52 protein-coding genes and 2 pseudogenes (1 of these 54 running past the window's edge) are annotated in these 57,671 nt (G+C 50.1%); 15 read left to right on the top strand and 39 right to left on the bottom strand.

Annotated features, from left to right (window positions below):
* From ACT3TF_RS15750 to ACT3TF_RS15735, 4 genes are all read left to right on the top strand, one after another.
* Positions 1 to 444, top strand: partial view of a DUF3549 family protein gene (locus ACT3TF_RS15750; RefSeq protein WP_444672503.1) — the end only. It extends 594 nt beyond the left edge of the window; only the last 444 of its 1,038 coding nucleotides appear in the window; its start codon lies off the left edge, out of view; the stop codon is at positions 442 to 444.
* A 36-nt stretch (positions 445 to 480) separates the two neighbouring features.
* On the top strand, positions 481 to 921 hold the full coding sequence (locus tag ACT3TF_RS15745; RefSeq protein ID WP_096279313.1) for an ATP-dependent zinc protease family protein: 441 nt from the start codon (positions 481 to 483) through the stop codon (positions 919 to 921).
* A 34-nt stretch (positions 922 to 955) separates the two neighbouring features.
* Positions 956 to 1,864: a 30S ribosomal protein S6--L-glutamate ligase gene (gene rimK / locus ACT3TF_RS15740; protein ID WP_096279311.1), complete on the top strand. Its 909-nt coding sequence runs from the start codon at positions 956 to 958 to the stop codon at positions 1,862 to 1,864.
* A gap of 87 nt (positions 1,865 to 1,951) precedes the next feature.
* Positions 1,952 to 2,398 (top strand): hypothetical protein, encoded by a 447-nt coding sequence (locus ACT3TF_RS15735; RefSeq protein ID WP_096279309.1) that lies wholly within the window; start codon positions 1,952 to 1,954, stop codon positions 2,396 to 2,398.
* Here ACT3TF_RS15735 and ACT3TF_RS15730 read toward each other — a convergent pair.
* From ACT3TF_RS15730 to fadB, 15 genes are all read right to left on the bottom strand, one after another.
* Complete coding sequence (locus ACT3TF_RS15730) at positions 2,395 to 3,129, bottom strand: SanA/YdcF family protein (RefSeq protein WP_096279307.1); 735 nt, start codon at positions 3,127 to 3,129, stop codon at positions 2,395 to 2,397. The genes ACT3TF_RS15735 and ACT3TF_RS15730 overlap by 4 nt on opposite strands.
* 18 nt (positions 3,130 to 3,147) lie before the next feature.
* Complete coding sequence (gene sufT / locus ACT3TF_RS15725) at positions 3,148 to 3,717, bottom strand: putative Fe-S cluster assembly protein SufT (RefSeq protein ID WP_096279305.1); 570 nt, start codon at positions 3,715 to 3,717, stop codon at positions 3,148 to 3,150.
* 22 nt (positions 3,718 to 3,739) lie between these two features.
* Positions 3,740 to 4,999: a SufS family cysteine desulfurase gene (locus ACT3TF_RS15720; RefSeq protein WP_444672502.1), complete on the bottom strand. Its 1,260-nt coding sequence runs from the start codon at positions 4,997 to 4,999 to the stop codon at positions 3,740 to 3,742.
* Between the two features lie 52 nt (positions 5,000 to 5,051).
* A complete protein-coding gene (sufD, locus tag ACT3TF_RS15715) occupies positions 5,052 to 6,392 on the bottom strand; it encodes a Fe-S cluster assembly protein SufD (RefSeq protein WP_444625703.1) in 1,341 nt (446 codons plus the stop codon).
* The gene (gene sufC, locus ACT3TF_RS15710; protein WP_096279299.1) at positions 6,389 to 7,138 is read right to left on the bottom strand and encodes a Fe-S cluster assembly ATPase SufC; all 750 of its coding nucleotides are present in this window, start codon (positions 7,136 to 7,138) and stop codon (positions 6,389 to 6,391) included. The genes sufD and sufC overlap by 4 nt, the downstream gene beginning before the upstream one ends.
* A 73-nt stretch (positions 7,139 to 7,211) precedes the next feature.
* Entirely contained in the window at positions 7,212 to 8,654 is a 1,443-nt protein-coding gene (sufB, locus tag ACT3TF_RS15705; protein WP_096279297.1) for a Fe-S cluster assembly protein SufB, read from the bottom strand.
* Positions 8,655 to 8,726: 72 nt separating this feature from the next.
* Entirely contained in the window at positions 8,727 to 9,194 is a 468-nt protein-coding gene (locus ACT3TF_RS15700; protein WP_096279295.1) for an SUF system Fe-S cluster assembly regulator, read from the bottom strand.
* 333 nt (positions 9,195 to 9,527) lie between these two features.
* On the bottom strand, positions 9,528 to 9,869 hold the full coding sequence (locus ACT3TF_RS15695; protein WP_096279293.1) for a zinc ribbon domain-containing protein YjdM: 342 nt from the start codon (positions 9,867 to 9,869) through the stop codon (positions 9,528 to 9,530).
* Positions 9,870 to 9,982: 113 nt separating this feature from the next.
* Entirely contained in the window at positions 9,983 to 10,459 is a 477-nt protein-coding gene (locus ACT3TF_RS15690) for a YbhB/YbcL family Raf kinase inhibitor-like protein (RefSeq protein ID WP_096279291.1), read from the bottom strand.
* A gap of 36 nt (positions 10,460 to 10,495) precedes the next feature.
* A complete protein-coding gene (locus ACT3TF_RS15685; protein ID WP_096279289.1) occupies positions 10,496 to 11,059 on the bottom strand; it encodes a hypothetical protein in 564 nt (187 codons plus the stop codon).
* A 23-nt stretch (positions 11,060 to 11,082) separates the two neighbouring features.
* Positions 11,083 to 11,457: a thiol-disulfide oxidoreductase DCC family protein gene (locus tag ACT3TF_RS15680; protein ID WP_441683860.1), complete on the bottom strand. Its 375-nt coding sequence runs from the start codon at positions 11,455 to 11,457 to the stop codon at positions 11,083 to 11,085.
* Positions 11,458 to 11,548: 91 nt separating this feature from the next.
* The gene (locus tag ACT3TF_RS15675; protein ID WP_441683862.1) at positions 11,549 to 12,859 is read right to left on the bottom strand and encodes an arsenic transporter; all 1,311 of its coding nucleotides are present in this window, start codon (positions 12,857 to 12,859) and stop codon (positions 11,549 to 11,551) included.
* A gap of 111 nt (positions 12,860 to 12,970) precedes the next feature.
* Entirely contained in the window at positions 12,971 to 13,372 is a 402-nt protein-coding gene (gene arsC / locus ACT3TF_RS15670; RefSeq protein ID WP_096279285.1) for an arsenate reductase (glutaredoxin), read from the bottom strand.
* Positions 13,373 to 13,493: 121 nt separating this feature from the next.
* A complete protein-coding gene (fadA, locus tag ACT3TF_RS15665; RefSeq protein ID WP_444672501.1) occupies positions 13,494 to 14,672 on the bottom strand; it encodes an acetyl-CoA C-acyltransferase FadA in 1,179 nt (392 codons plus the stop codon).
* Between the two features lie 23 nt (positions 14,673 to 14,695).
* Positions 14,696 to 16,882, bottom strand: coding sequence for a fatty acid oxidation complex subunit alpha FadB (gene fadB / locus ACT3TF_RS15660; protein WP_444672500.1), 2,187 nt, complete (start codon positions 16,880 to 16,882; stop codon positions 14,696 to 14,698).
* Between the two features lie 230 nt (positions 16,883 to 17,112).
* Here fadB and ACT3TF_RS15655 point away from each other — a divergent pair, with 230 nt between their 5' ends.
* Both ACT3TF_RS15655 and slyA read left to right on the top strand, forming a co-directional pair.
* Positions 17,113 to 18,258 (top strand): DUF5924 family protein, encoded by a 1,146-nt coding sequence (locus ACT3TF_RS15655; protein ID WP_444672499.1) that lies wholly within the window; start codon positions 17,113 to 17,115, stop codon positions 18,256 to 18,258.
* An 85-nt stretch (positions 18,259 to 18,343) separates the two neighbouring features.
* Positions 18,344 to 18,838: a transcriptional regulator SlyA gene (gene slyA, locus ACT3TF_RS15650; protein WP_096279277.1), complete on the top strand. Its 495-nt coding sequence runs from the start codon at positions 18,344 to 18,346 to the stop codon at positions 18,836 to 18,838.
* A gap of 26 nt (positions 18,839 to 18,864) precedes the next feature.
* On the opposite strand, the gene ACT3TF_RS15645 is transcribed toward slyA, so the two are convergent.
* Positions 18,865 to 19,416: a preprotein translocase subunit YajC gene (locus ACT3TF_RS15645; protein ID WP_444672497.1), complete on the bottom strand. Its 552-nt coding sequence runs from the start codon at positions 19,414 to 19,416 to the stop codon at positions 18,865 to 18,867.
* Between the two features lie 153 nt (positions 19,417 to 19,569).
* On the opposite strand from ACT3TF_RS15645, the gene ACT3TF_RS15640 reads away from it, so the two are divergent.
* Positions 19,570 to 20,022 carry a universal stress protein gene (locus tag ACT3TF_RS15640; RefSeq protein WP_096279273.1) on the top strand — a complete coding sequence of 151 codons (453 nt, stop codon included), beginning with the start codon at positions 19,570 to 19,572 and terminating at the stop codon, positions 20,020 to 20,022.
* 61 nt (positions 20,023 to 20,083) lie between these two features.
* On the opposite strand, the gene ACT3TF_RS15635 is transcribed toward ACT3TF_RS15640, so the two are convergent.
* Positions 20,084 to 22,000 (bottom strand): ATP-binding cassette domain-containing protein, encoded by a 1,917-nt coding sequence (locus ACT3TF_RS15635; RefSeq protein WP_096279271.1) that lies wholly within the window; start codon positions 21,998 to 22,000, stop codon positions 20,084 to 20,086.
* Positions 22,001 to 22,170: 170 nt separating this feature from the next.
* On the opposite strand from ACT3TF_RS15635, the gene ACT3TF_RS15630 reads away from it, so the two are divergent.
* On the top strand, positions 22,171 to 23,166 hold the full coding sequence (locus ACT3TF_RS15630; protein ID WP_225734492.1) for an AraC family transcriptional regulator: 996 nt from the start codon (positions 22,171 to 22,173) through the stop codon (positions 23,164 to 23,166).
* A 25-nt stretch (positions 23,167 to 23,191) separates the two neighbouring features.
* Here ACT3TF_RS15630 and ACT3TF_RS15625 read toward each other — a convergent pair whose 3' ends face one another.
* The 5 genes from ACT3TF_RS15625 to ACT3TF_RS15605 are packed head-to-tail and all read right to left on the bottom strand — an operon-like array spanning position 23,192 to position 30,098.
* Positions 23,192 to 24,844: a fatty acid--CoA ligase gene (locus tag ACT3TF_RS15625; RefSeq protein ID WP_096279267.1), complete on the bottom strand. Its 1,653-nt coding sequence runs from the start codon at positions 24,842 to 24,844 to the stop codon at positions 23,192 to 23,194.
* 40 nt (positions 24,845 to 24,884) lie between these two features.
* The gene (gene bktB / locus ACT3TF_RS15620; RefSeq protein ID WP_444672496.1) at positions 24,885 to 26,072 is read right to left on the bottom strand and encodes a beta-ketothiolase BktB; all 1,188 of its coding nucleotides are present in this window, start codon (positions 26,070 to 26,072) and stop codon (positions 24,885 to 24,887) included.
* 46 nt (positions 26,073 to 26,118) lie between these two features.
* Entirely contained in the window at positions 26,119 to 27,279 is a 1,161-nt protein-coding gene (locus ACT3TF_RS15615) for an acyl-CoA dehydrogenase family protein (RefSeq protein WP_444672495.1), read from the bottom strand.
* Complete coding sequence (locus ACT3TF_RS15610) at positions 27,276 to 28,829, bottom strand: fatty acyl-CoA synthetase (RefSeq protein WP_441683879.1); 1,554 nt, start codon at positions 28,827 to 28,829, stop codon at positions 27,276 to 27,278. Before ACT3TF_RS15610 ends, ACT3TF_RS15615 begins: the two co-directional genes overlap by 4 nt.
* A 39-nt stretch (positions 28,830 to 28,868) precedes the next feature.
* Complete coding sequence (locus ACT3TF_RS15605) at positions 28,869 to 30,098, bottom strand: ABC transporter substrate-binding protein (protein WP_441683881.1); 1,230 nt, start codon at positions 30,096 to 30,098, stop codon at positions 28,869 to 28,871.
* A 224-nt stretch (positions 30,099 to 30,322) separates the two neighbouring features.
* Between ACT3TF_RS15605 and ACT3TF_RS15600 the strand changes: the two genes are divergently transcribed.
* Together ACT3TF_RS15600 and ACT3TF_RS15595 are read left to right on the top strand one after the other, a co-directional pair.
* Positions 30,323 to 31,183, top strand: coding sequence for a TatD family hydrolase (locus ACT3TF_RS15600; protein ID WP_444672494.1), 861 nt, complete (start codon positions 30,323 to 30,325; stop codon positions 31,181 to 31,183).
* A 4-nt stretch (positions 31,184 to 31,187) separates the two neighbouring features.
* Positions 31,188 to 31,667, top strand: a complete 480-nt coding sequence (locus ACT3TF_RS15595; protein ID WP_444672493.1) for a hypothetical protein — start codon at positions 31,188 to 31,190, stop codon at positions 31,665 to 31,667.
* On the opposite strand, the gene ACT3TF_RS15590 is transcribed toward ACT3TF_RS15595, so the two are convergent.
* From ACT3TF_RS15590 to mads1, 9 genes are all read right to left on the bottom strand, one after another.
* The gene (locus tag ACT3TF_RS15590; RefSeq protein WP_444672492.1) at positions 31,664 to 32,059 is read right to left on the bottom strand and encodes an elongation factor P hydroxylase; all 396 of its coding nucleotides are present in this window, start codon (positions 32,057 to 32,059) and stop codon (positions 31,664 to 31,666) included. The genes ACT3TF_RS15595 and ACT3TF_RS15590 overlap by 4 nt on opposite strands.
* Before the next feature lie 302 nt (positions 32,060 to 32,361).
* Positions 32,362 to 34,119: an AAA family ATPase gene (locus tag ACT3TF_RS15585; RefSeq protein ID WP_444672491.1), complete on the bottom strand. Its 1,758-nt coding sequence runs from the start codon at positions 34,117 to 34,119 to the stop codon at positions 32,362 to 32,364.
* A complete protein-coding gene (locus ACT3TF_RS15580; RefSeq protein WP_444672490.1) occupies positions 34,119 to 34,595 on the bottom strand; it encodes a hypothetical protein in 477 nt (158 codons plus the stop codon). The genes ACT3TF_RS15585 and ACT3TF_RS15580 overlap by 1 nt, the downstream gene beginning before the upstream one ends.
* The gene (locus ACT3TF_RS15575) at positions 34,595 to 35,773 is read right to left on the bottom strand and encodes a dsDNA nuclease domain-containing protein (protein WP_444672489.1); all 1,179 of its coding nucleotides are present in this window, start codon (positions 35,771 to 35,773) and stop codon (positions 34,595 to 34,597) included. Before ACT3TF_RS15575 ends, ACT3TF_RS15580 begins: the two co-directional genes overlap by 1 nt.
* A 31-nt stretch (positions 35,774 to 35,804) precedes the next feature.
* Complete coding sequence (locus ACT3TF_RS15570; RefSeq protein WP_444672488.1) at positions 35,805 to 38,837, bottom strand: type III restriction-modification system endonuclease; 3,033 nt, start codon at positions 38,835 to 38,837, stop codon at positions 35,805 to 35,807.
* A gap of 12 nt (positions 38,838 to 38,849) precedes the next feature.
* Positions 38,850 to 40,826: a site-specific DNA-methyltransferase gene (locus tag ACT3TF_RS15565; RefSeq protein ID WP_444672487.1), complete on the bottom strand. Its 1,977-nt coding sequence runs from the start codon at positions 40,824 to 40,826 to the stop codon at positions 38,850 to 38,852.
* Between the two features lie 35 nt (positions 40,827 to 40,861).
* Entirely contained in the window at positions 40,862 to 41,644 is a 783-nt protein-coding gene (locus tag ACT3TF_RS15560; RefSeq protein ID WP_444672486.1) for a DUF4391 domain-containing protein, read from the bottom strand.
* A gap of 12 nt (positions 41,645 to 41,656) precedes the next feature.
* On the bottom strand, positions 41,657 to 44,872 hold the full coding sequence (locus tag ACT3TF_RS15555; protein WP_444672485.1) for a helicase-related protein: 3,216 nt from the start codon (positions 44,870 to 44,872) through the stop codon (positions 41,657 to 41,659).
* An 11-nt stretch (positions 44,873 to 44,883) separates the two neighbouring features.
* Positions 44,884 to 45,066 carry a methylation-associated defense system helix-turn-helix domain-containing protein MAD1 gene (gene mads1 / locus ACT3TF_RS15550; RefSeq protein ID WP_088742659.1) on the bottom strand — a complete coding sequence of 61 codons (183 nt, stop codon included), beginning with the start codon at positions 45,064 to 45,066 and terminating at the stop codon, positions 44,884 to 44,886.
* Between the two features lie 218 nt (positions 45,067 to 45,284).
* Between mads1 and ACT3TF_RS15545 the strand changes: the two are divergent.
* A pseudogene (locus tag ACT3TF_RS15545) lies at positions 45,285 to 45,476 on the top strand (IS3 family transposase); the annotation flags it as partial.
* 167 nt (positions 45,477 to 45,643) lie between these two features.
* On the opposite strand, the gene ACT3TF_RS15540 reads toward ACT3TF_RS15545, so the two are convergent.
* From ACT3TF_RS15540 to ACT3TF_RS15515, 6 genes and pseudogenes are all read right to left on the bottom strand, one after another.
* Entirely contained in the window at positions 45,644 to 46,153 is a 510-nt protein-coding gene (locus ACT3TF_RS15540) for an elongation factor P hydroxylase (protein WP_444672484.1), read from the bottom strand.
* 104 nt (positions 46,154 to 46,257) lie between these two features.
* Positions 46,258 to 46,683, bottom strand: a complete 426-nt coding sequence (locus tag ACT3TF_RS15535; RefSeq protein ID WP_444672483.1) for a hypothetical protein — start codon at positions 46,681 to 46,683, stop codon at positions 46,258 to 46,260.
* Positions 46,680 to 48,731: a hypothetical protein gene (locus tag ACT3TF_RS15530; protein WP_444672482.1), complete on the bottom strand. Its 2,052-nt coding sequence runs from the start codon at positions 48,729 to 48,731 to the stop codon at positions 46,680 to 46,682. The genes ACT3TF_RS15535 and ACT3TF_RS15530 overlap by 4 nt, the downstream gene beginning before the upstream one ends.
* A gap of 2 nt (positions 48,732 to 48,733) precedes the next feature.
* Positions 48,734 to 50,710 carry a hypothetical protein gene (locus ACT3TF_RS15525; protein WP_444672481.1) on the bottom strand — a complete coding sequence of 659 codons (1,977 nt, stop codon included), beginning with the start codon at positions 50,708 to 50,710 and terminating at the stop codon, positions 48,734 to 48,736.
* Positions 50,703 to 52,139, bottom strand: a complete 1,437-nt coding sequence (locus ACT3TF_RS15520) for a tyrosine-type recombinase/integrase (RefSeq protein WP_444672480.1) — start codon at positions 52,137 to 52,139, stop codon at positions 50,703 to 50,705. The genes ACT3TF_RS15525 and ACT3TF_RS15520 overlap by 8 nt, the downstream gene beginning before the upstream one ends.
* Before the next feature lie 70 nt (positions 52,140 to 52,209).
* Positions 52,210 to 52,401 (bottom strand): annotated as a pseudogene (locus ACT3TF_RS15515) (elongation factor P hydroxylase); the annotation flags it as partial.
* A 138-nt stretch (positions 52,402 to 52,539) separates the two neighbouring features.
* Between ACT3TF_RS15515 and ACT3TF_RS15510 the strand changes: the two are divergent.
* The 3 genes from ACT3TF_RS15510 (at position 52,540) to ACT3TF_RS15500 (ending at position 55,784) form a co-directional block, all read left to right on the top strand.
* Positions 52,540 to 53,958, top strand: coding sequence for an MATE family efflux transporter (locus ACT3TF_RS15510; RefSeq protein ID WP_444625713.1), 1,419 nt, complete (start codon positions 52,540 to 52,542; stop codon positions 53,956 to 53,958).
* Between the two features lie 2 nt (positions 53,959 to 53,960).
* The gene (locus ACT3TF_RS15505; protein WP_441683888.1) at positions 53,961 to 54,968 is read left to right on the top strand and encodes a DUF3080 family protein; all 1,008 of its coding nucleotides are present in this window, start codon (positions 53,961 to 53,963) and stop codon (positions 54,966 to 54,968) included.
* Positions 54,969 to 55,088: 120 nt separating this feature from the next.
* Positions 55,089 to 55,784, top strand: a complete 696-nt coding sequence (locus tag ACT3TF_RS15500; protein ID WP_441683890.1) for a hypothetical protein — start codon at positions 55,089 to 55,091, stop codon at positions 55,782 to 55,784.
* Positions 55,785 to 55,861: 77 nt separating this feature from the next.
* Here the strand turns inward: ACT3TF_RS15500 and tusA are convergent, their stop codons facing one another.
* Positions 55,862 to 56,116 (bottom strand): sulfurtransferase TusA, encoded by a 255-nt coding sequence (gene tusA, locus ACT3TF_RS15495; RefSeq protein ID WP_441683892.1) that lies wholly within the window; start codon positions 56,114 to 56,116, stop codon positions 55,862 to 55,864.
* Positions 56,117 to 56,145: 29 nt separating this feature from the next.
* On the opposite strand from tusA, the gene ACT3TF_RS15490 reads away from it, so the two are divergent.
* The gene (locus tag ACT3TF_RS15490; protein ID WP_096279229.1) at positions 56,146 to 56,433 is read left to right on the top strand and encodes an antibiotic biosynthesis monooxygenase family protein; all 288 of its coding nucleotides are present in this window, start codon (positions 56,146 to 56,148) and stop codon (positions 56,431 to 56,433) included.
* 19 nt (positions 56,434 to 56,452) lie between these two features.
* On the opposite strand, the gene rlmM is transcribed toward ACT3TF_RS15490, so the two are convergent.
* Positions 56,453 to 57,520 (bottom strand): 23S rRNA (cytidine(2498)-2'-O)-methyltransferase RlmM, encoded by a 1,068-nt coding sequence (rlmM, locus tag ACT3TF_RS15485; RefSeq protein WP_444672479.1) that lies wholly within the window; start codon positions 57,518 to 57,520, stop codon positions 56,453 to 56,455.
* Between the last annotated feature and the right edge of the window lie 151 nt (positions 57,521 to 57,671).

Below are 57,671 nucleotides of genomic sequence, written 5' to 3'. Positions count from 1 at the left end.
GTTATTCACACCCTGTGCTACTGTTTAGAGCATAGGGCATTTCCAGACACGTTAGTTTCTGCGTTACACAGACGCGGTGAAACAGCCGCCCAAATGGGTGATATAGAAACACTGTGTGCCTGTTTGCGTGCCGTGGGCACGGCTAGTGCGCCTGAAGCTGGTAATTGGTACTCGAGCATATTGAGCGATATCGCCGCCTGTGGACCGGATGTGCTGGCAGCAATCGCTGGCCGTGGCTGGCAGCATCTTGAAGACGCCCAGCGCCTGCCACTTTTTCTGCAGCGCCTAGCGGAAGACGAACGTACTGACTTTGCGGCGGTAGTGCGAGACATTGCACTAATACCGCGGCTGCGTTTGCCTGTCATGATGGCGTTGCGAGATGCGCCAGCGAGCTCTGCTATTCAACGTCGCTTAGCCATCATGACGCCACACAGGAACGCTTGATTTGATGCAGTCTGTTATATTTTCAAGGAGTGAGCCGTGAAGGAATTACCCTATCAGGCTAAGGCGGTCATTGGTCGCCGTGAAATGGTGACGCTGCCGGAACTAGGCCTTCATCTATGCTGCAAAGCAGATACAGGGGCACGCACGTCCGCCCTGCATGCAGAAGAAATTGAGACTCATGAAGATGAGCATGGCCAGCTGTGGGTCAGCTTTATAACCCATAGTGGCGGGCCAACAACGCCTGCTCACCGCTATCAGTTACATCTGCACGATAGACGCCGGATCACCAGTTCCAACGGTCATAGCGAATGGCGCTATGTTATTCGCACGCCTATGCAAATGGGCGATTTGAATTTCCCCGTTGAACTAACCCTGACTGACCGCAGCAATATGCGCCACCCCATGCTGCTAGGACGCCGCGCCATGCGCCGCCTGTTAGTTGCACCTGGCGCCGCGTTTTTGCACGGTGAGCCCTAAATTTTTTTAGTCGCCTTTAGCCCGGAGTTTTTACATGCATATCGCCCTGCTTTCGCGCAATCGCAATCTGTATTCGACCCGCCGTCTCATTGAAGCCGCAGAGCAGCGTGGGCATACCGCACGCGTAGTGGACACGCTACGCTGCTATATGAGCATTACCTCGCATCACCCTTCTATTCACTATAAAGGCGAAGAGATCGAACCGTTTGATGCGGTGATACCTCGCATCGGTTCATCGGTGACCTTTTACGGCTGCGCGGTGCTACGCCAGTTTGAAATGATGGGCACTTACGTTATTAACGATAACGTCTCGATTACTCGCTCGCGCGATAAGCTGCGCTCACTTCAGCTGTTGTCGCGTAAAGGGCTGGGCTTGCCAATTACTGGCTTTGCGCACTCACCTGATGACATTCCTGACTTAATCACCATGGTGAAAGGCGCGCCGCTGGTGATTAAATTGCTCGAAGGCACCCAGGGCATTGGCGTGGTACTCGCTGAAACCAACCAAGCCGCTGAATCGGTCATTCAAGCTTTCATGGGCATGAAAGCTAATATCATGGTGCAGGAGTACATCAAGGAAGCACGCGGCGCAGACATTCGCTGCTTCGTGATCGGCGATAAAGTCGTAGCGACCATGAAACGCCAAGCGGCGGAAGGCGAGTTTCGTTCTAACCTGCACCGCGGCGGCACCGCCAGCGTCATTCGGATTACCCCGGAAGAACGCTCGACCGCTATCCGCGCCGCAAAAGCCATGGGGCTGCGAGTGGCGGGCGTTGACTTACTGCGTTCAAACCACGGCCCGGTGATTATGGAAGTTAACTCTTCGCCCGGATTGCAGGGTATTGAGAACGCTACCGGCAAAGATATTGCGGGAATGATCATTGAGCATATTGAAAAAAATGCAGTTCCAGCACGTAAAGCCCCCCCAAAGCCTAAAGGCTAAGGTGGAAATTCAAAAATAATCCGTTTTGGGGTGGCAAATCATCGCTGCCACCCCCACAATCGGCGTCACCGAAGGAGGTAGACGCTCATGTTTCTCGATAATCGCCAAGTGGCGATGGACAGCGTATTGGAAGCGCTGGCCGATAGCATTGATTATTTCCAAGATAATATCGAACGCCTGCGCCCATCACTGCGCGATGCTTTAAAGCCGCACTATACTGCGCGGCTAAAGCAAATGCGCAAACTGCAGGATCTTGCCCGTGCGCATTTAAAAATGCTGCCGCGTGATGCGGACGTTGAACGCGATGATTTTCTGTGGCTCTGGAGCCGCCTGAAGAGCTTTGTTGGCAACGATAGTCAGGTATTGATCAATGAGCTATTAGAGCAAGAGCGAGTATTGATGCAGGCGCTCTCCTCACTCTTTACCCATCCGCTACCTGACCCAATCGAACCCGTGGTTGATGAGGCCATGCAAGGATGTCGTAAACTGATTCGCGAGTTGTATGCGCTGCAAAAGCGGAAAACGCACCGCTAAGGTTTGGGACTAGGGCTAATTAAGCGCTTGTCTAGCGAGGGCGCGATGAGGTCTATTAGCGTCCTCTTTGGCAATCTAATGGGCTCCGGCGATCCCAGAAAATACGGCTGCCTGTTCCAAATATAAAGATCTCCTAGGGTGGCCACACGCGCCGCCCACTCACGCACCTTCAAACCCCATTCAACCCCTGCCGTTGGATCATCGGCCACACACCCAGCCACATCCATCCCAAGTGCACGACCAATAAACACGGCCCTCGGTAGATGCCAGCTTTGGGTAATCAATAACGCTTCATCTAACTGAAACACATCTCGCGCACGCGCCAGCGTGTCATAGGTACTAAAGCCTGCAAAATCCATGGTAAGCCGTTCGGCCGCGACGCCGCGCCGATGAAGATCGCGCCACATTGCTCGCGGCTCATTATAGGCCTTGGTGCGATTATCACCTGACAACAGCAGGTGCTCAACCTGAGACTGTTCAATTAACGCGGCAGCGGTGCGCATGCGCGCATGAAAATGAGGGTTACGCACGCCGCTGCGCGTCCAGTGAGACGTACCAAACACAATGCCCACTTTGTCGGCACGGCACTGCAAGGGCTGCTGCTCAATATAAGCGGCGGTGGTGGCGACTACCCATAAATTACCGGCTATAAACAGCAACGCCGCCAGCAGCAAAAGCGCTCCTAGCGACATCAATAAGCGCTTAATCCCTTTCAAAACCGCGTTATACATCCAGCGCCCCAGCCGAAATTAAAACATGCCGAGTTCAAGCTTGGCCTCGTCACTCATCATGTCACGGCTCCAAGGAGGGCTGAAGACAATCTCAGTGTGCACTTTGCTAATCTGCGGTGCGCCAAGAATTTTATTTCTCGCGTCTGCCGCAATCACATCCCCCATACCACAGCCGGGAGCAGTCAACGTCATGCGGATAGTGGCAATGCGTTCGCCACTGATTAGCCGATCAATACGGCATCCATAAACCAGCCCTAAATCAACGATATTAACGGGAATTTCGGGGTCGAAACAGGTGCGCAGCTGATCCCACACAAATTGCTCGATCTCTTCCTCAGACGCTGTTTCTGGCAGCGTCGGGCGCGGCAATGCCTCAAGACCTAAGGCGTCTAAATTGCGCCCTTCGACCAGATAGAGACGCCCCTCAAAACCGACGCTCACCGAGCTGCCTTTCGCTTGCATTACGCTCACAATGCTATCTTCGGCCAGCGTTTCCGTTTTACCAAACGGTATGGCAATAGCATCCACATCACGCTGTAGCGGTAGCTGTTGGCCTCGTTCGAGACTCGCGACTTGCTCAAGATCCATAACTATCCTTAAAGAACTGGCCTTAACGCACCATACCAATGACACGGTTGAGTGCTTCAATAAAGTGATCCACTTCTTCGAGCGTATTATACGCAGCAAATGATGCACGACAGGTAGCGTCAACGCCAAAATGGGCGAGCAACGGCTGCGCACAGTGATGCCCCGTACGAATAGCGACACCCAGCTGGTCAATCAGCAGGCCAATATCTTGGGAGTGTGCGCCGTCGACTACAAACGAAAGCACGCCGGCTTTTTGAGGCGCAGTGCCTAAAATACGCAGCCCATCGATACAGCTAACTGCTTGCGTAGCGTGATCGAGAAGTTGCCCTTCCCACGCGCCAATGGCCGTGATGCCAACGCTCTCAACCCACTCCAGCGCCTTGCCAAGGGCGATGACTTCAGCAATAGCCGGCGTACCCGCTTCAAATTTATGCGGAATAGCGGCAAAGGTGGTACCCGCATCAAACGAGACGGATTGAATCATCTCACCACCGCCCTGCCAAGGAGGCATGGCTTCCAGGAGCGCCTGCTTACCGTACAATACGCCTACGCCAGTTGGCCCATAGACTTTGTGGCCCGAAAACGCATAGAAATCGGCATCGATCGCCTGCACATCGACGACTTGATGAGGCGCTGCCTGGGCACCGTCAATTAAAATGAGCGCGCCATACTGATGCGCTAATGCGGCCATTTCCTGCACGGGATTAATGGTCCCAAACGCATTAGACACGTGATTGACCGCAACAAGCTGGGTGCGCTCACTGAGCAGTGCGCGGTAGGCTGCCATATCCAGCGCGCCATTGGCTTCAACGGGAATGACCTTAATGGTAAAACCAATCTCAGCGGCCAACAGCTGCCAGGGCACAATATTAGAATGATGCTCCAACATTGAGATCAGCACTTCATCGCCAGAGGCAAGGTGCTGACGCCCCCAGCTTTGAACGACTAAATTGATCGCCTCGGTCGTGCCGCGAGTAAAGATAACCTGACGCGCATCTTCCGCGTTAAGAAACTCCTTTACCCGGTGACGAGTGCCTTCAAACGCCGCCGTCGCCTCATCGGCCAGGGTATGCAGTCCGCGGTGAATATTGGCGTTATAGCGTGAGTAGTAATCGCTAAATACGTCAATCACCGACTGAGGCGTCTGACTCGTCGCCGCGTTATCCAGGTAGATCAGCGGCTTGCCATGCACCTCACGCGCCAGGATCGGGAAATCCTGACGCAGTCGCATAACATCAAACGGCGCTTTCACACGCGTAGGCTCAGTAACGGTATGTGGCATCAATCACTCCTGGTATAGCCCTTGAGAGCGGGTGGTTAAGCGAGTGGTTGAGCTAGTCGTTAAGTGCGACGGCTGCTTCAACAAGCCCAGCAAGGTTGAAGCGCTCTGGTAGCTTACCGGCAACGGCTAGCTCAACGCGCTCTGCAATCGCATCCAAGGTAACTTTGTCCAGCACTTCACCAGCAAACGCGAGTGTTAGCAGCCCACGGGCCGTTGCTTCATCAATACCACGCGTGCGCAGTGCGTAAATAGCATCTTCATCCAACTGGCCCGTGGTGGTGCCGTGAGAGCACTTAACGTCGTCGGCGTAGATCTCCAGCTCAGGCTTGGCATCAACATGAGCACGATCAGATAACAGCAGGTTTTTATTGCTCTGAAAGCCTTCAATTTTTTGGCTATCGCGCTTCACATACACTTTGCCGTTAAATACGCCATGGGCGCGGTCGTCCAAAATACCCTTGTAGTTCTCATTAGAGAACGTGAGCGGCGCATTATGGTTAACCTTGGTATGGTTATCGACGTGCTGACGGCCCTGCCCAAAGAACAAACCATAGAAATTGGTTTCTGCCCCTTCACCATTCAGATCACTGATGAGGTCGTTACGCACCAGCGCACCGCCTAGGCTCAGGTTGTAAGAGGTATAGCGCGTATCGCGCGCCTGCTCGACGTGAATACTCGCCACATGCAGGTCGCCCAACGGCGCTTCTTGCAGCTTGTAATGCGCCAGTATCGCGCCCCGATCAAGCATGAGCTCGGCCACCACGTTCGTGAAGTTAGCCGCGTCATTTTCGCCTGCATAGTGCTCAATCAACGTCGCTTCGCTACGGCCACCGGCTGTAACCAGCACACGAGGATGGCTCATCACAGGCTTACCTGCACGGGACAGGAACTGCAGAAGAATCGGCTTCTCAACGATCGTTCCGGGCGCAATACGTACCACGGCGCCCTCTTCCATAAACGCTGTGTTCAGCGCAGCAAAGGGTGAAAAATCTACGCCGGTGAGACGGCCAAGCGGGCCACCTACCGCTTCGTGATTTTCCTCTAGCGCCCTAGAAAGCGGCAGCACTTGAACGCTTGAGGGCAGTGATTCAACATCCGACAGCGCTGATGAAAAAACACCATCGACGAAGGTCAAGCGGTAAGCATCAATCGGCAGTGTCAGCGCAGCGGCAGCAGCCTGGGAGAACTCGGCATTATCGGCAAGCGCAAAGCTGCCCTGTGCAATTGAGCGTACATCCGTATACTTCCACTCCTCGTCACGGCGAGTAGGAAAGCCGAGCGCTTCAAAGCGCGCAGCACCGGCCTGGCGACGAGCAGCAATCCACGTCGGCTCCGCCTTATAGCGAGAGCTACGCGCCTTCAGCGTATCTAAAAAGTTTTGCGTATCGCTCATGCCACAGACTCCTCGATACCTTCATAGCCGTTGCTCTCAAGCTGCTTGGCCAGCTCAGCGTCGCCGGTTTTCACGATACGACCATCGACCAAAACGTGAACTTTGTCTGGCACGATGTAATCCAGCAGGCGCTGATAATGCGTGACCAGCAAAATGGCGCGATCAGCAGCACGCAGGCTATTGACGCCGTCGGCGACAACCTTCATCGCATCGATATCCAGTCCTGAATCTATTTCATCCAGCATGGCAAGTTTGGGCTGAAGCACCAGCATTTGCAGGATCTCGTTGCGCTTTTTCTCGCCGCCCGAAAAGCCTTCGTTAACGGCGCGCTGCAGGAAACTTGCATCCATTTTCATAAAGCCTAGCTTCTCTTTCACCAGCTTCATGAATTCAGGTGCCGGCATTTCACCTTCACCGCGCGCGACGCGCTGGGCATTCAGGGCAGACTTCAGCAGGTAGATATTTTTAACCCCTGGAATCTCAACCGGATATTGGAAACCCAGCAGCAAGCCGGCTTGGGCACGCTCCTCAATTTCCATTTCCAGCACATCTTTGCCTTCAAAGGTAATCGTACCCTGGGTAACTTCGTAGCCGTCTTTACCGGCGATGACTGCCGACAGTGTCGATTTACCCGCGCCGTTCGGCCCCATGATAGCGTGCACTTCACCCGCATTGATGGTCAGGGTAAGGCCTTTAAGAATTTCTTTGTCTTCGACGGTGACGTGTAAATCTTTCACTTGCAACATGTTGATTACCTTTTGATTCTGGCGAGCCGCCGCGGCGACACTGATAAATTAAATAGGATGAACAGCGAACTGCTTAGCCAACCGCGCCTTCCAGGGTCACGTTGAGCAGCGCTTCGGCTTCTACAGCGAACTCCATGGGCAGCTCTTGGAAAACGTCTTTACAGAAACCATTGACGATCATGCTCACCGCATCTTCTTCTGAAATACCGCGGCTCTTGCAGTAGAACAGCTGATCTTCGCCAATTTTCGATGTGGTCGCTTCGTGCTCAATGGTCGCCGTGCTGTTGCCAATTTCCTGGTAAGGAAAAGTGTGTGCTCCGCACTTATCACCGATCAGCAAGGAATCACACTGGGTAAAGTTGCGCGCGCCTTTGGCACGCGGCCCAATTTTAACCAGTCCACGATAGGATTGATTGCTCTTACCCGCCGAAATGCCTTTAGAAACGATGTAAGAACGACTGCCTTCGCCAATGTGAACCATCTTGGTGCCGGTATCCGCCTGCTGGCGACCGTTAGTCACCGCCACGGAGTAAAACTCGCCGATACTGTCTTTGCCGCGAAGCATGCAGGAAGGATATTTCCAGGTAATCGCTGAGCCGGTCTCGACTTGCGTCCAGCTAATCCGTGAACGATCGCCACGGCAATCGCCGCGCTTAGTGACAAAGTTATAAATACCGCCTACGCCATTTTCATCGCCGGGATACCAGTTCTGCACGGTGGAATATTTGATATAAGCATCATCCAGCGCAACAAGCTCTACGACTGCCGCGTGAAGCTGGTTTTCATCGCGCATCGGCGCGGTGCAACCTTCTAAATACGATACTTGAGCGCGGCTTTCACAAATAATCAGGGTGCGCTCAAACTGGCCGGTGTTGGCCGCGTTAATACGGAAGTAGGTAGACAGCTCCATCGGGCAGGTGACGCCTTCAGGAACAAACACAAAGGAGCCATCGGTAAACACCGCGGAGTTCAGCGCCGCAAAATAGTTGTCCGCCACGGGAACGACCGTACCCAAGTATTGCTTGATCAGCTCTGGATAGTCGCGGATAGCCTCTGAAATCGAGCAGAAAATAACGCCTGCTTCGCCAAGCTCTTTCTTAAACGTTGTGGTGACAGAAACGGAGTCAAACACCGCGTCTACCGCAACGCCAGCAAGGGCCGCGCGCTCATGCAGCGGAATACCCAGCTTTTCATAGGTTTCGAGCAGTTTAGGATCTACTTCATCCAAACTTTGCGGGCCATCTTCAGGCCGTTTTGGCGCACTGAAATAGGAGATCGACTGGTAATCAATCGGCGGATAATCAAGATGTGCCCAGGAAGGAGCTTTCATCTTCAACCACTGGCGATAGGCATCAAGACGCCACTCCAGCATCCATTCCGGCTCACCCTTTTTATTCGAAATAAAGGCGATGGTATTTTCATCAAGGCCAGGTGGCAGGGTGTCGCTCTCAATATCCGTTACAAAACCATCTTTGTATTCGCGACGAACCAACTGTTCCATTTCTTCGCTTGCCATGGTGATACCCTCCGGGCAGTTGGGTGGCGAGTTCGGCTCGCCGTCAAAATGAGTAAGGCCTGTTTTACGTCGCTAGGAAGCCGACGCTGTCGACAGGCTGATCGTTTGAATAGGCAGTTGCACCGGCAGTTTTATCGGCGCTGTATCCGCCAGGTGCGCGAGCGTTACGCTTTCTAGCAACGTTCGCATTGCCAGTGAAACTCGCTGCCAGTTGTCTGCCACACCGCAGGTAGCCACAAGTTCGCAATCGCCTTCTGCCTGACTGCATTCGGTCATGGCGACAGGGCCTTCAATGGCCGCAATAATGTCAGCAGCGCTAATCTGCGACGCCGGTCGCGCTAGGCGATAGCCGCCTTGCGATCCTCGCTGGGAAACAAGCAAGCCAGCGCGCACCAGCATTTTGAGCGTTTTGCTCACAGTCGGGTGTGGCAACTGCACAGCGTCCGCTAACTCTGCCGCTGCATGCGATGCCTGAGAGTGACGGGCAATTTGCGCCATCACCACAGCGGCATAGTCTGTCAGCCGAGAAAGCTTGAGCATGTCACTCCCCTTCATATACATAAAACGCAGTCGATCAAATGAACGCCACGTCAATTGAGGACCATTTTAGTCCTGTATAAATTTGATGTGAAGCCCTTGAGCAAAATGGTTAGCAATTTGCGCGAAATATAAGCACGTTCGGCGCTGATAGCATCAAAAACAACAATCATTATCATTTAAAAAAGCTATTGGTTTATTTTACTCTCCCCCTGGGATTTGCATATAACCACCGGACAGCAATGCTGCGCATGGCTACCAGAGAGCTTGGGAATAAAAAAATAGCCCATTGAAATCAATGGACTATTTTATTAATAATACTTGGTAGCAGTGAGCTCAGGCTTTTTTGACAAACTCAGATTTCAACTTCATCGGGCCGATGCCATCAATTTTACAATCGATGTCATGATCCCCCTCTACCAGGCGGATGCTTTTGACTTTGGTGCCTACTTTAACGACCAGTGAGCTACCTTTTACCTTTAAATCCTTAATGACCGTTACGCTATCGCCATCGACCAACGGATTGCCATTCGCATCACGCACGCCGGATGCGTCATCAGCGCCCTCTTCTTCTGCTACCTTTGACCACTCGTGACCGCACTCTGGGCACACGTATTGAAGCCCGTCATCGTAGCTAAATTCAGAGGCACAGGCAGGACAGTTAGGAAGATCACTCATCAGACGACTCCATCACTCAACAAACACGAGAACGCGTACAAGCACTCGTATATAGGGGTTCAGAAAGCGATGGAGCCTACACGGGTTGCGTAAAATGTCCAGCCGCTAGCGAATCAACCGCGCTGGTAAGTACCTACCAAGCGATTCATACCCAGCAGGTGCGGCTCTATCTCATTGAGCAACTCAGCTTGGGTCAGCCCTGCTGGAAGCGACGTTTGATGGTCTAACGCTAGCACCCAGAAATAGTAGAGATGTTTGCCATGCCCTTCTGGCGGCATCGGACCACAGTAGCTGCTATTACCACGATCATTCACGCCCGAGGTGCCCACGGCCGTGTTCTCAGTTAATTCTTGAATATCGCCAGGCAAGTTATAGAGCACCCAGTGAATAAAGCCGTAGCTGCCTTCTTTAACCAAAGGAGCGTCCGGATCATGGCATATCACTGCAAACCCTTTGGTTCCTTCAGGTGCACCTTGCCAGGCTAGCGCAGGAGAAATATCTTCACCTTCACCGGAGTATCTGGAAGGAACCGCTTGGTGATTAGCAAAAGCTACGCTAGTAACCTGCATGGTTGAAAGTGCAAAGGCCATCGTTCTCTCCTGAATTATCTTAATAATGGTGGCGCGTTAACGATCAAGCTGCATCGCGTGACGTTGCCACCACTGCTGGGCGATAGCAATGTTGTCAGCGTTATACGCCGGGTCTAACACCACTCCCAGCTGAATATATTCACCACTGGTTCGGACCATAAGCTGCGGATCCTGCGTAGCGAGTTGCAGAGCATAGAGTGCCAGCGCCAGCTCATATTGGTCGGCAGTATTCAAACGAGTAAACAGCAAAGGAATCGCTGGAAGGCCTATTTCGCCCAAACGCTCGGCGGCAATATAAAAAGGCCGCCGGTTATCATAGCCACCATAGCTGGTCACAAAGCGCCTATCCGCTAAACGGCTAACGTAATAGGACGCTTCCTCTTCTGGGCTAATAAACAGAGGCGGCACCCAGTCACTTGCCATCCCGGTAACGGGCATCGCATTCATGCCCGTTACCGGGATGGGCTGCGGGGCCGTTAGCGGCGCCTCACTGTCAGGCTGAATGGGCGAAGGTGCAGGACGTTGCCCGCCGGCACAGCCTGCTAACAACAGACTCCCCCCTATCCCTACCGCCCACATCCATAGCGAACTTCGCTGCATTGCCAGGCATCCTATGCTAGTGCTTAAGTGGGCCAGCGGCCCTGTTTTTGTAGGCGGCGTTTTACCCACCTATCGTAAAGTGCGCGAACGCCCGGTTTTATTCCTGGTAGGCCAAGAACCCAGGCGACAGGCACCAATAATGAAATACGCCTCATTAGTACTCGGTAGGCATCAATACCTTCTATCAGCTCGCCCTGCGCCGTTTCAATATGCAGCGAGCGCAGCGCCATGGCAGGCTCAACGCCCTTATCTCGCAGCGCCTGCTCATTTTCGCTGACATCAAGCCAGCCGATATCATCCGCCTCGTGCCCTAGCCAGCGCTCATAGCGGCGCCGCTCTTTACGGCAAAGCGGGCACTGCGCGTCGTAAAAAATGTTGATAGATGTCTTACTAGGCATGATCAGCTCTCAGCGTTAAGACTCTCACCATGTTAAAACATTTAAGTAGTGTCTTCACTCTAGCAGCCTCGCCATAGTAAGCACTATATGCTTACGCGGCGGGCAATATCGGCAACCACAAAGCCAGGGCGACCAAGGCCGCCAGTAGTACTGGCGGCGTAATCAATAAGCCAATTTTCATGTACTGGCCCCAACCAATTTTGTATCCCTTGCCCGCTAGCACATGTAGCCATAGCAGAGTCGCGAGACTACCAATGGGGGTGAATTTTGGCCCCAGATCATTACCGATTACGTTAGCGTAGATCATTAACTCCTGAGTTCCCGCTGGCAATTTCGCCTGCTCAATAGCCAGCGCGCCCACTAGTGTCGAAGGCATATTGTTCATTACCGAGGCCACAATGGCGGAAAGGAAGCCAGTACCTAACGTGGCGATAAAGTCGCCCTGCTGCGCCAGCCATTCAAGCGCCAAAGCGCCATAATTCGTCAGCCCTGCACTACCCAGCCCGTAGACAACGAGATACATCCCAATTGAGAACAGCACTATCTGCCAAGGGGCACCGCGTAGTGCTCCCGTTACAGAAACGACGGCACCTCGGCCTACTTGCCACCAACGCCCGGCAATAGCCATCAACAGAATGGCGCCTGTTCCCGTCACAAACGCGATTGGGATCCCTAACGGGGCAGTCACAAAATAGGCAATAAGCAGTACCGCTAGCAATGGGAATGCTGCGCGAAATACGAGGGGATCTTTGATGGCCGAAACCGGCGCGTCAAGATTTTCGACACTATAGCGTGTAGGAATGCGGCGACCAAATACGATCCAGAGAACGATCAGCGTTGCCGCCAGCGACACTAGATTGACCGGCACCATGACTGCAGCATAGCGGTCAAAACCGATATTAAAGTAGTTGGCACTGACAATATTCACAAGATTGGAGATCACCAGCGGCAGGCTTGTGGTATCGGCGACAAACCCCGTTGCGATAATGAAGGCGAATGCCGCGGGCGGCTCAAAGTTAAGGCGTAACAAAATAGCGATCACAATGGGAGTTAGCAGTAAAGCCGCGCCATCGTTAGCGAAGAAGGCTGCAATGATGGCGCCTAGTATAACGACCAGTGGGAAGAGAAGATGTCCTCGCCCATTGCCCCAGCGCGCAACATGCAACGCCGCCCAGGCAAAAAATCCCGCCTCGTCTAGAAGCAGCGAAATGATGATTAATGCCACAAAGGTGAAGGTAGCATCCCAGACAATCCCCCACACTATCGCGACATCCCCCAGCTGCACGACGCCCATTAACAGCGCCACTAAAGCACCGCCCAGCGCGCTCCAACCAATACCTAAACCTTTCGGTTGCCAGATCACTAACACTAGAGTGACGACAAAAATGGCTAGCGCCAACATGAAATGACCTCGATCAGAGAGTGCTTTGTTTAGCCCGATGAGCAAGCTTTGCGCTTTCAGCGCGTATCGAACAACCATCGACACGATAGGCTGAGCGATTCATAAGTGCCTTTACTCTACGCGCATAATCCCACCGTCTTCTTTAGTCGATATTGCCACCTGGTTGGCTAATAAATCGAGTACACGCTCTGCAGGCCGACACAGCTGGGCGCCTTTGTCCGTAACGACAATCGGACGATTGATCAAGATTGGGTGCGCGATCATGGCGTCTATCAGCTGATCATCGCTTAACGCTAGATCATCAAGGTTGAGCTCATCATAGAAGGGCTCCTTACGGCGCAGCAGCTCTCGAGGGGCAATCGCCATCATCAAGATCAGCTCGACTAGCCGTTCACGGCTAAGCGGGGTCTTGAGATACTCGACCACCTCGAGCGCCTCGCCTGAGGCTTCGAGCATTGCTAGCGCATTACGGGAGGTGCCGCACGCTGGGTTGTGGTAAATCGTCGCTTTCAACGCCTGTTACTCCTGGCTTTAATTTTGACAGTTTACGTTAGTTTGAAGACAGGTATATGGGCATTTTTTTTGCAAAAAAAACGGCACTCAGAAGCGCCGTTTATTACTTAAATACAATCGATTACTTCAAGCGTTCAAACACTGTGGCAACGCCCTGCCCCATGCCGATACACATGGTCGCCAAGCCTAACGTCGTATCGCGCTGCTGCATGACGTTAAGTAGCGTAGTGCAGATACGCGACCCCGAGCAGCCCAGCGGATGCCCTAGCGCAATAGCGCCGCCGTTAAGATTGACCTTATCGTCTAGCGCATCTAGGAAACCTAAATCTTTCAGTACCGGGATGCCTTGAGCAGCAAATGCCTCGTTAAGCTCAACGGTGTCAATATCCGCGGACGACAGACCCGCTGTTTTAAGCGCCTTCTTCGATGCGGGCACCGGGCCATAGCCCATGATCGATGCATCACAACCAGCCACACCGGTTGATAGCACCCGTGCGATGGGCGTTAAACCAAGTGCCTGTGCACGCTCATAGCTCATGACTGCCATCGCTGAAGCCCCGACCGACAACGCCGATGAGGTGCCCGCCGTGACGGTGCCGTTACGCGGATCGAATACAGGCTTCAGGTTCGCCATAGATTCAAGGGTCGAGTCGCCACGAATAACTTCATCGCGCGTCACCATCACTTTAAAGCCGCGCTGGTCGTGGCCTTCTACGCCGATAATCTCATTATCAAAATAGCCCTTTTCCATCGCTGCCTGGGCGCGCTGATGAGAGCGCACGCCAAACTTATCCTGCTCTTCACGCGAAACGCCGTGCATTTTGCCCAGCAGTTCGGCGGTTAACCCCATCATCATGGCCGCTTTGGCCGCGTACTTACTGGCCGCCGGGTTCACGTCAACGCCGTGTGCCATGGGCACATGCTCCATGTGTTCAACGCCGCCGATGATAAAGAAATCACCCATGCCCGCTTTAATATTCGCAGCGGCAATGTGTAGGGCCGTCATTGAAGAACCACACAAACGGTTCACCGTCTGCGCGGGGACCGAGCGGGGTATGCCAGTCATAATCGCCGCGTTACGAGCGATGTTCATGGACTGCTCAAGCGTTTGGTTCACGCAGCCCCAGATCACGTCGTCTACTTCTGATGGATCTAGATTGGGGTTGCGGGTAAACAGCGCCTGCATCGCCGCTGCGGATAGATTCTCAGCGCGAACGTTGCGAAAAGCACCATGCTTGGCTTTTGCCATGGCGGTACGGACACCGTCAACCACCACAATATCTCTCGGACTCAAACTCATCTTTTATCTCCTATGCGTGGTGGTTAGGCTTGGTTGGCCGGCTTATCGCTGGAATAGAATAACTCGCCGTTTTTCGCCATCTGACGCAGCTTGTCGGTGGGCGCGTACAGCGGCCCCAGCTCATCGGCTAAGCCTTCTGCCAATGTGACGAACGCTGCTACGCCCATCGCGTCAATATAGCGCAGCGCACCACCGCGGAAGGGAGGGAAGCCGATGCCATAGATCAACGCCATATCCGCTTCTGCTGGCGTCGCTACAATGCCATCTTCCAAACAGCGCACGGTTTCCAAGCACAGCGGCACCATCATGCGCGCAATGATGTCTTCGTCAGAAAATTCTTTATGCTCTTTCACCACCTCTTTAATCAGAGCGTAAGCGGCTTCATCGGTTACTTTCTTAGGCTTACCTTTTTTGTCTTCCTCGTAAGCGTAAAAACCTTTGTCGTTCTTTTGACCAAGGCGGTCATTGTCATACATGACCTGAATAGCGGTTTTACCCTCACGCGCCATGCGATCAGGGAAACCTTCCGCCATTACCTCATTAGCATGTACGGCGGTGTCTAAGCCCACCACGTCGAGCAAATAAGCGGGGCCCATAGGCCAGCCGAACTTCTCCATCACTTTATCAACATGCTGGAAGTCAGCGCCCTGCTCGACCAGAAAACTAAAGCCGCCGAAATACGGAAACAGCACGCGGTTAACTAAGAAACCGGGGCAGTCGTTAACCACAATCGGCGTTTTTCCCATCGCGCGCGCATAGGCCACGGTGGCTGCAACGGCGGCATCAGATGTCTTTTCACCACGAATCACTTCCACCAGCGGCATGCGGTGAACGGGGTTAAAAAAGTGCATACCGCAGAAGTTTTCTGGACGCTTAAGATTCTCTGCCAGTCGATTAATGGAAATCGTTGATGTGTTAGAAGTAAGAATGGTGTTTTCGCTCACCGCATCTTCAACTTCAGCTAGCACCGCGCCTTTTACCTTGGGGTTTTCAACTACCGCTTCGACAACGAGATCAACGTTACCAAAATCACCATAGGAGAGCGTTGGGCGAATATTGCTCAGCTTTTCAGCCATCTGCTCGGTGGAAAGCTTTTTACGCTCGACCTGCTTGGTAAATAGCTTGCGCGCTTCTTTCAAGCCAAGCTCAATCGCTTCATCCTTGATGTCTTTCATCAGGATTGGCGTGCCCTTAGACGCACTCTGGTAAGCGATACCGCCGCCCATAATACCGGCACCCAGCACAGCCGTTTGTTTCACTGGCTGTGCCTGTTTCTCATAACGGCTGGCTTTCTTTTTAACCACTTGGTCATTCAGGAATAGGCCCACCAAATTGAACGCCACGCTGCTCAGCGCAAGCTTAGCGAATGCCTTGGCTTCAATTGCCTGGGCACGGCCACGCTCTTCACCCGCGCCTTTCTGAATGACTTTGATGGCTTCAACCGGCGCGGGATAATGCGGCCCAGCTTTTCCGGCAACAAACCCCTTGGCGGTTTCAAACGCCATCATCTGCTCAATGGGATTAAGCTTCAGCGGGCTGGTTTTTTCCAGACGGCGCGCTTGGTAATCCAGCTCGCCGCTATTAGCGCGGTCTAGAATGTCGAGCGCCGCCTCTTCTAACTGTTCTGCGGCGACGACCGCGTCGACAGCACCTACTTTAAGTGCCGCATCGGCGCGGTTTTCGGTGCCACCTGCAATCCACTCAATGGCATTGTCTGCGCCGATCAAGCGAGGCAAACGAACGCAGCCTCCCCAGCCGGGGAGTATGCCTAGCTTGGTTTCTGGAAGGCCGATCTTGGCAGTTTCACTCATCACACGAAAATCGGTGGTCAGCAGAACCTCACAACCGCCGCCAAGCGCCAGCCCATTGACCGCCGTGACTGTCGGGAAAGGCAGGTCTTCAATCGCGTTAAAAATGTCGTGAACCTTAAGGTTCATCTCGACGAGGTATTCTTCGCCTTTATCGAAAAGCGTATGAAACTCGGTGATATCGGCGCCTACGATAAACGCGTCTTTACCACTGGCGATGACCAAGCCTTTCAAGCTGTTTTCAACCTGAATAGCCTTCACCGCGTCAGCGAGTTCTGCAACAACAGCGCTAGAAAGCTTATTGACGGACTCATCTTTCAAATCGAAAGTGAGCATTGCGATATCATTACCGCTAGGGGTGTCACGACGTGTCACCGTGATGGCATTGCCTTGGTAGATCATCCGCGTTCTCTCCGCTTTTCGGGCTGGCTCTGAAAAGAGAACCCGCCACACTTTTAGACGACTTTCATACGGCCGTTTGATTGCCTTAGCTTGGTTGAGATGCCTAAGCACGTCAAGCCCTGACTTTCGGCTAATAAATCAATTAATCCAGGCCGAGATTCGCAGTAGATCAGCGCCAAGCCCGGCAGACTGTTAGAATCACACATCTTTCATCATCCAGGTTACCTTGTATGGGCACACTGCTCACACCTTCTCGCATTGCTTCGGCTCAGCGGCGTATTGAAAGTATAGTCGTACGCATAAAGCCTTGGAGCTGGTTATGGCCCCCGATGGCATTCGCCGCAGGCCTGGGAAGCTTTTTTCTAGTCGATCGTCAACAGTGGCTAGGCGCGGCCTTAGCGCTTGGGCTGCTGTTCGCCTGGACACTGCTACTATCAGAAGGATTGATCAGCCGCTGGCTATCTCACCGGGGTCACCCGACGCCACCGCGGGGCGTGGCGACGTTTATTGCGCAAATGATTCACCAAGAAACGCTTTTCTTTACGCTGCCGTTTATTTTAGTCACAACGGTTTGGAATAGCGGGCAAACACTGTTTGCAGTATTAGTTGGCGGCATGGCCTTGTTGTCTATTATTGATCCGCTATATTTCAAAGTAGCTGAACGCTGGCGCAGCCTTTACTTTATGTTTCATGCTATGTGCGTGTTTCTAGTGCTGCTGGTTACACTGCCTATCATGGTGCACCTGACCACCGGTCAGAGCTTGCTGCTAGCACTCAGCATTACCATCGTGGTGGCGCTACCTAGTTTTTGGCATTTATTGAAGCGACGTTCGCTTCAACGCTGGTGCCTATTTTTTGCACTAACATTAGTGCTGGCCTATGGCGCTTGGGTAGGCCGCATATGGGTACCGCCTGCCAGTTTATGGATGACCAGCAGTGCACTGTCGCCCTCGTTCAATATTGAACAGCGACTGCCCGAAGGTTCAATAGCATTAACGCCTCAGACAATTAGTGAAAACGGGCTTTATGTTTATACGGCCATACGCGCACCAAGGGGATTAAGTGAAACCATTACCCATGCTTGGCATCACAACGGTCAGCCCATGGATGTGGTGAAGCTGAATATTAACGGCGGGCGCGAAGAGGGTTATCGCGCTTGGAGTCATAAGCAAAACTTCCCCGATGACCCTACCGGTGATTGGCGCGTTGATATTATGACAGGCAGCGGGCAGCGCCTTGGTCTAATACGTTTTGAAGTCTCAGAGGATAGTCAAACCGCCTCTAAAGCCGATGCACAAATACGCCCCAACGGTCTAAGTGGCTTGAATCTAAGACGTTTCGTGCCCGGAAGTTCTAACAATACTAAGGACGAATAAACAGATTGATTGATTCAGCACCTTGCATTCAGCGGCGTAGCTTATGACAATTCGCCTATACACACTTATTGGTAGCTAGTTGCTTATGGCTTCATCTATTGGTTTTCGCCTTGCCCGTTTGCCACATCTGTGGCGCTCAATCCTAGATCGGCGACTTGCCCCGCTGGGCTTAACGCAAACCCGCTGGGTAACGCTCTATCACCTATGGCGCTTGGGAGAGGGACACCCCCAGTGTGATCTTGCTCGGGTTATTGGCGTGGAGGCGCCTTCACTGGTGCGCACGCTGGGCCAGCTTGAAGAACAAGGATTAGTTGAGCGGCGTGCCTGCGACAATGACCGTCGCAGCAAGCGTATCTATTTAACGCCTGCCGCTATGCCACTACTGGAAAAAATTGACAGTGTTGCTAAAGAAGCCCGCAAAGAGATATTACAAGGCCTAACGGATGAAAATCTTCAGCAGCTGGATGAGTGGCTGACCCTGATTGAGTCAAACGGACTGGCGATACAAGCGCGCGATCAGGATGGCTCTGAAGAAAACTGCCCTGAAGAAAATGATACTGAAGGCGACAGCTCTCAATAAGAGACTCTTCAAGACAAGCCCGCGTCCTAAGGCTTCGCCTCCCTACTGCCAGGCTGCTCTTTAAAACCGAGCGGCCTGGTAATGGGTCGATCCGCATAGCCACGCAGCGCATCTCTTAAGTGCTCAAACACCGGCACATAAGTCGTAAATCGTTCCGCCGTTTGTGACTCCCACCACCATAGCGTCAACGTATATTGGGTCGACTGCACCACCAGCGCATCCTGTGGCAAGCGCTCCAGCAACGTTTTCAAATGCACCGTAGCGCTATCAGGTAACGGGCGTAGCGGCGCTATTCGCCAGCGCCAACCGGCATGGAAAGGCGCTAATGCTTCGCTTGCATTGCTGTCTCTTACCAGCAGAAAATCCGGCCCAGGATCGTCTTGCGGATAGTGCCAGCGATAAGCTGGCATCGTGCCTTTAAAATGGTGAAGCGGAGGCTTTTCCATCTTAATAGTGACGCCTTGACGCGTGATCTGCGAGCGAAGCAATGAGTGACGCTTTTGCTGCGGGCTGGGCTTCAACCACATCACGGGCGCAATGACAAACAGCACAATACCGACAATAATTAACCATTCCATCTCTACATTTCCTTCAACATAAGCCACACTGACTAAGCTAACCTAAAAAACCATGACATAGGTCGTTGTTAAGTAACGCTACGCCATCTAAAGTAAAGGCCATCATCATCGTACAAAGAGTACCTTTGTAACCCACTGCCAAGGAGATACGCCATGAGCTATCACCACATTTTAGTTGCCGTTGACCTAACCAAAGACTCGCACAAAATTCTTGAGCGCGCCGTCGTCATTGCAGAGCGTAATGACCGGGCTAAAATATCCATCATGCACACGCTTGAACCGCTTGGCTTTGCCTATGGTGGCGATATCCCGATGGACCTTACCAGCATTCAAGACCAGCTGGATGAGCATGCCAAAAAGCGCCTGGCTGAAATTGCCGCTCCTCACGTGCCTGAAACCCATCAGCATGTGGTAGTGGGTATGCCCGACACCGAGATCCATCGCTTTGCCGAAGATCATAACGTGGATTTGATTGTCGTAGGCTCCCACGGCCGCCATGGCTTTGCTCTGCTGCTGGGTTCAACCTCCACCGGCGTACTTCATGGCGCCCAGTGCGATGTCTTAGCCGTTCGCGTCGGCAAGAAAGGTGAGAAAACCGACGAGTAATCGAGCCCGCTTTATCAAGAACAAAAAAGGCGCCCATAAGGCGCCTTTTAATTTATCGGGCTTACTCTCCTGCGGCCATTGCCTCCAGCTCCATCCAGCGCTCCATCGCTGTTTCTAACTGCTTTTGCACGGCTTCGAGCTGCTGCAACTTAGCTGCGACGGTGTCGGCGTCCTGCTGATAAAACGCTGGGTCACCTATCGCATTTTCTAACGTTTCTACCTCGCCCTCAAAACGTTCAATGTCAGCGGGCAACGTATCTAACTCACGCTGCAAATTGTAAGAGAGCTTGACGCTTTTTTTGGCAGGTGCCGCCGAGATTTCAGGCGCTTTTTTGGGCGCCTCTGAGGTCGGTTCAGTACGCTGCCGCGCTGCCCCTTCCCAAGGCGCCGGCGGCAACTTACCGCCCTGACGAATCCAGTCGGTGTAGCCGCCCACATATTCACGCACCACGCCCTCGCCTTCAAAGGCCAGCATGCTGGTGACAACGTTATCCATAAAGGTTCGGTCGTGGGATACCAGCAGCAGCGTGCCATCGAAATCAAGTAGCAGCTCTTCAAGCAGCTCAAGGGTTTCCATGTCGAGGTCGTTGGTAGGCTCATCGAGCACTAATACGTTGGCCGGCTGGGTAAATAGCTTGGCGAGCAGAAGTCGATTAGATTCACCACCGGAAAGTGCTTTCACCGGCTGGCGTACCCGCTCAGGCGTGAACAAGAAGTCCTGAAGGTAGCTCATCACATGGCGATCTTTACCACCAACGCTCACCCGGTCACTGCCCTGAGCAACGTTGTCGTAAACCGTTTTGTCCAGTTCAAGCCCGGCGCGCAGCTGGTCAAAATAGGCCACCTTCAGATTGGTGCCCATCTGAACGCTACCCTCGGTTGGCTCAAGCTCGCCCAACAATATTTTCAGCAGCGTGGTTTTACCCGCCCCGTTGCGCCCTAAGAAACCGATTCGGTCACCACGCAGTATTTCGAGATTCATGCCACGCAGCACAACGTCATCGCCAAACCGCTGAGTGACGCCTTTCAGCTCCACGATGCGCTTGCCGGTGCGCTCTCCACGGTCTACCGTCAGGTTAGCATTGCCTTGGCGCTCACGACGCTGACTGCGCTCATTGCGCATGGCCTCTAAAGCCCGCACACGGCCTTCATTGCGCGTACGCCGTGCTTTGACGCCCTGGCGAATCCAGACTTCCTCTTGCGCTAACTTTTTATCAAACTCGGCATTTTCACGCGCTTCAACTTCAAGCTCGTGCTGCTTACGGGCTTGATACTCGACGTACTTACCGGGGTAACGACCCAGTTGACCACGGTCTAGCTCCAGAATACTGGTCGCCAACTTAGATAAAAACGCCCGGTCATGGGTAATCAGCAGCACAGCGCCGTTAAACGACAGCAGCTGTTCTTCTAGCCAAGCAATAGTGTCTAAGTCCAGATGGTTGGTCGGCTCATCGAGCAGCAGCAAATCAGGCTCAGCGACTAACGCGCGTGCAAGCGCCACGCGCCGACGCCAGCCACCGGAAAGCGCGCTCATTTGCGCCTCAGGCGGTAAGCCCAAACGGGTTAATACGGTATCAATACGCTGGTGATACGACCAGCCGTCAATAGCTTCCAGGCGCGTTTGCAGCGTCGCCATGCGATCCATATCAGGGTCAGGATCATTGATAAGATGATCATACTCAGAGAGCAGTTCACCGGCTTCGGGCAACCCTTGGGCGACCATATCGAAAATAGTGAGGCCGGATGACTCCGGCAACTCCTGTGCAAGCACACCGATCTTGAGACCGGGGGCACGCCAGATGGAACCATCGTCGGGTAAAATATCGCCCGCTACCAGTTTTAGTAGGGTGGACTTGCCGGTGCCATTGCGACCGACCAGCGCGAGGCGTTCGCCTTTTTCAACCGTCAGATCGGCGCGATTGAGCAGTACATGGGTGCCATAGGCGAGTTGCAGCTGTTCGAGTCGTAACAGGGCCACGCGGAGTCCTCCTTAATCATAAGGCGCACAGTGTAACGCATGCGCGCGCCGAGGGGGTGGAACCTATGGAGCGAAAACTGGCAGCGTGGTAACGTTTTGCCAATGTACAACAACAATTCGTCGATAAGACTTTTTCTATAGGCAGCCCGCCAGTGACGGTTACCGTCTCGATGCATTTTGTAAATGAGCTATTTAAAGGCTTACCGATCACCGTAACCCCGCCTACTCGCTATCTTGAACGGGCAGGGATCTCGCCCTTTTTACTCGCAGCACCACATGGCCGAGTAACGGTTGAGCAGTTTGCCGAGCTTTACCGCTTATTGGTGCATGAACTAGACGACGAAACGCCCGGCTTTTTTGCCCGCCCGCTGCGCGGCGGCACATTAAAGCTGCTGTGCTTAACGATGCTGGATGCGCCCAATCTACAGGTGGCGCTGCATCGCTACACGCAGTTCTTCCGCATTTTGCTTGATGACTTTGGCTACGTGTTTACGCTGGAAGGAGATCTAGCCCGCATGGCCCTGGTCGAGCACGCGCCCTTGGCGGGGAGCAGAACCTTAATTCATGAGCTGATGCTCAAGCTCTTTCACGGTATAGCATCATGGATGATTGCACGTAAAATACCGCCGATTTTAATGGAGTGTGCCTACATCCTGCCGCCACACAGTGCTGATTATCTGTACTTCCACCCAGGTACGGTTCGCTTTGAGCAGCCTCAAACCGCGATTTATATTGATCGAGGATGGCTTGAACATCCTATACGCCAAACCAAAAAACACCTGGGCGCCTTTTTAAAGCGCGCCCCGGCAGATTGGTTTTACGTCTCATTTGCAGACCGCCTACTGGCGCACCGTGTACGTGAGCACCTAGCGCGCGATCTTATCAATGCCGGCACGGTGCACAGCGTCGCCGACGCCCTACACATGTCGGCGCGCACATTAGCTCGGCATTTGAAGCAGGAAGGCACTCACTTTCAGGCCGTTAAGGATGAGTACCGGCGCGACTACGCCGTTCAGGCGCTTACCTGCAGTCAAAAGCCACTCATCAGTATTGCCGAAGCATTAAGCTTTGAAGACTTGGCCTGCTTTAGCCGCGCGTTTAAAACCTGGACAGGCAATTCGCCCGCCGCTTACCGCAAAGCTCGCACGGCGGGCAACCTTCACTGACCGCGCGACAGGTACTTTAGACACTCTAGACTTCGCTACGAATACGTTTTTTATCCAGCTTACCCACGCTGGTCTTGGGGATTTCATCGACGAAACGGATCATGCTCGGAATGGCCCAGCGTCTGAGTTTTCCCTGGGTGACAAACTGCTCTAGAAATGCCTGTACATCTGCCACCGTCGGCGGGTTGTTAGCGTCGACGGCTACAGCCAATGCAGCCGGACGTTCTCCCCACTTGTCATCGGCGACGCCGATCACGGCCACCTCGGCAATCCCAGGACACTGGCTGATATAACTTTCAAGCTCTAACGATGAGAGCCACTCGCCCCCCGTTTTAATAACATCCTTGATACGATCGCTAATGGTTAGAAAGCCACGTTCATCGAGAGAGCCTACATCCCCGGTGTGAAGCCAACCATCGCGCCATAGCTCGGTGCTGCGCGCCTCTTCTTTAAAATAGGCTTGAGTCAACCAAGGCGCCTGGACGCGCACTTCGCCGATGCTTTTACCATCCTGCTGTAGTGGCTCATCGTTGGAATCAACAACCTGCAGCCTAACCAAAGGAATGGGCAGCCCCGCTTTACAGCGCCAGGGCAGTTGGGTCGCAAAATCGGCGGTGGCGATATCCTGGGGCAAAATTCCGGCGGTCAGCAGTGGACAGGTTTCCGACATGCCATAGGCGCTGCGCGTATCAATCCCAAGTTCCCAGGCCTTGCTTGCCAACGATTGCGTTAGCGCACTGCCACCCACCAGCACCTTCCAACCAGTGAGATCAATCTGTTTTGAGGCAACCGCCTCAGCGCTAACCACCATGTTTAATAGCGTCGGTACACAGTGTGAAAAATCGACCTTTTCGCTGACCAGCAGTTTCACCAGCATTTCTGGCTCATATCGCCCTGGGTAGACCTGGGTAGCCCCCATCAGCGTAGCCGTATAAGGCACGCCCCAGGCATGCACGTGAAACATGGGTGTAATAGGCATATATACCTTGTCTCGATTCAACAGCTCAAAACCTGGCGCTTGGAACGCACTCGCCTCGCTTAAGGTATGTAATACCAATTGGCGATGGGTAAAGAAAACCCCTTTAGGGTTGCCCGTGGTGCCCGTCGTGTAAAACAAGGTCGCCACGGCGTTTTCATCAAAGCGAGGGAATGCATAGTCAGTGGGCTGCTCACTTAACAGCGATTCGAACTCACCAACAACAGGAAGAGTGGTATTAAGAGCCTGTGACGCGTCTTGGCACAGCAGGTAGCCACGTACTAAGGGAAGTTTATCGGCCAGCGGCTCAATCAGCGATATGAACTCTTCATGCAGGATAACAAAAGCGTCTTCGGCGTGCTCCATGGTGTAAAGAACTTGCTCCGGCGCCAAGCGTACATTGACCGTATGCAGCACTGCGCCAATCATTGGAATCGCAAAAAAACACTCCAGATAACGATGGCTATCCCAATCTAACACGGCCACCACATCACCCGCTTTAACACCCTGAGCAGTCAGCACGTGGGCCAGTTGATGGACTCGCTCGCGAAAACGCCCGTAATCGTGGCGGCTTTGGTCTCGATATACGATTTGATTATCGCCGGCCATGCGAACACCCGCGTCCAGCAAGTCGCCAATCATTAGAGATGGATTGGTGGCCGACGCCGTTGCCGGTAACATTTTTGGTGTGATCGTGGACATTAAAACTCCTTTTCGCTTGTTCTTGTTGCGGCGAGCTTCTTTAGCAGCGCTCAATAAGCAGCGCAATACCTTGACCGCCGCCAATACACAGCGTGATCAAGCCGTAGCGACCGTTAATACGCTCTAATTCATGCAGCGCTTTGAGAATCAAAATAGCCCCCGTCGCGCCCACTGGATGGCCTAGCGCAACCGCCCCACCGTTAGGGTTGAGCTTTTCCAGTGGAAAGCCTAGCGTCTGCGCTACCGCCATTGCTTGAGCAGCAAAGGCCTCGTTTGATTCAATCACATCAATATCATGAATACTAAGGCTTGCCTGCTGCAGGCAGCGCTTAACCGCGGGAATCGGCCCTAAGCCCATAAGCGATGGCTCAACACCCGCCATCGTAGCTACCCGCAGGCGTGCCCGGGGCACCAGTCCGCGCCGTTTCGCTTCATCTCTGTGAGCAAGGACAAGCGTTGCCGCGCCGTCATTAATGCCTGACGCGTTGCCTGCGGTCACCACACCGTCCTTTTGAAAGGCCGACTTCAGCCGCGTTAAATCGCCTAGCTGGAGACCTTCGCGCACGTGTTCATCCTGACAGAAACGCACCGTCTGCTTACCTTGGCTTATTTCTATCGGTACAATTTGAGCATCAAAGCGACCTTCCGCTATTGCCCAAGCCGCCTTTTGGTGGCTTTCAAGAGCAAATTGATCCAACTGTTCACGGGTAAATCCATACTTTTTAGCGATGTTTTCTGCGGTGCATCCCATATGGCCGCTACCAAAAGGATCGCTAAGTATGCCCAAGGTTAAGTCCTGGATGCCCATATCGCCCATACGCACACCGTTGCGCGCCGGAGGCGGTAACAAATAGGCCCCGCGAGACATGGATTCAGCACCTCCCGCTAACGCCAAACGACTATCGCCTAAAACGATCTGCTGTGCGGCAGACACCACGGCCTGAACACCCGATCCACACAGTCGGTTAACGTTGAAGGCACCGGCTTCCTTGGGCACGCCAGCGTTCAGCGCAATATGCCGCGCCAAATAGGCATCTTGAGGGCCTGTGGTAATAATGTGGCCGAAAACAGAATGGTCAATATCACCAGCCTCAACACCAGAGCCCCGTAATGCCTCTTTCGCGGTTATCGCCCCCAATTCAAACGGCGCCATGCTTGAGAGCGACCCGCCAAAACTGCCAATAGCGGTGCGCGCACCCGCTAAGATCACGACATCATCCAACCGCATAGATATTTCCTCATGTCTTAACTAACTGATTCTTAGCAACGCTTTATTAGCGACTCGATGAATCCACTTTGCCAAGCAGCGAGCGTGCAATGACCTCTTTCATGATCTCTGAGCTACCGGCATAAATAGTCTGCACTCGTGCGTCTCGATAAAAGCGTGATATAGGATATTCCTCCGTATAACCGTAGCCGCCAAACAGCTGCAGGCAACGGTCCACCGCTCGGCACTGCAGCTCACTTAGCTGCAGTTTTAAAATCGCGGCATCGGTGCTGCTCATCGTCCTTTGGCGGTATTTTTCGAGGCAGTGCTCGAAGTAGGCGCGTGCGACGTCTAGCTGGGCCTTTATATCAGCCAGGACAAAACGAGTATTTTGAAAATCAGCCACGCGTTGCCCGAATGCTTGGCGCTGCTCCACATACGCTAAGGTAAGCGCTAACGCGCCTTCTACTGCGCCCAAGGCCTGAGCGCCAACGCCGAGACGTTCGCGCGGCAGCTCCTGCATTAAGTAGCGAAAACCGGCGCCCTCTTCGCCCAGCAAAGCATCATGAGGCAACTGAATATGATCAAAGCTAAGCTCGGCGGTGTCGCTGGCGTGCTGGCCGATTTTTTTGATCGGCTTGCCCCGTGCAAAGCCCGACAAATGAGTATCGACTAAAAACAGAGAAACGCCTTTTGCGCCAGCGCTAGGATCCGTCTTGGCACACACAATCACCACGTCGGCAAACTGCCCGTTGGTGATAAAAATTTTGCTGCCGCTTAACTCCCAGCCTTCATTAGTGCGTTTCGCGCGAGTGTTCATTGATGCCAGATCGCTACCGGCATGGGGCTCGGTCATGGCAATGGCGCCGAGAATTTCGCCACGGGCCATGGCTGGCAGCCACTGCTCGCGCTGTGAGGCCGTCCCTAGCGTTTGCACATAAGGCATGACGATATTGGCGTGAATATTATAAGCGCTGGCTAAGCCACCAAATCCTTGGCGAGAAAGCTCTTCCAGCACGAGCTGGGTAATCCCAATATCGGCCTCTGACCCACCGTTTTGTTCATCTAGATCAATACCCAACAAGCCTGCAGCGCCTAACGCATGCCACAACGAACGGGGGATTTCGCCTGAGGCCTCCCACTGATCGTAAAACGGTGCCACTTCTTTCGTGAGACAGCGCTTAATCATGCTGTAGAACAGCGCGCTTGCTTCCTGGTCCACGCTCATGGCTTAAGCTCTTGACGTAGATGGCGCTTGAGGATTTTTCCAGCGGTGCTCTTGGGTAACGCATCGGTAAAGACAATGTGCTTAGGCACTTTATAAGGCGCCATTAACGTTTTGGCGTGATGAATCAGCGCTTCCTCGCTGACCAACTGGCCCTCTTTCAACACCACCACTGCAGTGATGGCTTCGATCCACTTCTCGTCGGGCTGACCGATCACCGCCACTTCAGAGACCGCCGGGTGCTTAAACAGCCCTTCCTCTACCTCACGGCTAGCGACCAGTATGCCCCCAGTATTAATCACATCTTTAATGCGATCGACAACGTATAAGTACCCCGCTTCGTCGAAGTAACCCACGTCCCCCGAGTGGAACCAGCCGCCTTGAAATGCTTCTTCGGTCATCGCCGCTTTATCCCAGTATCCCTTCATAAGCTGCGGTGAGCGATGGACAATCTCTCCATGCTCGCCGGAAGGTACGTCATTCATGTCTAGGTCGACGATGCGCGTCTCCACCGTCAATATGGGCCGCCCGGCGGAAGCAGGCCTCGCGGCATGCTCTTCAGGACGCAGAACGGTGGCTAACGGGGCAATTTCGCTCTGCCCATAGCAGTTGTATAGCCCTACGCCCGGTATGCGCTGCTGCAGCTCCTCCAGTACCGGCACCGGCATAATCGAGGCACCGTAATACGCTTTGTTGAGGGCACTTAAGTCAAAGCGGTCAAATTCAGCATGGCGTAGCAAGCTGATCCAGACCGTTGGCGGGGCAAAAAAAGATGCGACCTTGTGGTTAGACATGGCGCTTAAACATAGCTCAGGAAGCGGCGCTTCAAGCAAATAGACGGTAGCGCCCAATAACAGCGCGGGCATTAGAAAAACGTGCATTTGCGCTGAATGGTAAAGCGGCAACGCGGCGAGCATGGCGTCATTGCTCTTAATATCCAGCTCGACCATGCAGGCCATGTATTCGGCCATTAATGCTTGATGCGTCATCATGGCGGCTTTGGGCGCCGCGGTGGTGCCCGAGGTATAAAGTAGTTGAGCGAGACTGGCGCCATCGACTGCAGCGTCTGGCTCTTGGCTAAGTGCTGCTGATCTCGCATGCCTTAGCACATCAAAACTGCCGGCAGTACTCTCCTGCTCAGCGTGTAGCGTTCCCATCAGGGCCAAATTCAACCCCTCTGTCGCGGCATTCACTTTGCTAGCAAGACTTATATCACTCAGCAAGCCCATGGCACCCGACTGTTCAAGAATGTAGCGCAACTCCTCGCTGCTTAGCGCAAAGTTAATAGGCACATGCACTAAACCTGCCTTGGTAGCTGCCAACCAAGCAATCACATATGCGTCAGAGTTTTTGCCATAAACGGCCAATCTATCACCTGGTACGAGGCCTGCTGCCAGCAAGCCATTAGCCACCCGATTGGCGGCTTGACTGAGCTCAAGATAGCGCCACTCACGTTCACCAAATACCAGTGCCAACTGATGCGGATACTTTCGAGCGCTGCGACTTAAAGCGGCCCCAATACTATTTTGCTGAATAATAGACGGTTCAGACATGCTAAATCCTCAAGTGGGTGGCCGTTAATGGGCAACGCTTTAGCTCGTGACCAGTGGGCAAACACTTTCTGAAAGCGGCCGGAAGGCTTCTTCTGCAGGAATGGTACGAATGATATGGAAAAGATCATCCTCATCCTGCGACTCTTCAGGCGTCTTAACTTCGACTAGATACATGTCATGCACCATGCGGCCATCCTCACGGATGTAGCCATTGGTAGCAAAGATGTCGTTGATGGGCGTATCAGCCATTTGCTGACGCACGGTTTGTGTATCGTCCGTGCCCGTTGCTGCAATGGCCTCAAGATAATGGCGAGTGCTGGAGTAAAGCCCTGCATGAACCATCGTTGGCATACTGCCCGTGCGTTCGCGAAAGCGTTCAGCCCAGGCGCGTGTCTCGTCGTTTAAATCGTAATACCACGCTTTGGTAAACTGTAAGCCCTGTGCATTCTCTAGCCCAATACTGCGCACATCGGTACTAAACAGCACCATTCCGGCTAAAATCTGGCCTGCCTGGGTAATGCCGAACTCCCCCGCTGTCTGCACGGCGTTAATCGTGTCGCCGCCAGCGTTGTTTAACGCAATAACATCCGCACCCGAGGCCTGAGCCTGGAGCATAAAAGAAGAGAAATCACTATTGGGGAACGGGTGCCGAGCGCTGCCCACAATGGTGCCGCCATTTTCTGTGACGACTCTTGTGACATCAGCCTCTAGCGCATGGCCAAACGAGTAATCGGCACTCAGCAGGTACCAGTTTTTATGGCCCTCGTCGGTAATGGCTTTTGCAGTGCCATTGGACATCGCCCATGTGTCGTATACCCAATGAATATGATTAGGCGAGCAGTGTTCGTTAGTAATAGCTGACGACACGGCACCATTGACCAGCCCAAGCTTGTCGGCTTCTTCTAATAAACCTACCGCAGCGAGCGTGACAGATGATGCCACCAGCCCGGTGACCATATCGACATTACGTTCGTCGATCCATTCACGCACTACGCTTGAGCCAACGTCTGGGCTATTGCGATCATCGGCACTAAATACCACGATATTGGCGCCGTTAACGCTTCCGCCGATATCTTCAATCGCCATCATGATGGCATCTTCGCCTAGCGGGCCAATAGGGTCGCGGTAAACGCCTGACATATCGGCTAAATAGCCGATCCGTATTTCATTATCAGAAACACCTTCAGCAGCAACAGCCAGGGAGGCACTGCTAGCCAGTAGAATACCAATGGCGAGCGTGGAGACAGCAAAGCGGTGAGATATTGGCATGGTTATTAGACTCTCTATTGTTGTTATTAAATCAATGGCCGCAGAATCGCCGGTAATACCCTCACTTCATCCTAGCCGCAAATACCCCGTTGCTGTTTACCTAACAAGCCAAGTTTTTTGCAATTCGTGCCATTCGTGCGCACTGACCACTATCAACAGAGCATTAGTCGATGTACGCGCATACCGTTACAATGGAGGTTTTCTATCTGGCTAAGGAGCAACGTTTGGCTACTGCTGACACTGATGCGTTTTTACCCGAAGCACTACAGTTTCGCCCTAGCGCTCCTTTAATAGATATTGGTGCAAACCTGACTCATGAAAGCTTTGGTCGCGATCTTGAGGCAGTGATCGAGCGTGCCCAGGCGGCGCAGGTAACGACTATGATCGTGACCGGCACTGATCTCGCCCATGCTGAACAGGCCGTTGCACTCGCCAAACAATATTCTGGGTTATACGCGACGGCAGGCGTACATCCCCATGATGCCAGTCACTGGAATGACGACCTGTCGCGCTCGATGGCGGCGTTACATGCCATGCCAGAAGTGGTCGCAGTGGGTGAGTGCGGGCTGGATTTCAATCGTAATTTTTCGACGCCTCAGCAGCAGGTGCGTGCCTTTGAGGCTCAGTTGGCACTCGCCGTTGAAAGCGGTTTACCGCTCTTTTTACATGAGCGGGATGCGGGTCAACGGATGCGCGAAATATTGCATGCATGGCGAGACGACATCAGCCAAGCGGTGGTGCACTGCTTTACGGCCGATCGCGATACGCTTTTTGGCTATCTCGACCTAGACTTACATATAGGTTTAACCGGCTGGATCTGCGATGAGCGACGCGGACATCACCTGCGCTCGTTGGTTAGCGATATACCGCTGACACGGTTGATGGTGGAAACGGACTGCCCCTACTTGCTGCCCCGCAATCTGCCGGCGAAATTAAAAGGCCGTCGACATGAGCCCGCACTGCTGCCGTGGATAGCGCGCGAGATTGCCCAGTGGTACGGCATCAGCGATGCAGCATTAGGCGCAGCCACGACCCAAACCGCACAGCGATTTTTCCGCCTTCCTACGACGCCCCTAGAGGAGTAATAGCGTGTCTGATTATCCAGGATTTATAGCCATTGAAACAGGTGAAGACGATGGCCTACCGCTAGCCATTGCTTGGTCACTACCCGATGGTCGTGTAAAGCAAACGTTGATTCAGCCGGATGACAGCTGGATTAAAGAAGACACGAATGCCTTGGGCGCCTACAGCATGGAAGAACTGGAAAGCCTCGGCGTAAGCCCGCTTGAGGTGATTCGCGAGCTAGAGACCGATCACTTTTCCGCCACGCTATATACCAGTGACAACGGAGAAGACGAAGCGGCGCTTGCGCGTCTATTCGACACCTATGGGCTAGACCCTTTTGTTGAGCTTGCCCCCGCCTCGGCACTCTACCCATCGATCACTCCTAGCGAATGGCATCGCCAGCGCCGGGAAACCTTTAGCGAACTGGGTCTGGAACCGATGCGGCCAGAACATGAGCTCGAGGTCATGCTGTCGATGCATCAGCGCCTAACAGACGACGATTAAGCGCTGGCCGTCACGTCTAATTGATCTAACACAGCCTGCCCTTCGGCGATGGCGTCCGCTAGCGCTTTCTGGTGAGAGTAAAAGCAGTTAATGGCCACCAGGAAAGCGTTAGCGCGTACAGGCAGCCCTTCTTTCAAGTAGCCTTGCGCGCGAGATACAACGCGCGCCGTAAATGCACTTCTATCGACCTCAACATCGCCACCGAGATTATCGACACTGATATTAAACGGGCGGCCGCAGGCATGAGTAAATATTGATTCGAGCGCCTGTGGCGCAATTTCAGCCCGCTCGAACAATGCCTGCTGCTCGGCATTACGTCCATCAGGACAGTACCAGTAGCCGTAATCTTCTTGCAGGCGCCGCTGCGAGCCAGCAATACACCAATGGCTCATTTCTAGCAACCTCATAGCCATATATGTACATCAATAACCGTTTGATTAAGAAGCATTAAAAATACTGTCTTGTAAACCATAAAATATCGTCAAAAATGTACAAAACAGCGAAAAAAAACTTCTTTTGTACATTTTCATGTATCTAGCCCGACCACTAAAGTCCAAGAAGCTCGGTCACGAGAACCAGGACCAACTCACAGCAGGTGTGCACCTTACGAAACTATGCGTCTGAGGAAGCAAACTAGTCATGCAGCCGGGCGATGACTGCATTTGGCTGAATCGAATATATATCCTACATCTAGCTACCCTAAAAACATTGGTTGCTCGAAACCATCGAATGTGGGCAGCCATTCCTTATCATTTTTAGCAGATTCATAATGGTATTCCGTTGTAGAGAATATAATCTGAGCTCTTTTCCCTTTACATATACTCTTTAATTTCGAGATGAAGGCGGCAAAATCCTTAGTTTCAATATCATGCTGGCGAGGCGTGTCCAGAATAAGAAATTCTACCGAATTTCGTTCGCTTGAAATGAAGAGCTCAAAAAATGCGGCTCTTAGCGCCAAAACAACTCTCAACAAAGTACTGCCACTAAACTGGGAAAGTTTTTCTGTTCCAAACAAAACGCCAAAATCAGCATCAATGGAAATATCTCTTGAAACATTTTTGGTACTAAGAACATCCAGCCATTCAACAACCTTTTTCCGATAAGAGGTCCTGAATTCGAGAACCCTCAAGTCACCAGACCCGGTTCCGGGCTGAAGTGAAGCTATATCGTTCTGAAGAGCGCTACGTATATTCAGCAAACCAACATAGTCCCGCTTTTCTGATTCAATTCGCTCAATAAGATCCTTCTTCCCCTGAAAATCAATAATGGACTGGGTTATCGCGCTTATGGCAGCTATTAACGAAGTTGTTTCAGGTTCATTCTTTTGTTTCTGAAGACTTCTCCTAATCGACTCGACCTCTGCATCAAGCTTCCTAAAAGCCTCTCTATATTCTTCGAGCCTAATTTCCTGGAAACTTGTATTTCTATCAAGGTCCTTGATCTGGTCCCGTAGATACAAGAGGTTTTTACCGTAAGACTCGGAACTACCGAGAAAAAGCCCACACCCTTGTGCAGAACAGATATCCTCAAATGAGGTGAACATACGCCTGGATTCTTCGTTCAGGGAAAGTGTATTGATTTCGATCTCAATTTCACTCTGGATTTTCTTGAATCCGAAAATCCTGCTTTCCAAATCGCGAATATTTGCATCCAGCTTCAGTTTTTCGTTCTGCTTCTCACGCACCATTCGCTTTAGTATATATCCAGCGTCACTGGTAGCGTCATAGCTGTCGCGTAAGTTATCAAGTTGAGCGGTTAAGCTTTTCAGCTCTATATCGATTTCTGTGCTGGTCGACTGAGCCGCTCCTCTTTGTTCTTCCAATCGCTGAATGAATTTTTCTTTATTAACGACTTCAACGTTTACAGCGTCGAGCTCATTCTTCCTCTCTATTAGAAATCGTTTGTTTTCGAAAGAATGCTTAGCAGGAACTCCCAGCGCAAGCCGTACCATCTCCGAATACTGATCTTTTATAAAACTCGATGGTGCTTTATATGCGCTGGTATAGCCTGTGTCCTGGTCAATATAGAATAGAGGTAAAAACGAGGACACATAAGGATATGAAGGCTCGTTCTGGTTTGATGTCAGCGCAACAGTAGATATACCAAGTTCTCTGAGAAAAAAGTCAGAGGCATCTCGCTCATTATAAAACACATGAGCTTTATCTTGACCGGTGGACTTACATTTGAGATGAAAACTCTTCGAAAGCTCTCTCTCAAAAGTCAGGATTTTATCTTCGTGCTCCGCTCTCAATATAACAGAGCCACATTTCGCGATTATATCATCACGATACCTGACCGGATAACCTAGAGCATAAGCTATGGAATGAATAACGGGCGTTTTTCCGCTCCCGTTCGGACCGTATAGCTGGGTAATATCATCGCCAAACTCAAGAAGCTCCGATTCCCAGCCGTTTTGACCGGATGACATTATCTTTAAATCTAAAAGTCTCATCACAGTTCCATTGAGATTTGTTTTTCTATTTGCAAATCAAAATAATTTCTTTCCATTAACTTAAGCGTAAACCCCAAATCTGAGTCAGAATCAACCGCCTTGGAAATAATTTTCTTACCCAGCTCTTTAATTTTGATCCTAGAGTCTCCGCGATCCACTTCTACAAGGTTAGCCAACTCCAAGAAGGTAAGAGCTTTGACAGTTCGCATTCTCAAATTCGCTGACCACCCCAAATGCTGGGATGACCCTTTAAACCCGGAAAACGTCCTCTCGAAACACTCTCCGACAAGTTGTCCTATCTCTTCGGACTTTGGTTTTCTCCGAGACTTTGATAACAAGAGAATCGTCATTGCCAATAAAGGCAAATGAAAGAGAGCCTCATTGCTAAGACGATGTTGCCCTGCGATACCGACATCTTCAAAAGAGAGATGTATGTTGCTCCGTTCGGCTTCAGTGAAAAACTCATCAAAATTCATCAGGCGCTCCCTCTCACTAAGGTCGAGAAAACTGCACCGAGCAATAAATCTTCATTCAGTGTTGTAGCCAATCCCTCGTCTTCAAGGCTGCTAAAAACACCACGAATTCTTCCCTTTAATTCTTTGATTGATTCTTTAGAATTAGTCCAACCGAATGCATTGGCCTCAATCTCATCCAATATAAAATTCAGATCGAACTCAGGAATTGTATGCCGTTTGTCCCTGAACCAGATATCCCAACGAACTTTACAATCCGATACATATTCAATCATTCGTTCGCTTGCACCGGCTTTACTCATTATTCTATGAATAATTGATGCGTTCTTAATAGCCCGGAGGTCGCCACTGGATTTCAGGTGTCGATATGCTTCCTTCGAGATGCTGAGAATATCCAGCATCTCCAGAAGCCCTATCCCAGCAGCTTCATCTAGTTCGGATTCATCAAGGTCCTCAATCAATTTCCCAAACGACTTTCTTTCAACAAGAGAAACGAGATTGTTGATTATTCCCTCACACTCCGAATGCTGAAGATCAATCTCGCTATACTTGTAAATAGTGTCCCGCGCCAAGGCAAAAAACGTATTATCTTCAGGGTTAAGATAAGGGGTGTTCGACTTAAGCTGAAGTTTCTTTACACGCTCGATGACGATTTCATCAGTGATAGGACTATCAGGGCACAGAGACTCATTAAAATTTTCGAGCAGCAGCTTATAGTGATTATTTTCACTTCCGTTATCGATTGCTTCTCGCAGATTCTCGACATCATCATCGAAATGGATATTCGTAAGAAACACCACCCGCCCACAAGAGTTGTTAAATTTAATCGTGTGGACAAGGAGCTTTCCGAGATAGCTGGATGCAATTTTAGACGGGTCGGCCTTTCGTGCTGATTTTCTCATCCCGAGAATATCATTAACAGACCACTGATCGTTAAGCTTCTTTTTGGTCTTTACCTGGTAGAAGTTATAGATGTGGTCGCCATTCAGGTTAAGACGCGACACAAAGTCATCCTGATAGTCGCAATAGACACGATCAAGTTCTTCATCTTCAAGCAGCGATAGGCACTCAAACGCAGCGCCCCTGAACTGGGCCTGATACCTAGCAATAGTATCTCTCCCCACGTTCTCTCTGGGCGCTACTTCGTGAATTCGCGGACTCTGATTATCACTATCGGCCATATCTATTTTCCATTAGCAATCCGCCACCCGGTCAGGATGTATAATCCATCATTCCATCAACATCTGTGGCCTTAATATACCTGGCCGGTGCTTCGATGCCGGAGGCGATCTCCTCAAAATGCTTCTCGCCACATTTGATTTTCGCGCCTTCAGCGTGACGCAAATCATCCCACCATGTACTGCCCTTGGTCTCGACAACAAAGTATAGTTTTTCTTCACCCTCATCATCTACAACGACGGCCCAGTCCGGGTTGTAGGTTCCGAGAGGGGTCGGCACTTTGAACCAGGACGGCAGCTTGGCGTACACATTGACCTTTTCGTTCTTCTCCAAATCCTCCGCGAAGGTCTTCTCGATACCTGCAGAGTCATAAACCACATGGGTGTAGATAGACTTCTGCGTTTCCAGCGTGTTCTTCAGGTAGCCTTTCAGCTCTTCCTGCTGGAATAGTTCCTGAGCGTAGAAGTGCTCCTCACCGATCTTCCGGTACTTGATCCCGTCCACGAGAGCCAAACGTTTGGTTCGGTTGATAGCCTCGGAGCAGTAATCAATAAATTGCTGCGGATTCCGTTTGAAGTCTTCTAGCCTCATGCTGTCACGAAGTATTTGGACAATGCTCTTTCGGGTAAGCTGGGTCTTGTCCTGCAAGTCGGTAATGATGTCAGGCAGCTCGATGTCATCCTCGTGGACAGTGGTGTAACCGGATGCCGAAGTCTCGTCGGCTGTAACGCCTCCTTTCCCTATGGCTATATCTGCTTTCCGGAATTGCGCCCGAGTCTTCGTGATCGGCGGGCAATCACGAATGGCCTTGGCGCAATCGGCTATCAGCTTGTCGTTGTCGAAATCTACGCGATAGGTAGTCTTATACTTGATCCGTTCCCATAGTGTCTTGAATTCCTCACTCTGAAGAACCGCCTCGCGGGTTCGAATAACGTGGCGGTCATCGGCATTCTTGATGTCCAGCTTACCGGCAAGCTTACGAAGCATGGCCTGTACATCGACAGCAATGGCCTCAGCCTGCTCATCGCCATATTGATCAGCAAGCTCATGCTTGATCTCGTCGGGCAGGGCAAACGAACCGTCTTTGATGGCGGTTCTCAAGGTATCCTGGACCTTCCCCTTGGCATCGACGAAGCCTTCGTCTTTGAGGAACTTCCATATCTTCTCTGATTGCTCGACCCCGAGATTGGAAATCTGGCCTTTGTCATCTACGGTCTTGATCGTGGCAAACTGGTGCTGCTCGACAATACCGAAGCGGATGCCGGTGTCCTCCTCGATCTCTTTCTGGAGGTTCTCGGCAAACTGTTCATAGTTTTCCGTGGCAATGACGGTCAATGTATTTATGTCGTTACCGCGAAGGCGCAGGCCTTCCTGGTTAACGCACAGGCGCAAGCCGCGTCCCAGCGTTTGCCGCCTCTCCCGCTCGCTGCCCATGTCGCGGAGGGTACAAATCTGGAAGACGTTGGGGTTGTCCCAGCCTTCTTTTAACGCCGAGTGGGAGAAGATGAACTTCAGCTTGGTATCAAAGGAGAGGAGCTTTTCCTTGTCCTTCATAATCAGGTTATAGGCACGCTCGGCGTTATCTCTGTTGGACTGATTGTTTTCGGCAGTATCGACAGACTTGCCTTTCTTATCGATGGAGAAGTAGCCTTCATGTACCTCTGCCGCATCCGTATCGAGGTCGATCTCTGCAAAGAGGCTCTGGTAGTCGGCTGACTTCGCCAGCTTCCGATACTCCTCCTCGAACATTTTTGCGTACTTAGCTTTAACCGGATTGCCGTCTGCATCGTACTGCCGGTAATGCTCAACACTATCGATAAAGAACAGGCTCAGGACCTTGATTGGATGCTTGTTGGCTGCAAAGGTCAGTTCCTTGTCCAGGTGCTCCTTGATTGTCCGGCGGATCATCATACGCTTCACCGCATCCGGATCAACACCCCCAATCGCATCACCCGGCCTTAATACTTCATCAAATCCGTCACCTTTGACCTCGATAGACTCATTGTCTTTGCCGCACGTAATCGTGCCGATCTGCATATTTTCATAGATCGCCCGGTTAGCGATCTGCTCCAGATCGTCACCGTCTTCAACCGTCAGGAATTCACGGCGGATATTCTTGCCACGCTGGACATCGATCTCGATCTTGGCCGTAATCGATCCCTTCCGGTTGTGTGTAGAGACCAAGCGGACATAGGGCTTGTTATGCCCTCCGTCGATTTCCAGAGAGGCAACCTCGATCTGCTTCACCAAGCCGCGCTCATAGGCATCCACGGCATCAAGACGATACGTCATGTGGTGCTTATCAACGTGAGTTGCTGAATAGCGCAACGTGCAGAGCGGGTTCATGGCGTTAAGGGCTTCTTTACCCTTGCCTGTTAGGCCCCCGTCAACACTCTGGGGTTCATCGACGATGATGATGGGATTGGTTGCACGTACCAGATCAATCGGCTTTTCACCACCGGTGTTCTCGTTTTCCTTATAGAGGTTGTTGACCTCTTTCTTGTTAATGGCCCCGACGGTGGTGACCATGATCTGGATGTTCGAACTGGTGGCGAAGTTGCGTACCTGTCCCAGCTTCGATGAGTTGTATTGGAAGTACTCGTACCCCTTGGCTTTCGGGTAGAGCCCTTCAAAATGCTCCTGCGTGATCTGGAGTGTTTTATAAACACCTTCCTTGATCGCGACAGACGGCACAACAATCACGAACTTGGAAAAACCGTAATTCTTGTTGAGCTCGAAGATCGTACGGAGATAGACATAGGTCTTACCGGTCCCTGTCTCCATCTCGACGGTAAAATCGCCACTTGCCAGGCACTCCGACGGACGAAGGCCGTTAGCGAACTGGATAGCCTTAAGGTTCTCCAGAATCTCATCGTCAATCAGCTTTAGGCGGTTACCGATACCCAGGGAACTTTCATCAAAGCCCAGTGAAGCCTGCGGGCCAGTCTCAGGCCGATAAGTGACCGTAAACTCGGACCGTGAGATTTCTTGTCCTTTGAACAGACCTACTACCGACTCAACAGCGGATTGCTGGTAATCCAGATCGTCTTCAAAATGCAGCTTCATGAAAAAGTCTCCTTACAAGCTGCGAACATGGCTAATGCCGTTCTGTTCAAGAATGGCGGCCATGTTGGTTTTTGAAACGTCATCGCGGAACGCACTGTCACGGAAGAAGACGTGAGTCTCGGAACTAGGCGACAATTCTGAATGCCAATCCAGAATTCCTTGTGCGATATTTTCCACCTGCTCACGGCTTATCTCTTCATCCAGACAGACAAAAAGAACCCCATAGCCAATGGAATAGATGTTCTTTCCTTCGACCTCTCGGCTTTCAATCGGGACAGAGAGGTCTACGCCACGTTTAATGAGCAGTTCATACAGAACCTCCAGTTCAGTACGCCCCTCTATCAGATGTTCTTCATGGGAAAGTAGAGTTTCCTCTAAGTCAGAGTGGTCAGGATTCCACGCTCGAATATTAGAATTGGAAAGTTTAAAAACCTTAAAGCCACTATCAATATCTTGAGAGCCTATGGTAAGTTGACTAATAGCCCCTCTAATTCTGGAAAGCCCCACATCAAAAATAGTCTTAAAACCAGCCTTATAGGCTGACGTCTCGACTGTTTTACCATTATCGTCTGATTTTAAAGTACTCTCAGGAAGCTGAATACCAATAAACCTTCTATTCCCACCATCTTCAGAGTTCATTTCGATTACTGCGTGAGCAGTAGTACCAGAACCAGAGAAGAAGTCCATAACGATAAAATCATTACCAGAATTCATTTTTATGAAGTATTTAATTAGAGACAGGGGCTTAGGGTAATCATCGAAAATCGCACCAGTCTTACTAATCTCGCTAGCTGCTTTTTGTGGACCACCGAGTCCGGATAGAGATGAAATTACATGGCTAGGCTCACCACGTTTTTTTACAGCCTCAACTGCACCCGAAGAAATAACCTCAAACTCTGTGATCTGCCCTTTTGAGTCCTCAATAGACTTGCAACCGTTCTTAATAAAATCTAGCAAAAGGTCTTTCGAACTCCAACCGCTATAGATTTCAACATCTTCCAACAATTTACCATCCCTGACCTCTACCGATTTATTATAGTGCGGCAAAGCATTGTTCCGTTTCAATAATGTCCCTGTATCAAACGCACACGGAAACCCTTTGGGCAGACGAATTGTACTTGGCGGATTTTTAGGGCCATTTTTTACTATCGTATTCCTAATCTCGGGACGAAATATTTTGCTATCCTTTGAAACATTTGGGTCCACAATTAAAGGATGCGGAAAGGCTTCCTCATTTTTTGCATAGGCAAGAATGTACTCATGGCAATACTTGAACTTTGCCTGATTATCAAAATTACCATCTGTTCGCCAAGAAAATTGACATAACAAATTCTCTTCTCCAAACAGGTCATCACAAATACTTCTTAGACTAGCTATTTCTTTTTCATTAATAGAAATAAATATTACGCCGTCGTCAGTGAGGAATGATCTAGCGAGCTTTAATCTCGGGTACATCATTGAAAGCCAGTTTGTATGCTTTCTGCCATACCGTTCTCGACCGCTCTTACTTACCAACCACTCGTCAGATTCCGTTTTCTGCCCCGTGTAATAGAGATACGAATCTAGCCCTTCCGCAAAATTGTCAGGATAAATAAACTCTTTCCCAGTATTATAGGGAGGATCGATATAGATCATCTTAATCTTGTTGGCATAGCTCTTCTGGAGAAGCTTCAGCACTTCAAGATTATCGCCCTCGATAAACAAGTTCTGAGTCGTATCCCAGTCCACGCTTTCTTCGGGGCACGGCAGCAACGTTCCGGTAGAGGGTGTCAAAGCGATCTGTCTGGCCTTCTTCTTTCCATGCCAGTTCAGGCCATATTTTTCTTCGCCTTCATCCAGAACGGAAGCATCACCAAGTAACTGACGAAGGGTATCGAAGTTAACACCTCCTTCAGAGAAGGCGTCAGGGAAAAGCTCTTTCAGCTTTTCGATATTCTCGGAAACCACATCCAGGCTTTTTCCATCCTCAATCTTAACTTGTTCCATCATGCTACCTTTTCAAAAATCGTATAAATTCGGTTAGATTAAAGACTGCCTTTAATAGCGAACACCTGGTCTTTAATCTGTTTAATCTTTGTATTGAAGTCTATTTTTCGCCCCATCTGCTTTTCTTTCTTCAGCTTATTGGCAAGCTCTATCTTTTTAGCTTCAAGCCGCTCCAGCTCTTTAAGCTTTCCAAGTCTATCAACCGGCTCTTTTTTTCCAGCATCTTCCAACTTGAACGTGCCACTGTGTTCGGCACAGTTTATGGCTATAACACGCTCGTTGAATGATTTGTAGAATTCCCAAAAATTTTTAAAGGAAAGGTTGTTGATAGATAGGCTTTGTAGAAAAGCCACCTCTTTATCTGTTTGTTCTTTGATGTTTATCCAGTCCGTAAAGACGGTATCTTCAACGACCCATTTTCCCTTATCGGCCTGATTGATCCGCTTATCGGAAAGACTGATACTCAGGCATTCCTGATCTTCTATAGTGTTGGTAAAGATCAGCACCAGTGGGTATGGAATAGAGCGTTGCATAAAACCGACGATACGCTTCATCCGTGTACGGCTATTAAGATCGACCAGTAACACGGCAACCTCTTCATACTCACGTTCGGAATCCTTATATGCCGGAATATTGATCGTGCCGGGCTTGAAGGTATACAGCCAGCGGATTTTGCTTACATCATACTTCAGACAGGCTTTGTCAGTTGCGTCCAATGCTCCCATATCAAGGAACATTTTTTTGTAAACCGGCTTGTTAAGCTGGCATGAAGCTGGAACCTGCAAGCTGTCCAGAAAATCTTCGAGGCTATGAATATCCATGCCTTCCCCTGACTAATCGAGAAGTACGAGATAGGAAACGACTGAAAAGTCTTCTATGCCCTGACTACTGGTGGCGGTTAGCACTGTTCCGCCTTTGGCGAACAGACTTTGGACACCTTTTTCTTCGCTCTTACCGGCAATACTGTCCACAGCAACAGCCAGCAAGTGCTGATAATGCTCCATGTCGGCCCCGTTTTTCGTGACCGCGTTGAGCTCTTTGGCTGCCACTTCATCAACATCATGGGCCATAAAGGCCTGACGCTTCATCAAATCCAGAACTTTTTTACTTTGGGTAAAATTAAGCCGGATGTCTGCATCATCGGTAACATAGACGAGGAAATATGGTGATAGCGGATAGTTATCATCCACCTGGACGGCTTCGCGACCTGTCCTGATGTTCTTCAGGCAGAAGACGACGCCGGGCTCAAGCCCATCCGCCTTCAGCTCTTCATCCAGCTTGATCGCGGCAAACAGTCCAAGAGGCGCTTTCTCAAGCTTCTTCTTTTCAGTCTTGAGGTAGTCCGACAAGTCCATGCGGAAATCATTAAGCGTCAAGTCGGTGATGGAGACACCGCCAGTCATGTCTTCCAGATCAATCACCGTATCTTTGAGCTGTTGCAACTGTTTGCGGCGGTACTCAAGGTCGTTCATCTCCTTGGCGTTTTCGTCAATGACGTTCTCTTCACCGGTGGCGGAAATATCGAGCAGCACCATGCGCCCTGAGACCCTGGCCTCCAAGTTGATATACTCGTCTAGCTCCATATTCGGCCAGAAGTTGATAAGCTGGATTTGGGTGTTCTTTGATCCTAGCCGGTCAACACGGCCAAAACGCTGGATAATTCTGACAGGGTTCCAGTGGATGTCGTAGTTTATGAGGCTGTCGCAATCCTGTAGGTTCTGGCCTTCGCTGATACAGTCCGTTGCGATCAGCAGGTCGATTTCCTGCGTCGCATCAGGATTAATCTTGGCACGCTCTTTTGACACCGGCGAGAAAGCCGTCAGAAGGTTGTTGAGGTCCGAACCAAGCCCAATAAGTGTCGCCTTGTTCGTTCCCGCACCTGTTATCAATGCGCTATGGATACCAAGCTCTTTCGAGGCCCAACCGGAAAGGTGGGCGTATAAGTACTGGGCGGTATCGGCAAAGGCAGTAAAGATGATGACTTTCTTGTTGCCGGGGTTTAGCGGATTCTCCGACTTGTGGGCAATAGCCGTTTTAAGTTTCTCTAATTTGGCGTCCCTGTCCGCCGTAACCTGCTTAGCGTCTACAAGAATACTTTCGAGTAATAGATGATCCGCTTCGAGCTCCTGCCTGAAACGGATTAAGTCCATATCCTGCAACAACACCTTGGTTTTATTGCCGATCAGGAATGGCTCGAACTCAGGACTGTCCATTTCGACGTCTTGAATATCCTCAATGTTCAGGGCATCAATATCACCTTGCTCATGCTCATCGAGCTTGCCGAGCAGCGCATCGACCTGAGCAAGCAGCTTTCCGACGGTGAGGAAGAACGAGTGGATCGAGCTTTCCATGCGCTTCAATAGGTTCACCCGCATCAAGTGAATCAGGCTTTCTTCACGGTCGATTTGCTTGAATACGCCCTTACCCGCGCCTACAGCCTTATCGTAACGGCGCGCATACTCTTCCTTCTTGTCGTTACGAACAAACTTAAGGGGCGAGTAACCGGCCAGCGATAGCCGCCGGATGGTCTTGTTGACCTCTTTCAGTGGCGGGAACTCATTGGACAGGTCGATATCCGCATAGATATTGACCGGCTTCAGCCGCGTCGGGAATTTCCCGATGTCGGATGTGCCGTAGTATTTCTCGATGTGCTTACGCGAGCGGGCAATCGTGACGACATCCAGTAGCTTGAAGTAATCAAAGCTCATGCTGTCCAGCAAGGTGGCTGTTGTGCGGTTTTCCACAGGCTCATTGAGCCACGAGTTGAACTGCCGCTGGGCAAGCCGCAACGTGCTTTCGATGTTCTTGATCCCGACACCCTGAAAGGCGTCGTCCTGGCCTTCGGTGATGAACGCGATCTGATTCTTAAGATCATTCATCCGGTTATTTACCGGCGTGGCCGACAGCATCAGGACTTTAGTTTTGACGCCTGACCGAATGATGTCGTCAAGCAGCCGCTCATAGCGGGTTTTCCCTTCGGCCTTATTCGGGTTATTCCTGAAGTTATGGGACTCATCGATGACGATAAGGTCATAGTTACTCCAGTTTAGGGTTTCAAGATTGATTTCCCCTGAATAGCCTTTTATGCGGCTGAGATCAGTGTGATTCAGTACATCATAGTTAAACCGGTCACTGGCAAGCAGGTTCCGCTTGTCATTGATTGTGTACATAGTCCAGTTATCACGCAGTTTCTTCGGACAAAGCACCAGTACACGGTCATTGCGAAGCTCGTAGTATTTGATAACGGCAAGGGCTTCAAAAGTCTTACCAAGGCCGACACTATCGGCGATGATGCAGCCGTTGTGCTTTTCAAGTTTGTCGATGGCCCCCAGCACACCATCTTTCTGAAACTTGTAAAGCTTGTTCCAGACAGTCGTGTCTTTGAATCCAGTTTTGGTTTTGATGATGTTTTCTTCATCAATATCTTCCAGGAAATCCTTGAAGATGTTGTAGAGCGTCAAAAAATATATGAAATCTGCTGGCTGATCTGCCGCGATGAAATCCAGTTGCCGGATCAAATCGGCTTTGATGTCTTTTACCGCCGTTTTGTCATCCCAGATCGAATTGAACCAGCCTATAAGCTGCTGGCTTGTTCCAGGATCACTGATACCTGTATTCATTTGAAAGCGGTCGGACTGTACTTCGCCTAAACCAACGGGACTGAGCGTGGCACTACCATGCACCGCAAAATCCGGCTCATCGGTATTCTGTATATGAAATAGGTTTTGGTTGCTCTGATTCAGGCCATTAGACGCTTTGACCTCAACCTTGCCGGATAGCCATTTGACGCACTCCTGGGCAATACGCTTCTGATCGAGCTTGTTGGTAAGCCGTAATTCGTTTTCCGAGCCTATAAGAGATTGCAGGCTCGAATGCGGCCAGTCAGTCAGCAATAACCGAACGTCCGATAATTTTGAGAACTCTTTCTTGAGGGAGGAAAAACCATAAAGCGTGAATAACGCAGACAGCACGGACAACTTCGACCCTTCATAGGCCTGAGCCTTTAGCTCCGTTCCCACATAGCCGCTATTCTTGTTATCCAACAACATAGTCTGCTTCCCTATTTCTTTTGACCGGCTTTACTTTCTTCAATCCAGTTATCGATATCGGATTGCTTGAAGCGCCAACTCCCTCCTACTTTAAACCCTGGCAACTTTCCCTCAGCTGCCAGCCTATAGGCCGTCTTCTCCGTCAGCTTGAGGAAGTCAGCGACTTCCTTGATGGTCAATATTTGTTCAGCCATTGTTTCCCTCGCCTTAGAGAATTTAGAGAATATGAGAAAAATTAGGATAATTGCAACCAAACAGCCGACATGAAGTGTGATGGTACTAACCTGCAGTCAGCTACTGAAAGCGAGAGGAAAATCCCTCTCCAGAACTGCACGAGCTATAATGCAGCCATCAGGAGGACAGGATGAGCGACGACTCCCGATCAAGCGATGCCCCCGGTTGATGCTTTACAAATATAAGCGCCAAGGCCCACTGCTATGACAATGCCTGTGCCGATAGCCCCTTTCATAGCCTCAAGGTCGATGCGATCCATGGGAAAGAGGCCATGCGACGGCAAGTATTAAAGTGCATTGAACTAGATTACAACCGGCAGCGCCGACACAGTGCCACCGGGATGATCAGCCCACAAGCCTTCGAGGCTTGAATGATCGTTAAAGCCAGTGTCTACCAATACTGGGAAAGATCAGATCTTGTCATCTACAACACCCAATGCCCCCACCAAGGGTGCAACATGAAAGAGGTGACCCTATGCCGTGTCCGAAAAAGAGTTCATCCCAATGAAACGGAATGAGATAATGTTGAGAATCAATTTCAGACAAGCATTAGCGGACCATTAGCATTTGCATATTTTTTTAGTTCGAATAAAGCTTTTTTTGCGGTAGGAGGCGGATTTGTCATCATCTCTCGATATGCCACATCCACGTTTTTTAGGAAGTCTTCCGACGGGGGACTCCCTGAAAAATCATCCAAACTTGGCGAGAATCTTAAACCTACAATTTCGCACATGGCCTTCTCTAATCCTTGGGGCCTGGCCTCAACGATCTCGAATCGTGACTGCTCTTCCGCAGTTCTTCCGCATGGAGAATACCAAAAACCGAAATCATCAATTCTTCGCCGCCTCTCACCCGCTAAGCAATAATGCGAAACCTCATGCAGTAGGCTTCTCGGGTAGTTGCTTTTATAATAAATTATTGCATATGCATTTTCTTTAGGAGCTACATAAAATGGCTCATCTTTACCCCCTATTATTTTCAGATCGAGGAATATACCTGCAAATACTTCTATCAAATACTGGCAGCACTCATCATCACTAACAACCATTCATGAACTCCTAATCAAAACCCGCTTGCCAACTAAAACCAAATCACTTATAACACGACCAATAAAATTTCAGGTTCTAACCGAAATCTCAGCGACACTATCATCTATATTTTATTTATCATACGAACAAGCTTGAACTTATTATCATTAATCAAACCCGTCTCAAGCTCAAAGTTACGCCGAACGACATTCAAATACTCGGTCATTAAAAGATCATATTCTTGCTTCAGCTGATTATATTCATCTCTAGCTTTGTTCTTGAGTTCTTTTTGCTTTTTAATTTTATCGGCAGTACTAAGGGCTTCAAAACCACCTTTTTTACGAACAGCTTCAGCATTTTCTATAGCATCACAAAGTGATGGATAACGCTCATAACGTACGTACCCTTTACCTCGCCCAGCTTCACGACCAACTGCATCTTTAGTGAACTTAAATCGAGTTGACCTTGTATCAACAACCTTAGATTTCCCACTTATTAATCGTTCAAGGGCATCCCAATATTGTTGCTCTGCTTTGCTGAGAGAACTCACGAGACCTCCGTGGATTCAATTAAATTCTGCAAGAAAATATTAATTTTTCTAATATTCAACTCATACTCTTGACGGGCACGCCTGGGAATGTCTCCTGCCAGCTCCATCTCATAAAACTCCTTCGTTTGCTCTAGAGCGATCTTCGATCCTGGTAAGAACACCGCATCTTCACAACTAATACATGCGGAGGCCAGAACACCAGCACCTTTATTACAGGGTTTCATCGACATACATCCACCTACCAAGGTAGGTCGATAACGAATCTTCCCATTTTTGACAGCCTGCTTTGTTGTCTTACGGCTCTCTAAAAATCTAGGTAGTTCCTTCTTGGCTTGTTGCGATCTTAACTTTTTTCCTGCACTACCAGCCAATGGCAGACCACTTTCTAATAAATGGAAGAGGTCATCTGCTTCAGCACGTGCCTTCGCCTCAGCCCACTCGGCACGTAAACCTTTAACTTCAAGTCCGTTCCCTAGTATGTTTATAGCCCTCGAGCTTGAATTGGAGTAATATGCAGTCATCACCATGCTAATATGCTTAAGCTGAGTCTTTAATACAGGATAAGTTACTCGCCCACTTGCAGCTGCATAAACTGCCATTGACCTCCTGAACTGATGGAATGTTAGAGGCCAGGTTTCACCTGCGCTAATACCGTTTGGTACGTCTTCTCCATACAAGAACCAGCTTACTTCTTCTACATCTTGATCAGTAATCTGAAGCTCATCCTTGTAAAGGTCTCCAAAGGAAGAGCCTCCATTGAATGAAGTTGCTGTATAACGAAATCTGGGATGAGGCTTTCCCTTTTTTCCATGCTCAACTGATATGAATAAAGGTATGTCTTGTTCATTTTCATCTACTACGGCTCTGTCATCAGACCAGGATAGCGCACCATTAGTAATAATCCTGGCTACTTCAAATGCAGATTCGACTACTGAACTAGTAACCCATTTCGTAAAACGAGGTACTCCGTTATCCTCGAGTTTTGTTGTCGACGACCAAAAAACGGGAATATCTCCACTATCGGTGCTCAGAGTTTTTAGGCCATTTAGCGGTATAGACAACAACTCACTCTTCCGCATTCCAGTAAAAGCAGCAATCAAAATTGCGCACCGAAATTGCCACCGACCTAAATTCTCTGCGATACCTGCCCAGCTTTCACTTTTTGAAATTCCCACATCACAAAGCTCCTTCAGAGCGACGGCCACCCTCCCATCATCTCGAGCCAATTTATTCCACTGAACCCTTAATCGAGCGGCTTGATTACTTGTAAGTGGACTAGCTCCAAGCTTTCTATCCGAACTAACTGCCTTGTCTCTAGCAAGAGTGCGCATCTGGAAAAGAAAATTTATAGCATCTTTTTTCTCAACAAATAGATCTAAATCCTCAATCGTACTTTTTAGTAAGTTTTGATAAATTTTCGATGGTATAAGAAGCGTCTGAAACGCATCGCCTGTTTCCGGGAACTGCTCTCTAAATCTTTTCAGCCTATTTAAAAACTCCACAGATGGCGTCAGCTCTCCCCAAAACCAACTGTTACCGAGTGCAGTCGCTGTATCTGTGAAACGTTGAACCTTTGCAAGCAATATCCCTATCTGCTTGTCTGACGATCCACGACTAATCAAAAATTCAATTGCATTGGGCGTGGAAAATAAATTTTTAAACTGAACACTGTTATCAACGCAATAACTGATCAAATTTGCTATTGCCACCAAATCGCCATTAAGCTTTGACATTGAGCATCCGCCGACGACACCAATCCAATGAATTGCAATAGCTTTAAGAAACTTTACTGCATTGGAGAGAGTTTCATTTTCGAACTCATTCTCTCCATTGCCATAGAGGACACTCTCAATTTTCGTCCTAAAATTTATTGTTTTCATTGACGTACTTGTTGCACTGTAATCCCAAATATCATCTTTAAATCTCGAAAGAGGACTACCCTCCTTAGAAATGGTAACTACCATTTCATCATCGAGTGTTGGACTTAGTACTTCCTTAGGTGGAACTACCTCCCTAGCAGTGGGGCCTCGCGACATTAAATATTCCATAATTAACTCTCTATCAACAGCTCATTGTAACGGGCTGATAGAGCTTTTATCTGCCTGTCCCAGTGTAAATTATACTTGCCATTTTCAACTTCCTCTTCCGCTTTGCAAAGCACTTCTTTCGAGAATCCGTCCTTTTCTGACACAAATGCTACAATCTCTTCAATTCTGAAAAGTGCTGGTTGTACAACGGCTTCAAAATGCTCTGGATCATTTCTAATCAAGGAAGTTATACGCAACGCCTCCCGAAGGCTTAAAATTTTATGGATATCTTCAAAATCTACATGAATTGCAAAATATTCACAAAAAAGGCAGCTTTCAAACGTTCCACAAGCAGGCTCTGGAGCTTCAGCATTAAAACCTTCTCGCCTTAACGGTGTGTGTCCACCCAAGTTAGAGCAAGACCCAGTAGCTATTCTTTCAGACCTGCAATCATTCGCGAATTTTACCGAAATAGGCTCTGCTGTTTCTCGATTAAACATTCTAATTTTATAAGTCACCGCTTCATGAAAGCTATTCATCTCAATAGCTTGAGATTCTAAATCAACAGATGTGTAAGACCTTGCAACTGTAGCAATCGAATTATTTAATTTTTTCGCCACCAAGGAAATTTTCCCTTGTGATTTTCTTATAAAATATTCAGCGGATAGCTGCCTTACATCTCTTGACGAAACCATTAAAATATTTCTAAATAGCGGCGACTGCCTTATAAGCCAAGTACCACTACTTCTTTCCAAACGTTTTAAAGACTGGTCCTCGCCAATTTTTACAAACAGATAATCATCAACATCACCAGAAAGTTCTAAACTTTCAACCCATTCTCTTAGCTTTAGGTATCTTAGTAGTTCTCTCTTCAGTTTACTTGAAGCAGAAAACTCTACGGATCTGCCTGCACGAAACTTATGCTTTCTTGCGAATGAACCAGAACCAATCAAACTTAAATCTATATCTGATATTTTTAGGTCAAGAGCAGTCTGAACATTCGCCGCTGTAAACCCTAGAAAAACTTGAAAAAAACAAAAAACACTCAAATTGTAGGCATAAATCTTTTGGAATGTCAGTTTTCCTCCTCTCCATTCATTTCTATTGAAAACCAGAGTCCTGTCATAGAACCCCCTTTTTCCAAGACCAATACTTTTGCTTTTGCTTTTGAAATTCTTGGAGATTATATGCTCAACTTCTTTCTTAGGTAGTGGATTGCCATTTACATCAAAACAATTAGGTAAACTTTTTAAAGTAGTCCCTCTTGGCGAATGCCAATAAAGGTCTTTTTCAGTAGTATTTGGTGGTGTCACTCGAATAGGATATTTATTACCTAGAATAGCATCAGAAAATTGACTAAAGTAGACAGCACATGCGCGCAAGTAATCCTGTCCATCTTTAAGGTTGATAGTTCTAGCCTCTGGTTCTATTTTGGATTTTCTATACCGGTGCTTAGGAATGTATTTAAGAATTTCACTACTCGACAGCTGCCCCCCCCACTGAATAAAGCTTCTAGCAGAATTTAAACGCCCATTTAATGCTGTTATCCCCAGTGCCGACGCTCCACTCATACGCGCTCGTTGGGCAAGATTCATATGATAACGTTTATATTCATTCACCAAATCAGATAGCGTAGTTGGCTTCGCTCCCTCATTAAAATCGCAAAACTTAAAGAAATATCGAATATAATGCAATCTTCCACGTAAAGTTTCATCACGCCACCCCTTGCGAAAGGCGCAATCCAAATAATTCCTTAACCAAGATACTCTCTCTGATGATAGAGAATCAGTACTAACCAACCCAGATGAGTGGTGTTTACCTCCAGACGAATTTCCGGGGTCTTCATCTCGTTCTAAATAACAGATCCTGCCGATATCTACCTTATAGAATAAACCGTCAGCTCTAACTCCTTTCACAACAACAGCTTGGGGCGCATAAAGCTCAGGTGGATTTCGAGGGTCCACTTCGATCGTAGGTCGAGTACTGAATGACTTACTCATCACTGCCCCCCGGATAAATTATCGAGCCAAACTCCTCTTGGATGTCATTAAGCTCAGATAGCTCTGCATCGAAATTCAAATACAATTCTGTAGTTTTAATATCACTGTGATTTAAACGCTGCCTGACATGGTCAAATATCTTAGAATCAGGGTAACCTTTTCCCCTCAACGCCCGCACAACGTTCATACCCATGGTAGCCCTGAGATCATGAAATGAAAAATCGCTAAAATCAGGCTCATCCTTTTGAATACGCGCAATAAATCGCCCTAACTCATTTCTAAGAGACTGACCATTCTTGGGAACCATCAACGGCACATTAATATTCCATGCAGCCATTGGATCTTGGCGATCAACAACTTCTCGCTGAGCTGTTAAATACGGATTCCCATCACGAGTTAAAAATACATAGTTTTCATCTGTTGCAGAATAGAAACTGTTCTCTCGACTCCGTCTCTTTTCCGCACGCTCACAATCAATATATGTCATTAAATCATTAATAAGCTCGCGTCGAAGGATCAGCCTATTTAGACGCCCTCCTTTCGTATCTGCCTTGTATCGTTGACCCGCATTTATAACGACATTATCCATTGAGGGGGATGTCTCCAGCTCCTCAAGCGCCTGTTTAATGCAACCAATACTCAAAGTGCATACAGTTTGTTGTCTGGCACCTGTTTCGAGAGCAACCCGAATCATTAATTCAAGCTCTATAGATGCGTAATTTTTCCTAAATCCTTCGCCAATAACCCTCTGCTCTTCTGGGGTTAAAGGACGTAAGCTTCCACCGTCCCTGAGTTTCCCAAGTGAAGGAGTCGGACGTCTACTACTCTTAATTCGAAGGTCATTCGTAACAGTCTGGATACTGCGAACCAAACCGAAGCGATTAGTCGTCAAAACTGTCTTTCTGATAGGCGTGAAAGGCTCATTCTCCAGACCAGCCTCTGTTACAAGTGACTCATAACGAATGTTTGTATAAAAGTGAGCAACGGTGGAAAGAATATTATTGATATGTTCAGCGCTGAATTCATGATTATTTATAGCATGTTTCATAAAAACGCTGAATTTTTGCGGCGCACGCTCATAGTATTTCTTTGGCAGGTCAAGAAAGTGTTGCCCAGTGTCTTCAAGATATTGCAGGTAGTATTTCAAATGAGTCGCTCGAGCGGTGAGCGTTTTCATATTCGAGAGACTAGGCTTTTCAAGCTGTCCCAGCAAATAAGCGTTTCCTATATCCCAAGGTAACCCATCAGACTGAAGAATAACCGGCATTTTAGGAAAATAGCCGACGCCCTCCAAACAAGAAAAGTGGTATTCATATTCACTGTCATCTTCCCCCCTTGACCACACCAATCGGCCTTTATGAAAATGACTTAAATGAATGACCCTAGCTTTTGACCTGAATAATTTATTGAGGGTGGCTTTCATGTCCATGGTGTCTCATCAAGATGTACACCATACGAACATGAGTTTCTTAGTGCGTCAACCTTTAAAGAGTTGCCTGGATTTCATGCAGCGCACTGGCAAAATAGCCGCGCGCAAAAATCACCTGGTGATAAGGTGTTTCATTATTCGCGGGGCGATAAAGAGGCTCATCGTCTCCTCGAATCAGGCGTGTTTGATAGCGCTGGCCAAAAACACCATCAAATAGCGCGGTAATATCTTCAAGGGTCCAGCGCTCCTCGGCGTAACTCACATTGACCTCATTTGTCGTTTAATTTGCTGCATTATACCCGCCGGATGAACACCAGCTAAATACTAGGCGGCAAGGCTTAGTGATCCCTGCTAATCTATCGCCTTTTTATAGCTTAACTCGCCAACTAGGAGCCAACCATTGGGCGATTTCACTCGACACGTTAAATCAGTGTACTGGCCGGAAACGCGCGCCTTGATCTTTTTGGCACTGCCCATTTGTGGTGCTCAGTTGGCTCAGGCGGGGATGAGCGTTGTCGATGTCATGATGACTGGACGACATAATGCTACGTCACTCGCGGCGGTCTCGGTTGGCTCCAGTCTATGGATGCCGCTAATGCTATTTATGACCGGCACCTTGATGGGGTTGACGCCGATTGTGGCTCATTTACTCGGTGGCCAGCGTCAAACGGCCATTCGCCCAGCAGTACACCAGGGTCTTTGGGTCGCCCTACTGCTAGGCATCGTCGCGGCGTTGCTGCTTTGGTCAGTCGTGATGCCCATATTTGAATTAATGGACGTGCCACCCGCCGTCGCCCGCGAATCTGCAGCCTATCTCTCTGCCGTGGCATTTGGCATGCCTGGAATTGCGCTCTTTCAAGCGCTGAGGGCATTCTCAGATGGTATGAACCATTCTCGCCCGGCACTGTGGATTAGCCTGGTAGGCTTGAGCGTCAACATTCCCGCCAACTATGTCCTGATTTACGGTGGCGATGGGTTAGTTGAGCTATTTGGCTCCTGGACACCTGACATCTTGCAGCAAATACCCGCGCTAGGCGCCTTTGGCTGTGGTGTAGCGACGGCGTTCTCAATGTGGACGATGGCGTTAGCGATGGCTTATTACACGCGCCACGGGCGTACGTATAAAAGTGTGGCTATCTGGCAAGGGCTAACGCTCCCACAGTGGGCAGGCATTCGCGAACTCATCGTCGTGGGCGTCCCCATTGGCGTGGCTATTTTTGTTGAGGTAACGCTATTCACATTTATTGCGCTATTCATTGCAAGCTTTGGTGAAGTTACCGTGGGCGCCCATCAAATAGCGCTGAGTTTCACTACTATTCTGTTTATGCTGCCTATGTCGCTGAGCATGGCGTTAACCGTGCGCGTTGGTAACACGCTGGGGCAGCAGCGCTGGGCGCTTGCCAGAAAAGTCGCCTGGAACGGGGTTATCATTAGTGTGATCATCGCGATTATTAACAGCACGCTACTCTGGTTCACGGCGGTACCCGTTATCTCACTCTATACGTCGAATAACGAGATACAGGCCCTCGCGCTATCGATCATTGCATTGGCCGCTATTTTTCAGCTATCCGACTCTCTTCAGGTTACGTTGGCAGGCGCTCTAAGAGGCTACAAGGATACGCGTATCGTTATGGTCATTACGGTGCTCTCTTATTGGATTGTCGGCCTAGGGGGCGGCCATTGGTTAGGCACTTATGGTGTAGGTAATATGGTTGCGCCGTTAGGGGTTCACGGTTACTGGATCGGCCTCATTGCTGGTTTAAGCACTGCCGCACTCCTGCTCGGCTGGCGCCTACAGCACATCAGCGTTCGGGAGTAATCATGGTTCGATGGGCGCATGCTTGTGTCACGCTCGCGCTAAGCGCCCTGCTGGCTGGCTGTGGCGACAGCCCCGCTGAAAAGCAGTGGCGAGCCTATCATCAGCAGCTTGCAACTGATCTTGCACGGGCAGATATAGATAAGACCGATATAGATAGAGCAGCTCCGGCAAATATTGGCGCGTTTCCTGATCGCAAAGATCGCCTTATTGATATTCCTGAAACGCGGGACAGCATACTCAACGTTTACGCGCTGCGTGAATGCCAAATCACCTCGCTAATCGCGGCACGTAATAATCAGCTTGGCCGCGTAGCGCCTCCCAGCCAGCAGTGGCTATATGAACGAACGCTATGGCAGCGGCTAAGCGTCTGTTCGCATAGCGACGTTGCCGACCAGTTAAACCCTGAAGATCAAGAACGACTACAGCAGTTAACGGCAACAAAAACGGCACAGCTATCCGCCGTAAGCTGGAACGCTATCTTTGATTCCAGCGAGTGGATAAAAAGCTTTTCGCGCTCAAGCCAGCCTTTAGCCAATGTCGATAAAGCGGTTATCGCAGGCCATCTCGAGGCTATCGATTATTTACAGGAAATGACCGAGCACCAGTTTGACCTCGACTGGCAGCAAGACTCATCAGCCCTTGAAAACCATCTAAAAACGCTGCAAGAGCGGCCACTGACGGCTGAAATTTTGCGGGCGTTATTACTCGCCACTCAACGCTTAGCCGAAGAAAATACGCTATTAACGCAGCAAAGCGATACTCCCACACGCTGTTTAACCCCCTGGAACCCACAGCTGCTTGAGGATTTAGCAAACACGGCGCATGAGTGGCTTACTGCGATCAATCGGTTAATCGATGCGCAGCAGGTCGACAAGCCAGCAGCAGTCCAACGTTATCAAGTGCGCTGGCTTTCACTGCAATACCCAGGTGCTCCGTGGCAAAAGTTTCAACAGGTAAGTACTGAACATAACGCGTTAAGAGCACGTTTCTCTGCTTGCACTACGAATTAAATTGCCCAAACCCTTAACCTTATAAGCAACTTGTGCTATTGGTGAATATAAGAGGTGAAGAATGCAGCAAGCTAGCCTGCTTCGCCACTGTCATGACCACGCAGCACAAGGAGGGACACAATGGGCGCATCCCTGTCACCCCGCTCTGCCCAGGTCATCGACCTGGAAACCGTGCGCCAACGTCAGCAGGCGCAAAAGTGCTTAGTCCGTTTAGCACCTGAGCTAGATGGCATTGAGATGGTGTATAAGCTCGCTGCGAACCCTGACACTTATTACGGCATGCCCATTCTAGCCTGGGGGTTAAGAGAGGACGGCAACATTATCGGTCTAGTACCGTGGATGGAAACCTTAGCCGCCTGCCAAGATCTGAACAGTGAAGAAAATGGCTATTTCGTTGGCTATCGTGATCCTGAAACGGAAGAAATTTTCGATTCCCCACCCGATCACAAGTTTCATGAGCTAATGGCGGCAGCGGAATACTTCGATTATGAGGCTTCAGGCGACGTCAGTCTTATTCAGCAAATCCCAGATACACTTGGTACACATGCTTTGTGTATGAACCACCCAAACTCGCCCTGGCATATGAAACCCGTTTACGGCTGGCGGCTTTACAGTGACGGCAGTCTTGACGCGCTGCTAGCCGACGAACAAAAAGCGCTAATGACACCCATTCTTCTCGGCGACAAGTGCCTATACAGCGCACAGGATCGCCACCAGACCGTTTATTTTTTCCAACGACATATTGCTAACCGCATATTGGAAGAAGATCCGGCGACGCTGGATGCTCTCGCCATGATGGTCGTGGCAAGCGATTGATACAGACGCTGAACAGTTGCACTAATAGCGAGGCCAGTAGCTCTGTGCCTCGCAAGCTTCAAAGGCCTTAAGCGGGGCTATGCTAAGCGTATAAAATAAAGGTAGCTGCTCTCGGATGAGATATCTTGCCCAAGTAGCTCATGGCCCAGAAACTGACAGAATTTAGGCACGTCACGCGTTGTCGCTGGGTCTGTAGCCACCACTTTAAGAACCTGACCTGACGCCATATCGCGTACTTTATTATGCATCAACATAATCGGCTCTGGGCAATAGAGTCCAGAGGTGTCTAACAACTCATCATAGCTGGGTAAGTTACCCGTATTAGCAGCCATTGATATCCTCGATGCAGGAAGCAAAGCGTATGATTAAAATCATCATCGAACGGCGCATTATGCCCGGCCTAGAAGAAGAGTATGAACAAGCGGCACGGGAAGCCATGCGCGTCTCTTTAGGCGTAAGGGGCTTTGTCGGTGGCGAAACCCTCGTAGAGCGTGGCCATACCGATCGCCGTTTAATGATTACTAAGTGGCGCGACATCCGTGCTTGGAAAGAGTGGCACTCAAGCGATGCGCGCACAATGGCTATGCAGCGTATTTTACCGCTACTAACCGAAGATGAAACTATCCGTATTTACGAGCCCGGCTATTAAACTTGAAAGACCGTCGGTACTAGCTTCTGAGCCTTACATGCACAGTGACTTCTTCGCGATCATGGTAAAGATGACGACACGTTACCTTAGCACTGACACCCGCTTTTTCCAGCGCGTCTTCCAAAGTCGTTAAGCAGCGCGTTACTTCGTCCCAGCGCTTTTTCATAGGCAGTTTGAGGTTAAAGATTGCCTCTTTACACCACTTACGAATTAGCCAGCGCTCAACCATCGCCAGCACGCGTACAGGCTTATCGACAATATCACACACCAACCAGTCTAAACGCTGTGGTGGCTCCCAGGTAAAACCATCTTCTTTAAGATGATCAATCTGCCCTGTCCCCATCAGTTGAGGATCCATTGGGCCATTATCAATCGCATACACGTACATGCCGCGCTGTACGAGCTGCCAAGTCCACCCGCCGGGTGCAGCGCCTAAATCAGCGGCCTGCATATGCGGCGCAAGACGCGTCTCCCACTCTTCGCGAGGGATAAATTCGTGCCATGCCTCTTCTAGCTTCAACGTTGAGCGACTAGGCGCACGCGAAGGAAAACGCAGCCGACGAATACCGTTAACAAGCTCACTACGATTACCCGGAAAGCTCATTGCCAGCTGCGCTTTATCACCATCGGTCCAAAAAATGTGTAGCCGTCTAGCACCCGCACTTCGCCTTAACGCGCCACGCTTCTTTAGCAAGCTTTCCAATGGCTTTTTAAGCGCCTTGATTAGCCCTGCCAGTGCTTTACCGTCGTTAGTGTCCGGCGTTTCATGCCAAATTTCTTCGAAGTTCCAGCCACTGGCCTTGACCTGCTCCAATATAGCGGTAAGACGATCATCACGCGATAGGCTCAGCGCAGGCAGTGCCGCTAGGCTCTGGCGAGCGAAAATCAGTGATTTAAAGGCAGCTTGGCGGTGCAAATCATTCACCGGTTCGCCATCGATACGCGTTAGGCTTACCCACCCTTCTCCGTAAGATGCCTCACAGGGAACATCGAGCCGTTCTGCGTGATGTTGCAACTCGGCCAGCGCATCATGCTCAAACCCAGGACGACAGTAAACTAGCCACGAAGTGGGTACTATCTCACTCACCCTTTCACCTCAAACTTAGCATATAGACATGGCGGATTATTTCGAGTCGAAGCGATAACCCTTAACGGCTGCATCATAGCATTTCTGGCAGCGAGGCGGTCGGCAATACGCGCAGCTATATTGTTTACGTTTTCTCGCAAATTAAAAAAAG

This window comes from Halomonas sp. AOP25-F1-15 (assembly GCF_052378675.1).
GTDB classification, from domain to species: Bacteria; Pseudomonadota; Gammaproteobacteria; order Pseudomonadales; family Halomonadaceae; genus Vreelandella; species Vreelandella casei.
Note: the sequence above shows the minus strand (reverse complement) of the source record. Positions and strands in the feature narration are given on the sequence as shown.

What these genes read in the sequence shown, in the direction of transcription:
- ACT3TF_RS15640 (WP_096279273.1), top strand. Translation starts at nt 19,570, where the DNA reads ATGAGCTATCACCACATTTTAGTTGCCGTTGACCTAACCAAAGACTCG.
- ACT3TF_RS15690 (WP_096279291.1), bottom strand. Translation starts at nt 10,459, where the DNA reads ATGGCCTTTGCACTTTCAACCATGCAGGTTACTAGCGTAGCTTTTGCT.
- ACT3TF_RS15625 (WP_096279267.1), bottom strand. Translation starts at nt 24,844, where the DNA reads ATGTCCACGATCACACCAAAAATGTTACCGGCAACGGCGTCGGCCACC.
- slyA (WP_096279277.1), top strand. Translation starts at nt 18,344, where the DNA reads ATGGCTTCATCTATTGGTTTTCGCCTTGCCCGTTTGCCACATCTGTGG.
- ACT3TF_RS15645 (WP_444672497.1), bottom strand. Translation starts at nt 19,416, where the DNA reads ATGGAATGGTTAATTATTGTCGGTATTGTGCTGTTTGTCATTGCGCCC.
- mads1 (WP_088742659.1), bottom strand. Translation starts at nt 45,066, where the DNA reads ATGGCTGAACAAATATTGACCATCAAGGAAGTCGCTGACTTCCTCAAG.
- ACT3TF_RS15590 (WP_444672492.1), bottom strand. Translation starts at nt 32,059, where the DNA reads ATGAGCCATTGGTGTATTGCTGGCTCGCAGCGGCGCCTGCAAGAAGAT.
- ACT3TF_RS15675 (WP_441683862.1), bottom strand. Translation starts at nt 12,859, where the DNA reads ATGTTGGCGCTAGCCATTTTTGTCGTCACTCTAGTGTTAGTGATCTGG.
- fadB (WP_444672500.1), bottom strand. Translation starts at nt 16,882, where the DNA reads ATGATCTACCAAGGCAATGCCATCACGGTGACACGTCGTGACACCCCT.
- ACT3TF_RS15605 (WP_441683881.1), bottom strand. Translation starts at nt 30,098, where the DNA reads ATGCCAATATCTCACCGCTTTGCTGTCTCCACGCTCGCCATTGGTATT.
- sufC (WP_096279299.1), bottom strand. Translation starts at nt 7,138, where the DNA reads ATGTTGCAAGTGAAAGATTTACACGTCACCGTCGAAGACAAAGAAATT.
- fadA (WP_444672501.1), bottom strand. Translation starts at nt 14,672, where the DNA reads ATGAGTTTGAGTCCGAGAGATATTGTGGTGGTTGACGGTGTCCGTACC.
- ACT3TF_RS15700 (WP_096279295.1), bottom strand. Translation starts at nt 9,194, where the DNA reads ATGCTCAAGCTTTCTCGGCTGACAGACTATGCCGCTGTGGTGATGGCG.
- ACT3TF_RS15735 (WP_096279309.1), top strand. Translation starts at nt 1,952, where the DNA reads ATGTTTCTCGATAATCGCCAAGTGGCGATGGACAGCGTATTGGAAGCG.
- ACT3TF_RS15530 (WP_444672482.1), bottom strand. Translation starts at nt 48,731, where the DNA reads ATGGAATATTTAATGTCGCGAGGCCCCACTGCTAGGGAGGTAGTTCCA.
- ACT3TF_RS15580 (WP_444672490.1), bottom strand. Translation starts at nt 34,595, where the DNA reads ATGAATTTTGATGAGTTTTTCACTGAAGCCGAACGGAGCAACATACAT.
- ACT3TF_RS15720 (WP_444672502.1), bottom strand. Translation starts at nt 4,999, where the DNA reads ATGCCACATACCGTTACTGAGCCTACGCGTGTGAAAGCGCCGTTTGAT.
- ACT3TF_RS15680 (WP_441683860.1), bottom strand. Translation starts at nt 11,457, where the DNA reads ATGCCTAGTAAGACATCTATCAACATTTTTTACGACGCGCAGTGCCCG.
- sufT (WP_096279305.1), bottom strand. Translation starts at nt 3,717, where the DNA reads ATGGATCTTGAGCAAGTCGCGAGTCTCGAACGAGGCCAACAGCTACCG.
- ACT3TF_RS15610 (WP_441683879.1), bottom strand. Translation starts at nt 28,829, where the DNA reads ATGTCTGAACCGTCTATTATTCAGCAAAATAGTATTGGGGCCGCTTTA.
- ACT3TF_RS15540 (WP_444672484.1), bottom strand. Translation starts at nt 46,153, where the DNA reads ATGGTTGTTAGTGATGATGAGTGCTGCCAGTATTTGATAGAAGTATTT.
- ACT3TF_RS15565 (WP_444672487.1), bottom strand. Translation starts at nt 40,826, where the DNA reads ATGATGGAACAAGTTAAGATTGAGGATGGAAAAAGCCTGGATGTGGTT.
- ACT3TF_RS15655 (WP_444672499.1), top strand. Translation starts at nt 17,113, where the DNA reads ATGGGCACACTGCTCACACCTTCTCGCATTGCTTCGGCTCAGCGGCGT.
- bktB (WP_444672496.1), bottom strand. Translation starts at nt 26,072, where the DNA reads ATGCGGTTGGATGATGTCGTGATCTTAGCGGGTGCGCGCACCGCTATT.
- ACT3TF_RS15615 (WP_444672495.1), bottom strand. Translation starts at nt 27,279, where the DNA reads ATGAGCGTGGACCAGGAAGCAAGCGCGCTGTTCTACAGCATGATTAAG.
- ACT3TF_RS15570 (WP_444672488.1), bottom strand. Translation starts at nt 38,837, where the DNA reads ATGAAGCTGCATTTTGAAGACGATCTGGATTACCAGCAATCCGCTGTT.
- sufD (WP_444625703.1), bottom strand. Translation starts at nt 6,392, where the DNA reads ATGAGCGATACGCAAAACTTTTTAGATACGCTGAAGGCGCGTAGCTCT.
- ACT3TF_RS15505 (WP_441683888.1), top strand. Translation starts at nt 53,961, where the DNA reads ATGGTTCGATGGGCGCATGCTTGTGTCACGCTCGCGCTAAGCGCCCTG.
- ACT3TF_RS15730 (WP_096279307.1), bottom strand. Translation starts at nt 3,129, where the DNA reads ATGTATAACGCGGTTTTGAAAGGGATTAAGCGCTTATTGATGTCGCTA.
- ACT3TF_RS15560 (WP_444672486.1), bottom strand. Translation starts at nt 41,644, where the DNA reads ATGGATATTCATAGCCTCGAAGATTTTCTGGACAGCTTGCAGGTTCCA.
- ACT3TF_RS15685 (WP_096279289.1), bottom strand. Translation starts at nt 11,059, where the DNA reads ATGCAGCGAAGTTCGCTATGGATGTGGGCGGTAGGGATAGGGGGGAGT.
- ACT3TF_RS15575 (WP_444672489.1), bottom strand. Translation starts at nt 35,773, where the DNA reads ATGGCCGATAGTGATAATCAGAGTCCGCGAATTCACGAAGTAGCGCCC.
- ACT3TF_RS15500 (WP_441683890.1), top strand. Translation starts at nt 55,089, where the DNA reads ATGGGCGCATCCCTGTCACCCCGCTCTGCCCAGGTCATCGACCTGGAA.
- ACT3TF_RS15555 (WP_444672485.1), bottom strand. Translation starts at nt 44,872, where the DNA reads ATGTTGTTGGATAACAAGAATAGCGGCTATGTGGGAACGGAGCTAAAG.
- ACT3TF_RS15630 (WP_225734492.1), top strand. Translation starts at nt 22,171, where the DNA reads ATGCATTTTGTAAATGAGCTATTTAAAGGCTTACCGATCACCGTAACC.
- ACT3TF_RS15585 (WP_444672491.1), bottom strand. Translation starts at nt 34,119, where the DNA reads ATGAGACTTTTAGATTTAAAGATAATGTCATCCGGTCAAAACGGCTGG.
- ACT3TF_RS15520 (WP_444672480.1), bottom strand. Translation starts at nt 52,139, where the DNA reads ATGGACATGAAAGCCACCCTCAATAAATTATTCAGGTCAAAAGCTAGG.
- ACT3TF_RS15490 (WP_096279229.1), top strand. Translation starts at nt 56,146, where the DNA reads ATGATTAAAATCATCATCGAACGGCGCATTATGCCCGGCCTAGAAGAA.
- tusA (WP_441683892.1), bottom strand. Translation starts at nt 56,116, where the DNA reads ATGGCTGCTAATACGGGTAACTTACCCAGCTATGATGAGTTGTTAGAC.
- sufB (WP_096279297.1), bottom strand. Translation starts at nt 8,654, where the DNA reads ATGGCAAGCGAAGAAATGGAACAGTTGGTTCGTCGCGAATACAAAGAT.
- ACT3TF_RS15525 (WP_444672481.1), bottom strand. Translation starts at nt 50,710, where the DNA reads ATGAGTAAGTCATTCAGTACTCGACCTACGATCGAAGTGGACCCTCGA.
- rimK (WP_096279311.1), top strand. Translation starts at nt 956, where the DNA reads ATGCATATCGCCCTGCTTTCGCGCAATCGCAATCTGTATTCGACCCGC.
- ACT3TF_RS15695 (WP_096279293.1), bottom strand. Translation starts at nt 9,869, where the DNA reads ATGAGTGATCTTCCTAACTGTCCTGCCTGTGCCTCTGAATTTAGCTAC.